Source organism: Flavobacterium sp. (assembly GCF_044360715.1).
Lineage (GTDB): Bacteria > Bacteroidota > Bacteroidia > Flavobacteriales > Flavobacteriaceae > Flavobacterium.
Map to the genome: position 1 here is coordinate 1 of NZ_JBIKJY010000009.1, position 57,671 is coordinate 57,671.

Consider the following 57,671-nt stretch of genomic DNA (forward strand, 5'->3'; position numbering starts at 1 on the left):
TAGACTTGAGTGGAAATGATTTTGAAATTATACCAAAAGAATATAAAAACTTATTAAATTTAGAAGAACTCTATTTAAATGACGAACTTTATTTTAATTTAGAAAAAAATATGGGTGTGCTATCCTCACTACCTAATTTAAAATCACTTCATTTATCAAACGATAAGCTTGATCATTTACCAAACAATTTTAATAAATTAAAAAATTTAGAAAAACTTTATATTGATAACAATAATTTTAATTTTTTACCAAATCAAATTAAAGGTTTAGATCATTTACAGTATTTAGATATAGAAAAAAATCCGTTGCAAATTAACCAGTCAGATATATTAAATTTAAATTTTGGATTTAAAATTAAATTATAAATATGAGATATAACTTACTTTTATTTATCTTTTATCACACATTTTGTTATTCACAAAACGAGTTAGGGACTTGGAGTACAACCAATATTAACTTAAAAATTAACGATAAATGGCAAGTGTTTGCTGAAAGTCAGTTGCGAAGTTTAAAATTCTATGATAATTTTCATTATTATGAAGTAAAAACTGGAATTACCTACAAAATAAAACCAAATTTTTATGTAAATTCTGGATTTGGAAATTATAATACATATAGTGAAAATGGCGATTTTGCCACACCAATAAAACAAAAAGAAATAAGAACTTGGATTCAGCTAGTATTTAAAAATCCATTTAATTTTATGAGTGTTGAGCATAGATATAGAGCTGAACAACGATATACTAATTTGGGGTATAGAAACAGATTTAGATATAGGTTAAGCGCAAAGGTGCCAATATTAAAAAGTAAAGAAAAAGAATATTTTCTACTTGGATGGAATGAACTATTTTTTACAAATAACGAACCTTTTTTTGAAAGAAATAGATTATTTTTAGGTGGTGGTTTTGACATAAATAAAAATTTAGCCATTCAAACAGGTTATATTTATCAATTTGATTATAAAATTAATGATGAAACAGGTAGAGACTTTTTAAACATCGTACTGCTTTATTCGTTTGATTTCAAGGGGGAAAAAGAAACAAATTTAGACTAAATTATGCAAGATTTATTAGCAAATATAAAAATACAAGTCAATCCGAAAACATACGTAAAAGATCCTGAAACGTCTGATTTAGGGAAAAAAATTATTAAAAATAGTATTTTACTTATCGATGAAATTGGATTTGAAGAATTTACATTTAAAAAGTTGGGCGAAAAAATTGGTTCGAACGAAAGTTCTATTTACCGATATTTTGAAAACAAACATAAATTATTGGTGTATTTATCTTCTTGGTATTGGGCTTGGATAGAATATCGCTTGGTTTTTTCAACAAATAATATCAATAATAAATTTGAAAAACTTAAAAAAGCCATACTAATTGTTACAGAGTCTATAGAAGATGATAGCAAAACAGAGCATATTAACGAAGCTGTTTTAAACAAAATTATAATTGAAGAATTTACAAAAACGTTATATAGTAAGAACGTTGACGAAGAAAACAAAGAAGGCATTTTCTTAATTTACAAACAAGTAAATTACAGAATAGAAAAAATGATATTGGATATTAATCCTGACTACCCTTTTGCAAAAAGCTTGGTTTCCTCGATAATTGAAGGGTCTTTACATCAGCATTTTCTAAAAAATCATTTAAAAACAATTACAAATTGTAATGAAAACGTAAACCCTTCTGAATTTTATATACATTTAATTGAAACCCTTTTAAGATGAAAAATTTAACACCATTAAAAAGATACTTTAATCTTTTAAGATTAGACAAAAAAGATATTGTACAAATATTTTCATACGCCATTTTTTCAGGGTTGATAAGTTTATCCTTACCACTTGGTATTCAGGCTATAATTAATTTCATTCAAGCAGGAAGAATTAGTGTGTCTTGGATTGTTTTAGTTGTTTTGGTGGTAATTGGGGTAATTTTTGCAGGAATTTTATCCTTAATGCAACTACGTATTTCAGAAAATTTACAACAAAAAATCTTCATACGCTCTTCGTTTGAATTTGCATATAGAATTCCGAAGTTAAAATTTAATGAAATTCATAATTCTCAAACGTCCGAATTGGCAAATCGATTTTTTGATACTATTTCTATACAAAAAGGAACTTCAAAACTTTTAATTGATTTTTCTTCCGCATTTTTACAAATATTTTTTGGAATCATTTTACTTTCATTATACCACCCATTTTTTATTTTATTTGGAATTTTTCTGGCTATATTATTGTACTTAATTTTCAAATTTTCATATCAAGCGGGTTTACAAAGTAGTTTAAAAGAATCCAAATCGAAATACAAAGTAGCCAATTGGTTATTAGAATTAGCAAAAAATAATTTTAGTTTTAAAAACCCAAATCATCTTGATTTTGCTTTAGAAAAAAACAATAGTTTGGTAACTAAATATTTAAGTTACAGAGAAAAACATTTTAGTGTTATAAAAAGACAGTTTTCGCAATTATTAATATTTAAAGCATTAATTACTTCGAGTTTACTTCTTATTGGTGGCTTTTTAGTAATCAATCAGCAAATGAATATTGGTCAGTTTGTAGCTGCTGAAATTATTATTTTATTAGTGATTAATTCGGTTGAAAAAATAATTTTAGGACTAGAAACGTTTTACGATGTGCTTACTTCTGTAGAAAAAATTGGACAAATTACCGATTTAGAATTAGAACAAGATGGTGAATCTTCAATTGAAAATAATTCTTGTTTTTCTAATTTATCTATTACTTTAGAAAATGTTGATTTTAAATTTGAGTTTGAAAATGAAAATGTTTTACACGATATTAACCTGGAAATTAATCAAGGTGAAAGAATTATAATTGAAGGAGAAAACGGTTCAGGTAAAACAACTTTAATCCGATTATTGAGTGGCTTATTACAACCAACAAAAGGTCATTTTATTATCAATGACGATACTTACAATAAAGTAAATATTAACGATTATCGCAAACATTTTGGTAGCATTTTATATGGCGAATCGCTATTTGAAGGTACAATTTTAGACAACATTACATTTAACCAAAAAATAGAAAACAGTAAATTAAAATGGGCTTTAGATGGTGTAGATTTAACCTCATTTATCAAAACATTGCCTTTAGGTTTAGAAACACCAATAACTTCAGATGGCAAACAACTTTCGTCGTCGAATATGCAAAAAATATTAATTGCAAGAAGTATTATTAATGAACCAAGAATTTTATTTTTTGAAAATGCATTAGACAAAACCGATTCGGATACTGCTAAAAAAATTATTGAATTCTTATTACATAAAGATCAAAAATGGACTATAATAGCCGTTTCTAAAAATGCTCATTTTAAAGAAAAATGTAGCCGAGTTATCACGTTAAGTGAAGGTAAAATTAGTAACGATATCAAAAAAATATAATTATGCTAAATATTTCAAATAAAAACAGCATTCCAGTTTCTAATCTAGAAAAGCATAGTGCCGTACAACAGCTTAATAATCCAAAGCATTATAAAATACTGAACAAAATACTAATTATTTTTTCAGTAGTAAGTGTTATTTTTATTTTCTTACCCTGGACACAAAACATATCTGGTTCTGGTGCGGTGACAACCTTAAAACCAAATCAGCGTCCACAAACCATTCAATCTTTAATTTCAGGAAGAATAGAAAAATGGTATGTTAACGAAGGTGATTATGTAGAAAAAGGTGATACTATTTTATTTATATCGGAAATCAAAGAGGATTATTTAGATCCAAATTTGGTAGAAAACACAAAAAATCAAAGAGACGCTAAAGTTGATGCTGTTGATGCTTATGAAGGAAAAGTGGGCGCTTTAGACTCTCAAATGGGCGCAATAAATAATGAAAGAAACTTAAAATCAAAGCAAGCCAAAAACAAAATAAAACAAGCTATTCTTAAAATAAAAAGCGATAGTATGGATTTAGAGGCTATAAAAACACAGATAAAAATTGCCAATACACAATTTAAACGTGCCGTTCAATTAAATAGAGAAGGGTTAAAACCATTAACCGATGTTGAAGAAAAACGATTAAAACTTCAAGAGATTGAGGCAAAAATCATCACACAAGAAAACAAACTATTAAGTAGCGAAAACGAATTGATAAATGCACGAGTGGAAATTAGTCGAATTAATGCCGAGTATTCTGAGAAATTCTCAAAAGCACAAAGTGATCAATATACAGCACAAAGCAATAAATACGATACAAAAGCGCAAGTAAACAAATTAGAAAACCAATATCAAAATTACAAGATAAGAAACGGAATGTATTACATAACTGCACCTCAAAATGGTTATGTAAACCGAGCATTAAAATCTGGATTAGGCGAAAATATCAAAGAAGGAACGCCGATTGTGAGTATAATGCCAGCAAAATATGATATTGCAGTAGAAACGTATGTTTCACCAAATGATTTTCCTTTAATTCAAAAAGGTGAAAAAGTACGAGTTTGGTTTGATGGATGGCCAACAATTGTATTTTCAGGATGGCCAAATTTATCTTACGGAACTTTTGGAGGAAAAATTGTTGCTATTGAAAATTTTATTTCTGAAAATGGAAAATATCGAATTTTAATTGCGCCAGATGAAGAAGACAAACACAAATGGCCAAAACAATTAAGCATAGGTTCTGGAGCACAAACTATGGCATTATTAAATGAAGTGCCAATTTGGTTCGAAGTATGGCGAACTCTTAATGGATTTCCACCAAACTATTACAAAACAATTAAAGAAAAAAGTAAAGATGTTTCTGAAAAATAACACAAAAATGAAGACCTTTTATTTATTATTCTTTTTCGCTATTAATTTTGTTAGTGCTCAAGTAACAAGTGAAATGTCCTTTAACGAATACTTAGGAATGGTGAAAAAATTTCACCCACTTGTTAAAATTGCCGATTTAGAAATTTCGCAAGCGCAAGCCAATTTATTAATGGCTCGTGGTGCATTTGACCCAAAATTAGAAGCTGATTTTAACAATAAAGAATTCGGTGATAAAAAATATTTTTCCGTTTTTAATGGTGGATTTAAAATTCCAACTTGGTACGGAATAGAATTTAAAGGCGGTTTTGAAAGCAACGAAGGTTCTTTTTTAAATCCGCAAAACAATACACCAACAGATGGCTTAAATTATGCTGGAATTTCAATTCCACTACTACAAGGTTTTTTAATAAATCAACGAATGGCCGATTTACGAAAAGCAAAAATTAATATTAATTTAAGTGTCGCTGAAAGAAAATTACAAGCCATTCAGGTTTTGCACCAAGCAGCTATTTCCTATTTTAATTGGAAAAAAAACTATGAAGAATTTACATTATACGATACCTATTTAAAAAATGCTGAAATACGATTAACCGGTATTAAAACACTAATTGAACAAGGAGATAAAGCTGCAATTGACAGTGTAGAAGCAAATATTATCGTAAAAAATAGACGATTAAACAAAGAAGATGCACTACTAAAACTAACGAAAGCGCGTTTAGAATTATCTAATTTTTTGTGGACAAACAATGCTGTGCCAATTGAATTAGAAGAAACTATGTATCCAGAAATAAATTTATTTAAAAATATTCAGGAGTATTTGAATACAAACGAATTGAACTTAATAAATTTTCAAACAGAAAATCATCCTAAAATAAATGCGATTAACTATAAAATTAATATGCTTGAAGTGGACAGAAAATTAAAAGCCAATCAATTACTACCAACAGTAGATGTGGGCTATAATTATTTGTCAAACCCAAACCAATTTCAAGAATTTCGATTTCAGGATTATAAATTTGGAGTAAATTTTGCTATACCTCTATTTCTAAGAAAAGAACGCGGAAGCTTAAAATTAACCAAGCAAAAAATTGAATCAGAAAAATTTGGATTACGTTTTGAAAAAGAACAATTAATGAACAAAATTGAATCGCAAAAAGCCGAAATTCAATCGCTAAAAAAACAAGAAGATCTAATTACGGACTTAGTAAAAGACAATTCAACTTTATTAAATTCCGAAGAACGATTATTTAATATGGGTGAAAGTTCGTTATTTTTAATTAATACACGCGAGAACAATTTAGTTCTGGCACAATTATCAAAAATTTCAATCGAAAATAGATTTTATGTTTCCAATGCCGATTTGTTTAAAACAATAGCAAATCCGGATTAATTTTTTACTTTTGCAGTCTCAATATCAAGAAGATGATTATAATAAAAACTGCAGAAGAAATAGAATTAATGCGTGAAAGTGCCCTGATTGTTTCCAAAACATTAGGAATGATTGCGAAAGAAATTAAACCCGGAGTTACAACCTTATATTTAGATAAATTAGCAGAAGAATTTATTCGCGACCACGGTGCGGAACCAGCATTTTTAGGTATGTACGGTTTTCCGAATTCGCTATGTATGAGTCCAAATACGCAAGTAGTGCACGGTATTCCCAACAATATTCCATTACAAGATGGTGATATTATTTCTGTAGATTGTGGAAGTTTTAAAAATGGTTTTTACGGAGATCACGCCTATACTTTTGAGGTAGGTGAAGTGGCTGAAGAAACCAAAAAACTATTACAAGTAACTAAAGAATCTTTATACATTGGAATTAGAGAAACGAAAGTGGGTAATCGTGTAGAAGATATTGGATATGCTATTCAAACCTATTGTGAAAGTCACGGTTATGGAGTTGTTCGAGAATTATGCGGACACGGTTTAGGAAGAAAAATGCACGAAGATCCAGAAGTAGCAAATTATGGAAAACGTGGAAATGGAAAAAAATTAGTCAACGGAATGGTAATAGCTATTGAACCAATGATAAATTTAGGCACAAAAAACATTGTGCAACACAAAGACGGCTGGACAATAACAACAGCAGATAACAAACCTTCAGCTCATTTTGAGCACGACGTAGCTATAGTAAACGGAAAACCAGAATTACTATCAACATTCGCATACATATATGAAGCACTTGGGATAGTAAGTAATGAAGAAGATGGATTGAGAGAGAAACCTTTGGTTTTATAATTTTAAAAAAAACACAGATTTCACAGATTAGCACAGAAAATTTTGAGTTAATTTATTTTATCTTGGTTAAGAATAATTGTATGAATGAATTTTATTTAAAAGACGAAACTTATAAAATAATTGGTTTATGTATGGAAGTACATAAATATTTAGGAAAAGGTCATAATGAAAAAGTATATGGTGATGCTTTAGAAATTGAATTCAAATTAAATAACATTCCATATATTAGAGAACATCAATACAATATTGAATATAAAGGCATTCAATTGTCAAGTTATTATTATTCCGATTTTACCGTTTATGATGAAATCATATTAGAATTAAAAGCCATACAAGAATTAACAAGTAGCGAAACAAAACAAGTATTAAACTATCTTGCAGCTTCTAAAAACAAGATTGGAATTTTAGCCAATTTTGGTGAAGATAGTTTAAAATATAAACGTTTAATTTTATAAAATCTTTGAAATTTGTGAAAATCTGTGTTCAAAATTTCTTTGTGTAACAACATTATGAAGAAAATATTTAAATTTATACTGAATACCATTCCGCGTCCTATCTTAATTAGATTAAGTATTGTGGCACGACCAATTATTGCTTTTCTTTTAAAAGGAAATAAATTTACGGATCCAATTGATGGAAAAAGTTTTCGTATGTTTTTGCCTTACGGTTATGGAACACAACGTAATAATGTATTATCGCCGAGCACCTTATCTTTAGAAAGACACCGTTTGTTATGGTTATATCTTCAAAATGAAACTAACTTTTTTACTTCAACAGAAAAAATAAAAGTGTTGCATTTTGCACCAGAACAAGAGTTTTACAAACGTTTTAAAAAACAAACCAATTTAGAATATACTACAACCGATTTACTTTCGCCATTGGCTGATGTAAAAGCGGATATTTGTAATTTACCATTTCAGGATAACGCTTACGACATTATTTTGTGTAATCACGTTTTAGAACACATTCCTGATGATACCAAAGCAATGCAAGAATTATACAGAGTAATGAAACCTGGCGGAATGGGGATTTTTCAAATTCCTCAAGATTTAAAAAGAAATGTTACTTTTTCAGATGATTCGATTACAGATCAAAAAGAGCGTGCAAAAATATTTGGACAATACGACCACGTTCGAGTATATGGAAGAGATTATTTTGATAAATTAAGAACCATTGGTTTCCGTGTAGAAGAAGTAGATTATACCAATACAATTCCTTCTAATTTAGTAGAAAAATATTGCTTAGCAAAAGGTGAAATTATTCCTGTGGTATATAAATAATTATTTTTAGATTAGTTTTTATATCTTTATGAATTGAAAATAAAATCTATGAAGCAATTATTAAAAATCTTAATCATATTGACTACAACTTTCGTGTTTTCACAAGAAAAAGAAGTAGTCCCACCTTACAATATTAAAACGGTTACTTTTTCGCAAAATGTAAACAATACGATTCCATTTTTTAGATTGGGTGAAAATTTCGATTTACAATTTGATGATTTATATGGTAACGAAGCAGATTATTTTTATACTATTGAACAGTACAATTACGATTGGACGCCAAGTCAATTACTTAAAAATGAATACTTAAACGGTTTAGATAATCAACGAATTCAAAACTATCAAAATTCGTTAAATTGTTTGCAAATTTACTCGCATTACACGTTGAGTTTTCCAAATAAATTCAATCAAATTATTAAAAGCGGGAATTATATTGTAAAAATTTTCGATGAAGATCAAGAAATTGTGTTTTCAAAAAAATTCATCATATACGAAGACAATACGGCTGTAGGTATTACAATCAGACGTTCTCGCGATATGGAAACCGTAAACAAAAAACAAAATATCGAATTTTTTATCGATTATAAAGATAAACCGTTACAAAACCCAAAAGAAAACGTAAAAGTTTCTATTTTTCAAAACGGAAAACTGAGTTCGGCTATTCATAATATCAAACCACAATATACAATTGGTACACAACTCATTTACAGATATAATAAAGAAACCCAATTTTGGGCTGGAAATGAATTTTTAAATTTCGAAAACAAAAATATACGAGGGGCTTCTAACTCAGTTTTTAAAGTAACTACTGGGGATATTTACAATACCATTTTATACACAAACGAAGAACGAAAAAATAAAATTTACACCTATTTCCCAGACATAAATGGAAACTTTTTTGTGAATAATTTAAATGCCACTCAAAATACAATTGAAGCAGATTATACTTGGGTGTATTTTGGTTTGGCTTCAGATGTAAATCCGTTAGAAAAATCAATTTATGTAACGGGAATGTTTAACAATTATCAGATTTCAGATGAATACAAAATGGAATACAATTCCGATACGAAAACATATGAAAAACCCATCTTACTAAAACAAGGATTTACCAATTATCAATACACCTTAGTAAATAATAAAGGCCAAATTGACGAACAAAACGCGATTGATGGCAATTTTTATCAAACCGAAAATGAGTACATCGTTTTAGTATATTACCGTGGTGGCGCCGAACGTTACGATAGAATAATTGGAATTGGAAGAGCAAATAGTATTGATATAGTGAACTAATTTAGATTTAACTAAAATTAAAAATGGTTACTCAAATTACAAGTAATATTAAAATTTCGGTCATTACAAATTACGAAGGCATTTACTATAAAGAGTATCAAATGTTGTATGCCTTTTCTTATCAAATCACAATTGAAAATTTAAGTTCAGATGTGGTGCAATTACAAGCTCGGCATTGGGAAATTTTCGACACACTAAACCACACAGAAACCGTTGATGGTGAAGGTGTCGTGGGACAAACACCAATAATTGCTCCCGGTAAAAAATATGTATATTCCTCAGGCTGTATGCTAAAAGGAACTATAGGGGCTATGAATGGTTTTTATACGATGGCAAATTTTTCAAATAATACTTTTTTTAAGGTTCAAATTCCAACTTTTAAATTAGTTGTTCCCTTTGCCATAAATTAAACGAAACCAAATCTTCTGAAGGAATAATTTATTTTAGAATTCAATTTATCCTTTGTACTTTTGTCTAAGGTTTTTACTAAAAATCTAATTTGTCTAATAATCTAATAATCAAATACATGTTAAAAGGATTTTTTAATATACCAAAAGCAGTAAACGAGCCAGTTAAAGGCTACGCACCTAATTCTCCAGAAAAAACAAACGTTTTAGAAGCCTATAAAAAAATGTGGAATTCGAAAATTGATGTACCTTTATACATTGGTTCTGAAGAAATTTTCACAGGAAATACCAGAAATATGTCGGCTCCACACGATCACCAACACATTGTTGGGACCTATCATTTAGCTGAAAAATCACACGTAGAAAAAGCCATTTCAAATGCATTAGAAAGCAGAACAAAATGGGCAAATATGGCTTGGGAACAACGTGCCGCAATCTTTTTAAAAGCTGCTGAATTAATTGCTGGACCTTACCGAGCAAAAATAAATGCTGCAACGATGATTGCACAGTCTAAAACCATACACCAAGCAGAAATTGATGCTTCTTGTGAATTAATAGACTTTTTACGTTTCAACGTAGAATTTATGACGCAAATTTATGCAGACCAACCTGCCTCTAATTCCGATATGTGGAATAGAGTCGAATATAGACCTTTAGAAGGTTTTGTATATGCTGTAACGCCTTTTAATTTTACTGCAATTGCTGCAAATTTACCAGCCAGTGCGGCATTAATGGGGAATGTAGTGGTCTGGAAACCAAGTGATAGCCAAGTATTTTCTGCAAAAATTATTATAGATGTATTTAAAGAAGCAGGCGTTCCAGACGGCGTAATTAATGTTGTTTTTGGAGATCCGGTTATGATTACCGATACGGTTTTAGCTTCTCCAGATTTTGCTGGAATTCATTATACAGGTTCCACGTTTATCTTCAAAGAAATTTGGAAAAAAATTGGAACTAACATACACAATTACAAAACCTACCCAAGAATTGTTGGAGAAACAGGCGGAAAAGATTTCATTATCGCACATCCATCGGCAAATATAAAACAAGTAACAACTGCGATAACTCGTGGTGCTTTTGAATTTCAAGGGCAAAAATGTTCAGCAGCATCAAGAGCTTACATTCCACAATCTATGTGGCCTGCAGTAAAAGAACAATTAATTATCGATGTGAATTCAATGAAAATGGGTTCACCAGAAGACTTTTCAAACTTTGTAACTGCAGTAATTCACGAAGGTTCATTTGATAAATTAGCAAGTTATATAGACCAAGCTAAAAAAGATTCCGATGCAGAAGTTATTATTGGTGGAAATTACGATAAATCTAAAGGTTATTTTGTTGAACCAACAGTTATTTTAACTTCAAATCCGAAATACGCTACAATGGAAACAGAACTTTTCGGACCGGTAATTACAATTTATGTATATGAAGATGCAAAATGGGCGGAAACATTAACTTTAGTTGATCAAACTTCTGAATATGCATTAACAGGAGCTGTTTTAAGCACAGACCGCTATGCAATTGAAGAAGCAACCGTAGCCTTGCAAAATGCTGCTGGAAACTTTTACATAAACGACAAGCCAACTGGTGCTGTTGTAGGAATGCAACCATTTGGAGGAGCAAGAGCTTCAGGAACAAATGACAAAGCAGGATCTGCACAAAACTTATTACGTTGGGTTTCTCCAAGAACAATAAAAGAGACTTTAGTTACGCCAGAACATTATAGTTATCCGTTTTTAGGATAAACAAATAAACCTGACAGGTTTCAAAAACCTGTCAGGTTTATAATCCATAAAAAAAGCTGTCCAAATGGACAGCTTTTTTTTGTTTGAATTTGATGGTAGTATTATTTTCTTAAATCAAAACGATCTAAGTTCATTACTTTAGTCCAAGCAGCCACAAAATCTTTGACAAATTTTTCTTTGTTATCCGTTTGTGCATATACTTCAGCCAATGCTCTTAATTCTGAGTTAGACCCGAAAATTAAATCGGCACGAGTTGCAGTATATTTTGTTGCTCCAGAAGTTCTGTCTTTTCCTTCAAAAACTTCTTTCTTATCATCCATTGCACTCCAAGCTGTACTCATATCTAATAAATTAACGAAGAAATCATTTGTTAATTTGTCTTTTTGAGTAGTAAAAACACCGTGTTTAGAAGCATCGTAATTCGCACCCAATGCACGCATTCCTCCTACTAAAACCGTCATTTCTGGAGCAGTTAATGTTAATAATTGCGCTTTGTCAACAAATAACGTTTCTGTTGGAACAGTATATTGCGTTTTGATGTAATTACGGAATCCGTCAGCCATTGGTTCTAAAACTGCCATACCATTAACATCTGTTTGTTCTTGAGACGCATCCATTCTTCCTGGTGAAAAAGGAACTTCTACCATTACACCTGCGTTTTTAGTTGCAGTTTCGATACCTACATTTCCAGCTAATACAATTAAATCCGCTAAAGAAACTTTTTTATCTTTAGATTTCGCATTGAAATTAGATTGAATTTTTTCTAAAATTGGTAATACTTTATTCAATTGAGCAGGATTATTTACTTCCCAATTACGTTGTGGTTCTAATCTAATTCGTGCACCATTTGCGCCTCCTCTTCTATCTGAACCTCTATATGTTGATGCCGAAGCCCAAGCAGTTGTAACCATTTCTTGAATAGTTAATCCAGACGCAGCAATTTCAGCTTTTAAAGCCGTAATTTCTTTTGCTGAAACTACTTTATGATTTAAAACTGGAATTGGATCTTGCCAAATTAAATCTTCTTTAGGCGCTTCAGGCCCTAAATAAGACGATCTTGGACCCATATCTCTATGTGTTAATTTAAACCACGCTTTTGCGAAAGCCAATTCAAATTCTTTTGGATTATCATAGAAACGTTTTGAAACTTTTGCATATTCTGGATCAAATCTAAATGATAAATCTGTAGTTAACATTGTTGGAATATGTCTAATTGATTTATCAAACGCATCAGGAATTATCGCTTGTCCGTTTTTCGCAATCCATTGATGTGCGCCTGCAGGACTTTTTGTCAATTCCCATTCGTTATCATATAATATTTTGAAAAAGCCATAATTCCATTCTGTAGGTTTAGCCGTCCAAGTTACTTCTAAACCAGATGAAATTGCATCTGTTCCTTTACCTGATTTGTAAGCACTTTTCCATCCAAATCCTTGTTGTTCAATTCCTGATGCTTCAGGATCTGAACCTACATTTGAAGCTGGACCTTTACCGTGTGTTTTTCCAAAAGTATGGCCACCTGCATTTAATGCTGTAGTTTCCTCATCATTCATTCCCATTCTTCCGAATGTTTCTCTGATGTCTTTTGCTGCTAATAGCGGATCTGGATTTCCTGCAGGTCCTTCTGGATTTACATAAATTAATCCCATTTGAGTAGCAGCTAAAGGATTTTCTAATTTTCCTTCAACACTCCTTGCGCTTTCTAAAAACTTACTCTCAGAACCCCAATATACATTGCTTTCTGGTTCCCAAACATCTTCACGACCACCAGCAAATCCGTACGTTTTGAATCCCATAGATTCTAAAGCTACGTTACCAGTCAAAATCATTAAATCAGCCCAAGAAATTTTGTTTCCATATTTTTGTTTAATTGGCCATAATAAACGACGTGCTTTATCTAAATTTACGTTGTCAGGCCAACTATTTAATGGAGCAAAACGTTGTTGACCTGCTCTTGAACCACCACGTCCATCTCCTGAACGATAGGTCCCGGCACTATGCCAAGCCATACGAATGAATAACGGTCCGTAATTTCCAAAATCAGCTGGCCACCAATCTTCTGATTTAGTCATTAAAGCTCTTAAATCTGTTTTCAAAGCTTCATAATCTAATGTTTGAAACTCTTTAGCATAATCAAAAGTACTTCCTAATGGGTTCGACTTTTCTGAATTTTGACGTAAAACTTCTAAATTCAATTGATTAGGCCACCATTCCTTGTTTTTGTTTACTTGACTACTTCCACTTTGCGAAGGTGTAGCAGTCATAGCTTGATACTCGGCACTTGCGTGTGCGGCATCTTTTGAAGCAGCTGTTTTTCCCGTAACTGGACAAGTAGCAGCTGGCTGGGCAAATGCAAAACTAGCTAGCAATAAACTTGTAGTTAATAGTATTTTTTTCATAATTAATAAGTTTTAATTTTATCAAAGTTGATGAAAAAAATAATGAGTTTATCCTTTTATTAAATGTTATTTCTTATTTTAATATAGATTTTATCAATACTATTCATTTATAATCATCGAAATTAGCTATTATTTATTTCGATGATTATAAATATGTTACGAATAGTTAGTTTTTCTTTTTACCGAATAAACCTTTTAAACCATCTTTTACAGCATTACCAACTTGCTCTTTTGTAGTTGTTTTTGTAGAATCTTTAGGTTTATTACCATTTAAAATAGTAGACAAAACCCCTGTTCCTTTTTGTACAAGTTTTTCTTTTTGAAGTTGAATTAACTGCGAAGCCACATTTTTTGATGCTTGTTGCACATCAGTAGTTACTTTAGGTGATTTGAAATTTCCTGACATCATAGCATTTACAGGAACACTTTCTATTTTTTTAGCATCAGACGGAGTTACTTTTGCAAGTAATTTATTTACGTCATTTCCTAAATATTTCACTGGAACATCGAATTTCAAATTGTAATCCATATTCTGATCAAAACCGTGAGAACCTGCAATTTGAACTGAAATATCTTTGTGTTTTAAGGTAAATGGTTTTACAGCTACTTTTCCGTTTTTAAATGACAATACTGCTTTTACGTCTTTCAAATTGATATCTTTCAAATCTAAAAATGTAGCTTTATTATCTAATTCAGTGAGCAATGCCGATTTATTTTTGTTTAATGAACCTTGTAAAATATTTCCCATCAAATCTCCAGAAATACTTTTAGCATCCGGAATCATATCTTGAGTTAAAAACCCATTTAATGAAATGGTTGAATTCATTTTTCCATTAATAACATCAGCAATAGGAGCAATAGTTTTTAACGTATTTAGCATCGAAAAAGTTTGACTAATATCAACCGCAGATAAACCCAAATCCAAATCAAAAGTAGGTACTTTGTTTTTTGTTGAAACCATTCCATTCACTCCAATTTTTCCTCCAAAAACAGCCATAGTTAGCCCTTTTAAGTTTACAGCTTGGTCTCGAATAATTAAAGTCCCGGCTACATTTTTAAGATTTAAATTATCATAAATAACAGTTGTTGCTTTCGCAGATAAAGTACAATCTAAAAAGCTTGGAATTTTTACTTGTTCCGTAGTTTTCTTTCCTTCATCATTTGTAGTTGTAGTAGGTGACATAAAATCTGCCACTTCAAATAAGGAAGAATTTAAATTAAAATTACCTTTTAAAATTTGGTTTTTAAACAAAAATCCATAAAAATTATCTAAACTTCCAGACACATTAATATCCGATTTTCCTGTTTTAGCTTGCAGTTTATTCAAGTTAATTTTAGATGGATTAAACGATAAATCCGCAACAGAAACACTTACAGGTTTTGCCATTTCTGGACCTGAATAATTGAAACCTGTTACATTGATATTTCCAGAATTTTTTATGTTTTGATATTGACTGTTTTCAACTGATTTCATATCAAAAGCCATCTTCACATTGGCTTTTAAAATCCCATTCAATGGTTTTTCTAACTTTACAGGATATGCTTTTGAAACATTTGCTAAATTGATTACTCCATTTAAAGCAGCATCAATATTTGGATTTTCAGTAAGGTTTTTGATGTGAGCACTTGCATTAAAAACGTCTTGATCAATTGCGAATGACAGTTTATCTAAATCCACGAAAGTGTCGTTCATTAACCCCGTTTCGTTGACAATATGTGTATCAATTGAAATATTTTTTACTGATTTTGGTAACTCTTTATATTTAAATGAAGCGTTATTTGACAACATTTCAATATTAAAAGCAGGTACTGTTGTATCCGTTAAGTTCCCATTTACTTTTCCTTTAACTTCAAATTTTCCAGACGTTTCAATATCTGCTAAATTCCCTGCATATGTTGATGGAATTAATCCTAAAAAATTCTTAAAATCTGATGAAGGTGTATTAAACGTTAAGTCATATACCTGACCTTTTTCAACCATTTGAATAAACCCATTAAAATTCAATGGCAACTGATTAATTTGTGCTTTGTTTTCTTTGAAAGTATATTTGCTATTCTTTAAATCTACACCTAAAATAGCTTCTAATGAAATCGGTACATTTCGCATAAAATTACTTTTATCCATATCAAAAGTAACTTTCGCAGTAGTTTTTGTATCTAAATCTAAAACCTCTTGTTCAAAATTTCCAGTGCCTTCATGATTGATACTATCTAAAACTAATTTCATTTTAGACGCTGCATCTTTGTAGGTGAATTTTAAATTTTCTACTTCATATTTCTGAATGCTTAACGCGAATGGTTTTTCTTTTTCATTGGTTTCACTCGCCTCTTTTTTTATTGCGATATCGAAATTTCCAATTCCGTCTTTATTAAAAAGAATATTTATTTTAGTGTTTTCTGTACCAATTGATTGAATAGTCATAGGCTCTTTTTCGCCATTAAACAATTCCATCATACTCATTTTTAAATCTATTTTTTCTGAATATACCAACGTATCGCCTTGAAAAGGAGCTTTGTTAATCACACTCATTTTATCAAGAGTTACAGTTGCTTTTGGAAAACTTTTAAATAAATTTAAACTCACGTCTTCTAATGCAACTGTAGCGTTTACATTTTTATTAATAGATTCAATAATTTTTGATTTGATTTTGTCTTTAAACAAAAAAGGCAAAAGGGCTAAGGCAATTAGAACAGTCAATAAAGATATACCTGACCATTTTAAAACTTTTTTCAACATAAGGCTATTTTTTTGGGGTTTATTAAAGACTACAAATTTAGTACCAAAGTGAAGAATATAAAACTTTATTCGTGTTAAAAAAAACGCCAAACTAAAAAGAATGACGTTTTTTACTATTTAATATTAAAATTCAACGACTACAAATTCAAATCAAAAGGCAGTAACATTTGTACTCCTTTTCTGTTTTGCATTACTTTTGATTTTTTTAGTAATTTATAATTTTCTTCACCCAATTCTTCTATCATCATAGTTTCTTTAGATTTATAAATACTTGCTCCTGCAAATGCTTCAAAAATCTCATCAAAATCTTTTTTATATTCGGGATAATTCTCTGTTCTATAGCTTTTTGTTTTTCCTAAAGTAGCGGCGTGAGCAATGGCAGCATCTAAATTTCCTAATTTATCTACTAAACCATTATTAATAGCATCTGAACCTGTCCAAACTCTACCTTGTGCAATGGCATCTACTTGATTAAATGTCATTTTTCTTCCAGCTGCCACACGATTTACAAATGTTTTATAGATACGATCTACACCTTCTAATGCTATCGTTTTGTATTCTTCTGAAATTGGTTCGAAAATACTATACCCAACTGCATTTTTATGCGTTTGTACTTGTTCTGCATTTACGCCATATTTTGTAGCGAAACCGTGTACATTTGGCAACATTCCAAACACACCAATTGAACCCGTAATTGTTGTGGGTTCAGCAAAAATAGTATTGGCATTACAAGCTATATAATAGCCGCCAGAAGCTGCTAAATTACCCATAGAAACCACAACAGGTTTTACTTTTTTAGTCAATTCAATTTCTCTCCAAATTAAATCGGAAACCAAAGCGCTTCCGCCCGGACTATCCACTCGAAGTACCACTGCTTTTACATCATCATCTTCTCTTGCTTCTTTTAACGAACGGTTGATAGACAATTCACCAATATAATCTACATCGCCTTCTCCGCCATTAATTTCGCCTTGAGCATAAATTACAGCAATAATATCATCTTTTGTATAATCTTCTGATTTTAAAGACGTAGTTGCCACATAATCCGTAATTGAAACTGACTCAATTTCTTCGTCTTTCGCTACTTTCAATTTAGATTTTAAAGCATCGTTAAACTCATCTTCATAAGCTACTTTATCAATTAATTTTTGTTCCAATGCCATTTCTGGAGTTCTTGCTAATAAATCTGTAGCAATCGCATTTAATTGAGTTACTGAAACGTTTCTGCTTTTTGCAATGTCTGAAACTATATTATCCCATACAGATTGAAGTAAAACCGTTACTTGTTCTCTATTTTCTTTACTAATTTCTTGCGCTAAAAACGGTTCTACAGCACTTTTAAATTTTCCGTGACGAATAATTTCCATTTTCAAACCCGTTTGATCTTGGAAATTTTTATAAAATAACATTTCAGTTCCTAATCCTTTAAAGTCCATTTCTCCTGAAGGATTTAAATAAATAGCATCTGCAACAGAACTAATGTAATATTCTTTTTGAGAAAAAACAGTTGCGTAAGCCATTACAAACTTCTTCGATTTTTTAAAATCTTCCAGTTTATCTCTTAACTCTTTACTTTGAGCCAAACCTAAATTCGATTCATTATTTACGAGTGTGATACCTTTAATTTTATCATCGCTTTTTGCAGCATCAATTGCATTTAAGACTTCAATGAAACCTACTTTATCTTTATCTAAAAATAGACTGCTAAACGGACTATCCGAATCATATTTACCCGAATAATCAAAATTAATTTTCGATAAATCTAACTGAATTACCGAATTGTCTTTTACTTTCACTTCATCTTCTCCACTACCAACTAAAGCGCCAAGCCCTATTAGGAAGAAAAAACTTAATAAAACAAACAAAAATAATCCTACAATTGTTGCAAATACATTCTTAAAAAAACTCATAATTAATCATATTATTTACACATTTGTAGTAATTTATATCAAAATGTTACAGGAATATTAAAAAAAATCATATTTAAAAATATTCGGCTTTTGTAGAATAAAAATGTAAAATTGTTTGTTAATTTGTTGAAATAAAAAAACACTGGTAAAAGTCAGATTTGTTTTTACAAAATATGAAGTCACAAAACACAATACTACTTTCTTTAGGGACAAATATGGGGCACAAATTAGAAAATTTGGAGACCTGTATTATGGCTATACACAACACAATTGCTACAGTTGTTGAAGTTTCAAAAGTATACGAAACACCTGCTTGGGGATTTGAAGGTGATGTGTTTTATAATTGTGCGATTACAATTCATTCTCATAAATCAGCGCAAAAAATACTAAGTAAGATTATTCAATTAGAAAAAAAATTAGGTCGAATTAGAACTAATACAGAACAATATGAGTCAAGAAATATAGATATTGATATTATTTCCTTTAACGATGAAATTATTGAAACTGAAAATTTGATGATTCCACATATTCAGTTACAAAACAGAAAATTTGTTTTGTTTCCCATGAATGATATTGCCCCAAAATGGAAACATCCAAAGCTAAACAAAACCATTTCTGAATTGCTTATTTCTTGTGAAGACACTTCTGAAATTAAAGAAGTTGGAACATTACAAAACCCAACACTTAATTTAGGATTAAAACAGCTAAACTATATTGCTATTGAAGGCAATATTGGTGCAGGAAAAACTACATTAGCCACTAAAATAGCTGAAGATTGTAATGGTAAACCTATTTTAGAACGATTTGCTGACAATCCGTTTTTACCAAAATTTTACAAAGATCAAAACCGTTATGCCTTTCCTTTAGAAATGTCTTTCTTGGCAGATAGATACCAACAATTATCCGATGATTTGGCACAATTTGATTTGTTTAAAGATTTTATAGTTGCCGATTATCATATTTTTAAATCGCAGATATTTGCAAAAGTTACTTTGCAGGAAGATGAATTTCGTTTATACAAAACGATGTTTGATATTATGTATAAAGAAATGCCTAAACCAGATTTATATATTTATTTATATCAAAATACCGACCGGTTATTAGCCAATATAAAAAAACGTGGTAGAAGCTATGAACAAGATATTTCTTCTAATTACTTAGAAAAAATAAACCAAGGATATTTAGAATATATAAAATCGCAAAACGATATTAATGCTTTAATTATAGATATTTCTGAATTGGATTTTGTAAAAAACCAAGAAGATTACATTTATATTTTAAATGAAATTCAGAATAAAATACACTAATAATTATCTTTTTAGTGTGAAATGACCCTTTACTTCTGAAGTATTATTCCCCAAATTAGCCACAAACCAATAATCTGAAGAAGGAACGCTTTCTCCATTTAATCTTCCATCCCAATGCGGATTTTTAGTAGTTAAAACTGTAATTAGTTGTCCATACCTATCGAAAATTGCAATTCTTGCATCTGGAAATAAGTGCATCCCATTTATTTTCCAATAATCGTTAAATCCATCCGCATTTGGTGTAAAAAACTTCGGATAATCAATCACCACAAAATCTTCATAATCGTAACCACAATTTGTTCCTATTTCTTTAACATAACAAGTATAAACTCCACCTACAATAAAATTGAAAATTGGAGAACTTTGAAAATGGATATTATCTAAAGAATATTCATAAATTCCTGTTCCTGTTATACTTATTTCGGCAGTTAATCCTTCCACTTTTATAAAAGTAATTTCTGGTGCCGTATTTTCAATGACGGTAAAATTCTTTGTTAAATTGCAATTTAGAGGTGTCGTTATTACAACAGAATACGTTCCCGCTGATCCAACAGCACAATTTTCAGTAGTTGCTCCTGTAGACCATAAATAAGAGCTCCCTGAAATTCCAGATTGAAGTGTAACAGAGGTGTTCTCACAAAAAATAACTGTTTCATCAACCAAGGTTGGGGCTGGCACAACCTGAACTGGAATTGCCACTCTGTTTGATACACAACCATTATTTATAGCTTCAATATAATAACTAGTTGAAGCACTTAAGATAGGTGTAGTAAAAGAAGTTCCTATAAAAATTGAGATCGAACTTGTATTGGAATCGTACCAATTAATAACCCCTAATGAAGTATTCGCTTGCAGGATGGTATTTGTATTTTGACAAACAGGATTTGGAGTTGTAAAACCAATTACTGGCACGGGCTTAATTGTAGCAGTAACTTGCACTCTATTTCCTAAAGTACACCCTACCGGAAAAGCATCTACATAATAATCAGTAGTAGCATTCAATAAAGGAATAGTATAAGAGTTCCCAGTATAAATTGGTGTGCCTCCAGTTGGTGCTGTGTACCAATTAATATTTCCAATATTTGATGTAGCTTGTAAAGTTATGGCGCCACTTCCACATCTTGAAGCACTTGTTACATTTGTAATAACTGGAATAGTGATGATTGAAGTTGTAGAAATTTGTAAAACAGGATCTCCAGGCATACCACCATATTCTACAATATATCCTTTAGGTTGATAATTACCGCTTGAGTCACCAACATTACTTATATCATTCCACGAACCAGGTTGCCCTACGCCCGGTGCTGTTACGTGAGCGTAATCTTCTTCACCTTGGTTGTTGGGTTCGTTTGCATTCCAAAAGGCAAAAGTTGGCGAACTACCATTTACAGCGCCATTCCAAAATGTAGTGCCTAATTCTGGACCTGTAACCCATTTCCAAACCCCTTCATTCGCTTCATCTGAACCACCAATCCATCCTGCTCCAGATGCTTGAACACCAGATATTTGGACTTCATCTGTTGAAGTAATAGTCGCCAAATAACCTTGTAAACCATAATAAGTTGAAGCAGCAGCTGCATTTTTCGCATTTGTCCAACTTATACCAGTATTTGAAATATATTGATAATAATGTCCTGTAGATTCTAAATAATTAGCTTGTCCGACTGTAATTGAAAAAATACGTTGTCCGCTTGGATTAACCGCTGAATTTGTAAAAACCACCGATTCAATAGCGGCTTTAAATTGCAAATAAGTAGGATCACCACTTACGCCACTTAAAGTTAGTTTCCCTTCTGTAGCATTCCAAGAAGAAATTATCGTGGGATGAATTCCGGTTAGAGTTAAAACGTCTTGTCCTAAAACATAACCAGAAGAAATTTGAATGTACATAGCCGCAATTCCAACATCATCAGGATCTGTAATTGAAATATTTGTAACAATTGGCAAAGAAGTTTGAGGACAATATATTTGATTTCCAGTTGCTTGTAATACAGGTGCTGCATTTTGTGCAACTGCAGTAGAAAATAAAAAAATCGTAATAAATGATGAAATAATTTTAATCATCTTTCAAAGGTACAATAAGAAAATAAAAATTATTTATTTTTTAACAATTTTTGAAATAAATCCCAAATTACAATTCCAGCACTAACTGAAATATTTAATGAATGTTTACTTCCCAATTGTGGAATTTCTATAACACCATCAGAAATATTAATAGCTTCTTGTGAAACACCTTTGACTTCATTACCAAAAATTAATGCATATTTTGTTTCAGATTTTGGTTGAAAATCATCTAACATAATTGCATTTTCGGTTTGTTCTATAGCATAAATTTTGATGTTTTCCGATTTTAATTTAGCTATAACTTCTAATACATCTTTCGAGTATTCCCAAGTTACTGTATCTGTTGCGCCCAAAGCCGTTTTATGAATCTCCTTATTTGGTGGAACAGCCGTAATACCACATAAATATATTTTTTCAATCAAAAATGCATCTGAAGTTCTAAAAACTGAACCAATATTATGCAGACTTCTAATATCGTCTAACACAATAATTAATGGTGTTTTTTTTGCTTCAGCAAATGCTTCTTTACTGATTCGATTTAATTCGGCGTTGGCTAATTTTCTCATCTTACAAAAGTAATAATAATGTTCAGTTTTTCAATATGTCAATTTGCCAATTTTGAAAAAGCTATACAGATTTAAAAGGTGAAACGGATTTTTGACATACTTGTTTTTCAACGCAGATTGGAGAAATTTCTAAAATTTATCTAATTTTTTAAATCTGTGTTCCAAACTTTTCAAATTGGTACACAGATTTGACGGATGAAACGGATTTTTGATATACTTTTTTAAAACACCGATTGGAGAAATTTCTAAAATTTATATAATTTTTTAAATCTGTGTTACAAACTTTTCAACTTAAAATTGAATTTTGAGATTCTAATTGCTATTGAATTTTGAATTTACTAACTTCGCCTTCACTAAATTTTTACGTTGTGGCTAAGAAATCAGCATCCGAAATAAAAGATTCTACTCCAAAAGTATCTCCTTTAATGCAGCAATACAATACCATTAAGGCAAAATATCCTGATGCCTGTTTGTTGTTTCGTGTTGGCGATTTTTATGAAACATTTGGAGAAGATGCCATTCGAGCTTCGAGAATTTTAGGCATTACCTTAACCAAACGTGGAAATGGAAGTGAAAGTGAAACCGCTTTAGCAGGATTTCCGCATCATTCTATTAATACGTATTTACCAAAATTAGTCAAAGCGGGACTACGAGTTGCCATTTGTGATCAATTGGAAGATCCAAAAATGACAAAAACTATAGTAAAACGTGGCGTTACCGAATTAGTAACTCCAGGAGTTTCTTTTAACGATGATATTTTACAATCGAAATCTAATAATTTTTTAGCAGCTGTATTTTTAGGTAAAAAAACCAATGGTATTACCTTTTTGGACGTTTCAACTGGCGAATTTTTAACGGCTGAAGGAAACGAAGAATACATTGACAAATTATTACAAAATTTCAGACCAAGTGAAGTCTTAGTTTCAAAACAACAAAAAGCAGATTTTAAACAGCATTTTGGAGAAGATTTTCACGTATTTTACTTAGAAGATTGGATTTATAAAGAAGATTTTGCTTTTGAAAGCTTAACCAAACATTTTCAAACGAATTCATTAAAAGGTTTTGGTATAGATGATTTCAATGAGGCTGTGATTTCTTCAGGTGCGATTTTATATTATCTATCAGAAACGCAACACAATAAAATTCAACATATTACAAACATTCAACGAATTGCAGAAGACGCTTATGTTTGGATGGACAAATTCACAATTCGTAATTTAGAATTATATCATAGTTACAATCCTAATGCGGTAACTTTAATTGATGTAATTGACAAAACACTTTCGCCAATGGGTTCAAGATTATTAAAACGTTGGTTGGCATTGCCTCTAAAAGACATCAATAAAATTAAAGGCCGACACGAAGTAGTGGCGTATTTAAAAGAAAATTCAGAAGAATTACACCAAATTCAATATCAGATAAAACAAATTTCCGATTTAGAGCGCTTAATTTCAAAAGTAGCTACTGGAAAAGTTTCCCCAAGAGAAGTCATTCATTTAAAAGATTCGTTAGATGCTATTATTCCGATTAAAACGTTGGCGTTGCAATCTAAAAACGAAGCCTTAAAAACCATTGGCGATAGTTTGCATTCTTGCGAATTGTTAAGAGAAAAAATTGGAACAACTTTAAATCCTGATGCGCCAGTAGCCATTAACAAAGGAAATGCAATTGCAGTTGGAGTAAACACAGAATTAGATGAATTACGAACCATTTCATCAACAGGAAAAGGCTATTTAGAAGCGTTGGAAAAACGCGAAAGTGAGAGTACAGGAATTCCTTCCTTAAAAATATCGTTTAATAATGTTTTCGGATATTATATTGAAGTACGAAATACGCATAAAGACAAAGTGCCTTCGGAATGGATTAGAAAGCAAACATTAGTAAATGCAGAACGATATATTACAGAAGAATTAAAAGAATACGAATCGAAAATTTTAGGTGCAGAAGATAAAATTTCGCAACTTGAAAGTATGCTGTACGAACAATTGGTCAATTGGATGGCTACATATATCAAACCCGTTCAGTTAAATGCCGCATTAATCGCTCAAATAGATTGTTTACAAAGTTTTGCACAAATGGCAGTTGAAAATAAATATGTGCAACCTGAAATAGATGAATCATTTGATTTAGAAATTAAAGATGGAAGACATCCTGTTATTGAAAAACAACTTCCGGTAGGAACGCCTTACATTTCAAATGATGTTTTTTTAGATAGAGAAACCCAGCAATTAATTATGATTACTGGACCAAATATGTCCGGAAAATCAGCAATTTTACGACAAACGGCTTTAATTGTTTTACTTGCACAAATGGGAAGTTTTGTTCCTGCAGTACAAGTAAGAATGGGAGTTGTGGATAAAATTTTTACGCGTGTAGGCGCAAGTGATAACATTTCGATGGGAGAATCTACTTTTATGGTAGAAATGAATGAAACGGCTTCTATTTTGAATAATATTTCCGATAGAAGTTTGGTGTTGTTAGACGAGATTGGAAGAGGAACCTCAACCTATGACGGTATTTCAATTGCTTGGGCTATTGCCGAATATTTACACGAACACCCAAGTAAAGCTAAAACACTTTTCGCTACGCATTATCACGAGTTAAATGAAATGGAAGCGATTTTTGCGCGTGTCCAAAATTTCAACGTTTCTGTAAAGGAATTAAAAGATACCGTCTTATTTATTAGAAAATTAGTCAAAGGAGGAAGTGAACATAGTTTTGGTATACACGTAGCAAAAATGGCTGGAATGCCACAAACTGTGATTCAAAAAGCACAAAAAATATTAATAAAATTAGAGAAAGACCATTCTGGAGAAGCCCTAAACGGAATTAAAGCCGAAAAAGAGGAATTGCAATTGAGTTTTTTCAATTTAGATGATCCATTATTAGAAGATCTTAAAGAAGAAATTATGAATATTGATATCAATACGTTAACACCAGTTGAAGCATTAATGAAACTCAATGAGATAAAAAGAATGTTAACAAAAAAATAAAATTAATATAACTTTTTAACTTTCAAATCATTAAAAAAAAGATTACATATTTTTAGTGAAAGTTCTTGCAAGAATAAAAATATGTACTATATTTGCACTCGCATTACGAAAGAAATGCGCACGTTCCTTAAAAATTGCGAAAATAGCTCAGCTGGTAGAGCGCGACCTTGCCAAGGTCGAGGTCGCGGGTTCGAGCCCCGTTTTTCGCTCAAAAATAAAAATACCAATTATTGTGTTTACACAATATAATGCTTGAGAATAACTTTAATTAATTTTTTCTAAAAATTAGCTAAAAAATTCAAAAAGCAGATATGCTTGAGTGGTGGAATTGGTAGACACGCTGGACTTAAAATCCAGTGGGTAGTAATGCCCGTGCGGGTTCAAGTCCCGCCTTGAGTACTAAAAGCTTCAAACTATGTTTGGAGCTTTTTTTGTTTAAAATAATATTAAACTATTATTATATCTTATATAAAATGGCAACTTTTGTAATAAGCAAAAAACCCAGCGGACATTACAAATACGAATTAACTTCTCGTAGAGGAAAAACCATTTTTATTAGCAATGCTTTTGAATTAAGATTTGAATGTGAAGAAGAAATTGAAATACTAAAAAAATCAATAGAACAGTTATTTTTTATGCGATTTCGTTCGCCTGCAGGTAAGTTTTACTTTAAAATCATTTTAAAAAATAAAGAAGTTGCTGTTAGCAGAAAGTATTCTACCCAGCTAATGTTAGAAAAAGGCATCAATGAAATTTTAAAATACGGTGCAAAAGCAGAATATTTAGATTTTTCAAAATCACTTGATCTTTTTCCGCCAGCTGAAGATGTTTTTGGATAACTTATAGTTATTTCGCAGAGATTCACAAAGAAACACAGAGATTCGCAAAGTATTTCAACCAATCAACTTTTTACAACGTTTGATAGCCTGAAAGGGTCTCGCGTAACGTTATCCACTAAAAAGAGATGCTTTCAGCAAGACAAAAACGGGCGTAAATAATTCGGAAAATATAACATCCCACAACGTTTGTCACCCTGAAAGGGTCTCACACAATCTAATTCACGTATCAGTAGTAAAAGAGATGCTTTCAGCTGGACAAGTATGCGTTTATAAATTTTTTTTATCAAACAAGCACTCGCTCCATTTCGTTCACTTTTGAGCAAAAAAAATCCCGACTAAGTCGGGATTGATTTCTTTTCGAAAAGAAGATCAAATATTATTATTTAACTTCTTCAGTTTTTGTAGCAGCGCTATCTGTTTTCACAGCAGCAGTATCAGCTACAACAGCAGTAGTATCAGCTACAACAGCAGTAGTATCTACAGCAGTAGAGTCAGCAGCTGGAGTTTCTTCAGCTTTTTTGTTACAAGAAACTAATACAGCAGCAACGAATGCTAAACTTAAAACAACTTTTTTCATCTTAATTTTGTTATAAAGGTTAATTATTTATGAAGCAAAGATATAAAAAAAATTAAATGTCAAATACTTTTTTTAATTTTTTTTAAAATATTTTTCAATTCTTGCGCAATTCATACAGTATATCTCATAAAACAAAACTTATTTTCCTTTATTTTTCGGTGTATTCGGCTGATTATAAATGATTTTCATTTCTTCAATCAAATTTTTAGCACCAGCATATTTATCTATAATAAATAGAATGTATCGTGTATCTACCATAATATTTCTACAAATTTCTGGAGAATAATACACATCGCTCATTGTTCCTTCCCAAACACGGTCAAAATTTAGTCCAATTAGGTTTCCATTGGCATCTAAAGCTGGACTTCCAGAATTTCCTCCTGTAGTATGATTTGTAGCAATAAAAGCCACTGGCATTTTACCATTATCAGCATATTTACCATAATCTTTAGTATTATACAAATCGATTAATTTTTGCGGCACGTCAAATTCATAATCTCCAGGAACATATTTTTCCATCACACCATCTAAATACGTAACCGGTGAATACACAACTGCATCGCTTGGTTTGTAACCTTTTACTTTTCCGTAGGTTACACGCAAAGTAGAATTTGCATCCGGGAAAATTCTCGCCGAATTTGGACTTAACTCTAAAATGGCTTTCATATAAGTGCGTTGTGTAGCCATATTTTTCAAGTTAATCTCATCATATTTTGATGCCACATTTTTGTTATATGCTTCTGCAAGCGTTTTCACAAAAGCAAATCCTTTATCTTGATTTAATCGTTCTAAAACCGATTTGGCATCTCCAGATAATACTTCTTTTAAACCAGCATAAGAAGTTAACTTAGATGAATTAAAAATTTCAGATGCTAATTGAGTCGCATCAATTCCTTTTACACTTTCTGGCAAAAATTGTTGTGGCGATTTTTTACTATAAATAGCAATTAATTTTTCGAATACTTTTTCATCAACTTGAGCATTAAAATCTTTATATAAAGGTTCAAATGCTTCAATTAAATTCTTTTTTCTATCATTAAATGCTTGTTCACCTTTTGAATTATACACTTGCTCTAATTGAAACAAACGGTAGCCAAAAGATAAAATTTCGGTATTTCTTAAAACTACTTCGGTATAATAATCTCTTGCAATAGCATACTCTTTAATAGCAGCGTAATTTGTTGCGAAATCAGATAATAAATTTCCATATTCTGCTTGTTTTCCAGCTTTGATAATTTTATCTGTTAAGTCTTTTTCAAAAACTTGCTTTGCACCTACTGCATTGGCTTTAATTAATCCTTTGCGCTCTCCTATCCATTTTTTCCAATAATTGGCTACTCCGGCATATTTAGAAGCATATTGAATTTTAATCGCTTGGTCTTTTCTCATAAAACCATCTTGAACTTTTAAAGCCGCATCACGAACTTCAATTCGAGCTGGGTTTAAATCGTTTACCATTTGCTCCACAGCAAAAGACGGTAAATATTCTGTAGTTCTTCCAGGATAACCCATTACCATTGTAAAATCATTTTCAGCGATTCCTTTTGCAGAAACCGGGAAAAAATGTTTAGGTGTATATGGCACATTGTCTTTTGAATACGCTGCTGGACGATTGTTTTTATCTGCATAAACTCTGAATAAAGAAAAATCTCCCGTATGACGCGGCCAAACCCAATTGTCAGTATCCGAACCGAATTTTCCAATAGAACTTGGCGGCGCACCTACTAATCTAATGTCTTTGAAGTTTTCTGTAACGAATAATAAATATTGATTTCCATCATAAAAAGATCGTACTAAAACATCTTGCCAAGCTTCTCTTACATACGATTTGTTCAATGCCGCAATATTTTCTTGAATTTTCTTTTGCTTTTCTGCTTCAGAAGTTAAAGTCGCAACACCTTCAAATACTTTTGGGGTTACATCATCAATTTTCACAATAAATGTAACTACCACTCCAGGATTTGGAAGTTCTTCTTCCATTTTATACGCCCAAAATCCGTTAGCTAAATAATCGTGTTCCACTGTAGAATGATTTTGTATGTTGTCATATCCACAATGATGATTGGTTAACAACAAGCCTTTTGAAGAAATCATTTCTGCTGTACAACCGCCATCAAATTGAGGAACAGCATCTTTTAAAGATGATTTATTTATAGAATAAATTTGTTCTGCTGTAAGTTTAGAACCTAAAGCTTTCATTTCGTTCTCGTTCATACCTTGCAACAAAGATGGAATCCACATACCACCTTGTTGGGCTTGAGATTGAACAATAAATAATACTAAAAATAATTTTAAAAATTTCATAGGATAATAGTTTAATGCTTGCAAGTTAATATAATTAGTAAAATTGTGTCAATTTTTAATATTTTATTAAGAGATGTTATTCAATATTTGTTCCGTAGCACCCTTATTCATTTGAACAAATGTACTACAAATGTGCCCTTTTTCTAATCGTTCTTCCTCGTTTTGTAATAACAAGTTAAACGCATCATTTAATTCTGATTGATTTTTTATTGAAACACAACCTTTTAAACCAACTAAAGCTATCGCTTCTGAAAAGTGGGAATAATTAGGACCAATAACAATTGGAATTCCAAAAGTAGCTGGTTCTAAAAGATTATGCACACCTGGATTTCCAAAACCACCTCCAACATAGGCAATATCTGCATAAGAATAAATCTTAGTTAAAATTCCGATTGTATCGATGACAAAAACATTGAAACTGGATAAATCAAAATTACTTTTTTCTGAAAATAAAAGGGAAGATTTTGTTATTTGTGATTTGATATTTGTTATTTGCTCCGCTTTGATATTATGCGGTGCAATTATAAATTTTACATTATCCGCCGCTTGATTAATGAAATTCACCAATAACTCTTCATCTTTTGGCCAACTACTGCCAATTACAATTGTAGTTTGATTGTTTTTAAATTGTTCGATAAAATCTAACGTATTGTCTTTTTCTAAAATCGCCACTACCCTATCAAAACGGGTGTCGCCAGAAATTTTAACGTTTTCAAAACCTATAGATTGTAATAATAGTTTAGAAGATTCATTTTGTACAAAAAAATAGGTAAATGTTTTCAGCGCTTTTCTATAAAATCCACCATACCACTTAAAAAATGCTTGATTTTCTCTAAAAATTCCGGAGATTAAATAGGTGTTAATATTTTGATTTTTTAGTTGCTTAAGATAATTCGGCCAAAATTCGTACTTGATAAAAAATACCATTTCTGGATGCACTACTTTTAAAAATTGTTTAGCGTTAGAAATCATATCCAAAGGCAAATATACCGTAACATCTCCAACGGTATTATTTTTTCGAACTTCATATCCCGAAGGCGAAAAAAATGTAATTATTATTTTATGATTTGGATACTTTTGTTTTACTTTTTCAATAACTGGCAAGCCTTGTTCGTATTCTCCCAAAGATGCTGCGTGAAACCAAATTGTTTTATCAAATTCTTGAATATTATTTTTCAAAGTTTCAAAAACAGATTTTCTTCCTTCTACAAACAAGTTTAATTTTGGACTAAAAAGCGCCAAAATCTTTAAAAGCTGCGAAGCAAAAAGAAGTATAAAGTTATAAATAAATGACATAGTACTAATTTATGTCGCTAAATTACGTTTCTTTTATGTAACACAAAAAATGTAAGCAGAATTTCTTACTTTTGCTTGACTTAATTAGATTAGGAAGATGAAAAAATTACAAATGGTTGACTTAAAAAGTCAATACGAAAAAATAAAAGACGAAGTAAACGCGTCTATTCAAGAGGTTTTAGACAACAACACCTATATAAATGGTCCTTTAGTTCATCAATTTCAGGCTGATTTAGAAAAATATTTAGGCGCAAAACACGTAATTCCTTGTGCGAACGGAACAGATGCGCTTCAAATTGCGATGATGGGATTGGGTTTACAACCCGGCGATGAAGTCATAACTGCTGATTTTACCTTCGCAGCAACCGTTGAAGTTATTGCTTTATTGCAATTAACTCCAGTTTTGGTGGATGTAGATATGAATAATATGAATATTTCTTTAGAAGGTATTCGTAAAGCGATTACTCCAAAAACCAAAGCCATTGTTCCTGTACATTTATTTGGTCGTGCTGCGAATATGGATGCTATTATGGAAATTGCCAACGCACATAATTTATATGTAATTGAAGATAATGCTCAAGCAATTGGAGCGGATTACACCTCAAAAGATGGTTCTAAAAAGAAAGTAGGAACCATTGGGCACGTAGCTGCTACTTCTTTTTTTCCATCTAAAAACTTAGGTTGTTACGGCGATGGTGGTGCGATTTATACAAACGATGACAATTTAGCACACATTATTAGAGGAATTGTAAATCACGGAATGTATGAAAGATATCATCACGATGTTGTTGGAGTAAATTCTCGTTTAGATAGTATTCAAGCAGGCGTTTTAAAAGCAAAATTACCACATTTAGATACGTATAACAAAGCGCGTCAAGATGCCGCGAGAAAATATTCACTTGCATTAGGTGTAAATAAAAATATCGTAGCGCCAACTATTTGCGAAAGTTGCGATTGTCACGTATTTCATCAATATGTAATTCGTATTACCAATGGAAAACGCGATGGATTATTAGCGCATTTACAAGAAAAAGGTATTCCTTGTGCTATTTATTATCCAATTCCATTACATAGTCAGAAAGCGTATGCTGATGTTCGCTATAAAGAAGAAGATTTTCCAGTAACCAATCAGTTGTGTAAAGAAGTCATCGCTTTACCAATGCATACGGAATTAGACGATGAACAAATTAAATTTATTACCGATACGGTTTTAGAATACGTTTAAATTAGCTTTCAGTTTATGCAGCTGTGAGCTGTGAGCTGTTAGCCATAAGCTAAAAAAATATGAAAATAGTAGTAACAGGTGGTTTAGGTTTTATTGGATCACATACCGTTGTAGAATTACAAAATGAAGGTTTTGATGTAATTATAATTGATAATTTATCAAATTCTTCTATTGAAGTTTTAGATGGAATTGAACGCATTACGGGGAAAAAACCAATTTTTGAAAATATCGATTTACGAGAAAAAGCGGCTGTTCAAAATTTCTTTGCAACACATACTGATATTTCTGGAGTAATTCATTTTGCAGCAAGTAAAGCCGTAGGTGAAAGTGTTGAAAATCCGTTATTATATTACGAAAATAATATAAGTGCTTTAATTTATGTGCTGCAAGAACTTACTAAATTAACGTCTGCAAATTTTATTTTTAGTTCATCATGTACGGTTTACGGTCAAGCCGAAAAAATGCCGATTACAGAAGATGCACCAATTCAAACTGCTATGTCGCCTTACGGAAATACAAAGCAAATAGGTGAAGAAATCATTACTGATACTTCAAAAGTAAGTGCATTAAATGCTATTTTACTACGTTATTTTAATCCAATTGGTGCCCATCAATCGACCGAAATTGGCGAATTACCTTTAGGTGTGCCTCAAAATTTAGTGCCATTTATTACACAAACCGCTATGGGATTACGAAAAGAACTTTCCGTTTACGGAAATGATTATCCCACAACTGACGGAACAGCAGTTAGAGATTATATTCATGTAGTAGATTTAGCAAAAGCACACGTTATCGCTATGCAGCGTTTATTGAATAAAAAAAATATAGATTCAGTAGAAACTTTTAATTTAGGAACTGGAAAAGGAAGTTCGGTTTTAGAAGTCATTCAATCTTTTGAAAAAGTTTCTGGTCAAAAACTAAATTATAAAATTGTTGGGCGTCGTGAAGGCGATATTACAGAAGCGTATGCCAATACAGATAAAGCAAATCGTATTTTGGGATGGAAAGCCGCATCAAGTTTAGATGATAGTTTGGCAAGTGCTTGGAAATGGGAACAGAAAATTAGAAGTTAGATAGCCAATTTTATAAAATTTCGAACCAAAAACCCGATTTAAAATTAATATTTTCCTAAGTAATTGTAAGAAGAAATGAAAACTTTTAAACCATTAAGAAATTAAGTTTCATTTAGACTTAATTCCCTTAATTTCTTAATGGTTTATTATCTAAATTACAATTAAGCCGAAATAGTTTCTACTTCTCTATCAATTTTATTTACCAATCCAACCAATACTTTTCCCGGTCCAACTTCTGTAAAACTTGAACCGCCATCAGCAATCATTTGTTGAACAGATTGCGTCCATTTTACTGGTGCTGTTAATTGAATAATTAAATTTTTCTTAATTTCATTAGGGTCAGAAACCGCATTTGCTGTTACATTTTGATATACTGGACAAATAGGTTGAGAAAATTCTGTAGCTTCAATCGCTGCAGCTAATTCTTCTCTTGCAGGTTCCATCATTGGTGAGTGGAAAGCTCCTCCAACAGGTAAAATTAATGCGCGTTTGGCTCCAGCTTCTTTCATTTTTTCGCAAGCTACTTCTACTGCTTTATATTCGCCTGAAATTACCAATTGCCCTGGACAATTATAATTTGCCGCTACTACAACGCCATCAATAGAAGCACAAATGTCTTCAACAATTTTATCTTCTAAATTTAATACAGCCGCCATAGTCGATGGTGTAATTTCACAAGCTTTTTGCATCGCCAAAGCTCTTTTAGAAACTAATAAAAGTGCGTCTTCAAAAGATAAAGCACCATTGGCAACTAACGCAGAAAATTCACCTAATGAATGACCCGCAACCATTTCTGGTTTAAAATTATCTAAGGTTTTTGCTAAAATTACCGAATGTAAAAAAACCGCTGGTTGTGTCACCTTGGTTTCTTTTAACTCTTCTGCGGTTCCTTCAAACATAATATCTGTAATTCGGAAACCTAAAATATCGTTCGCTTTTTCAAATAATTCTTTTGCTACTGCTGATGATTCATATAAATCTTTACCCATACCGGTAAATTGCGCGCCTTGACCTGGAAAAATGTATGCTTTCATATTTATTTGTTTCAAGTTTATTATGCTACGTAAAACACATAGACACATAGTTTATAGTTTAATTTTAAATAGTATACAAGAACACATAGCTAAGATTTATTTATTGATTTAGAAACTAATCGATTTAAAATCTATGTGCCTATGTGTTTAAAAAAAACAAAAATACTTATTTTGTAACAATCTTATCAAATTAATGACTAATATTTACAACATCTAAATTAAAATGAAATGAAAAAAATTCTTCCAATAGTATTAGTGCTACTAGTAACGCTTTTCTTTTTTTATGTAACACTTCCTGTGATAAGTTATGGCTTTTCAGGAATAACTGTTTTATTTATAATAATCGCAGCTTTGTTATTTTTTACTTTTTCTAAATTCACAATTAGTTCAGATGGAAAAAGTTATAAACCAGTTCAGGTTTTTTGGAAGATTCCAGCTTTATTAATTGGTATTGCAATTATATATTCATTTGTATTGCCTTTTTTTACATCGCACCCTGTTTTTAGAAGTGAAGAGTATAGAAACTTGATAGGAAAAGTAACAAATGGCGATAAATTGACCAATCATATAGCTCCAATTTCTATGAATGAAATTCGAGTTGTAGATGAATCTTTAGCGTATTTATTAGGCGAAAAAATATTAGGAAGTCAACCCGCATTGGGAAGTCAAGCACATTTAGGTGAATTTTTCATTCAAAAAGTAAACGGAAAATTATATTGGATTGCCCCATTAGAACATTCTGGTTTTTTTAAATGGCTGAATAACAAAAAAGGAACAACAGGATATGTTATGGTTTCTGCTACGAATGAAAGAGATGTGAAATTAGTTCAAGAAGTAAATGGAAAACCCATTTTTCTAAAATACCAACAAGAAGCCTATTTTCAAAGTAATTTACATCGCTATTTATATTTCAATGGCTACAATACTGTTGGTTTGACTGATTTTTCTTTTGAAATTGATGATGCAGGAATGCCTTTTTGGGTAGTTACTAAATACAAAAAACAAGTGGGCTTTTCTGGAAATGATGCCACAGGCGTTGTTGTGGTAAATGCACAAAACGGAGATATTAAAGAATACGGCATTAAAAATACTCCAGCTTGGGTAGATAGAATTCAACCTATATCTTTTATTAAAGACCAATTAAATGATTGGGGTGAATACGTAAAAGGATATTGGAATTTTTCTAATGAAAACAAGCTTCAAATTACGGAAGATTTAACGTTAGTATACGGAAAAGACAATAAATCATATTGGTATACGGGAATTACTTCGGTAGGAAAAGACGAATCTGCTGTGGGATTTGTTTTAGTTGACACTCGAACTAAACAAACCACATTTTACAAACAAAGTGGCGCTACTGAAATTGCAGCTCAAAGTTCAGCACAAGGAAAAGTACAAGAAAAAGGATTTGTGGCTTCGTTGCCTATTCCGTATAATATCAACAACATTCCGACTTATGTAATGACGTTAAAAGACAATGGTGGATTAGTAAAAATGTATGCTATGGTTTCTATTTCAGATTATACAATTGTTGGAACTGGAAACACCATGCGTGAAGCTTTAACAGCATACAAAACAGCATTTAATTCATCTGGAAATAAAATAAATTTAGATAGTAAATCGGCTAAAAAAGTTGTAGAATCAACTATTATTAGAATTCAAAACGATGTTAAAAACGGAAATAGTTTTTATTATTTTACCGTAAAAGATTATCCAAATATTTTTGTTGGTTCTTCACAAATATCTAATCAATTACCATTAACTGTTGTTGGTGATAAGGTAAAAATTTCGTTTGATTTAGATACTGAAGAAATTATTGATGTTTCACAATTTGAGAATTTAAATTTGAAAAAATAAAATCAAAAAGGGAAGTTTCTAAATTGAAATTTCCCTTTTTTAATCTTTTATCTATGAAGCCACTCTCCTAAAAGCTTTCTTAATAAAGGAAGCAAAATAAAAACCATTAACGGAACTAAAATTCCTGTCATCAATAATGTTTTAAAAGGCAAAGGCCAACTTTTTATTGTATCTCCAATTATATAGCTAACTAAAGTTATTGTTGGATAAATGGCTAACCATACGATGATTGCAAATTTCCATTTAGGTGGTTGTTTCATTGTGTTTCTATTGGTAATTTATTGGATTTTTTAAAATACATAGAAACAAAGAAAATTTTATTTTTCCACATAGCTATGTAACTTTATATCATGCAAATTTTTCTATGTGCCTATATGTTTTATTTTTATTATTCCATTGGAATTTCCATTAATAAAAACTTCGCATCAGTTGTGGCTGTAAATTCCAAATTTTTAAAATTCCAAATTCCAAATCCATCTCGGGTTTCTAATTCTTGACCATTCACCGTAATTGTTCCTGAAATTACAAACACATACATTCCATTTCCTTCTTTTTTTATTTCGTACGTTTTAGAAAAATCTTTGTCGAAATCAGCTAAGTGAAACCAAGCGTCTTGATGAATCCAAACGCCTTCATCATCAGCATTTGGTGATAAAATTTGAGCGAAATTATTTTTTTGCTCCGTTACATCTAAAGTAATTTGTTGGTAACGAGGTGTTACGTTTCTCGTTTTTGGGAACAACCAAATTTGAAATAATTTTGTTTGTAAATCAGCATTCGGATTGAACTCACTGTGTTGAATTCCGGTTCCGGCACTCATAACTTGGACATCGCCCGTTTTAATAACCGATTCATTTCCCATACTGTCTTTATGTGCCAAATCACCTTCTAAAGGAATGGTAATAATTTCCATATTGTCGTGTGGATGCGTGCCAAAACCCATTCCGGCAGCTATTGTATCATCATTTAAAACGCGTAGCATTCCAAATTGAACTCTTTCTGGATTATACCAGCTTGCAAAACTGAAACTATGATAAGCGTTTAGCCAACCGTGATTGGCGTGACCTCTTGTATTTGCTTTATGTAAAACTGTATTTTCCATAGATTTTTCTATAATTTAGGTTGCTGAATGGGCATTAATTTAAAATACGTTGCAATAAATCTATTATCTTTTATTTCTCCAACAACTTCTGCCTTTCTAATGCAGGTACAAAATCCATCTTTGGCATGGGCATCGCCATGAGAATCAATTGAAGTCCCTTTTACAAAATAAGATTTACCTTCAATTCTTACAGCTAAATCACAACCTTTTTCTTCCATTCCAAATTGACATTGGCCACAGGATGCTTCTACAATTTGAATTTTCGAAGTTTCATTTTTTTCTTGTGCGAAAATAATTGCGCTGTTACATATCAATAAAAATAATAGTATTTTTTTCATAGTTAGAGTATTAAATTAATCTTCGTCTTCAATTTCAAATTCGGCATCTTTTTCCCAAATTTCCATTTCGCAAGGTTTGCAATTGAATTTTAGTTTGTATTCTAATTCGCCTTGTTTTAAAACCAATGGTTCTTTTACTTTTTTATCTCGATGTTCTGGGTGGTATTTCGGGCAGCGTTCCAATTCGTATTTAATACAATATTTGGTAGTCATTACGCGCGATTTTCCTGGATCCCATTGTAATTCGAATGCTTTTTCAATTTCAGTTACTCCGTGACGTTCGTAGAATTTTCGAGCCGTTTTATTGGAAACATTGTACATAAAATCCAATTTAGTTTCTGGATAAGGATGTGATGTTTTTACCATTTGATGCTCCTTTCGAACATAATTATTTAAACGAATTTCCGATAACTGTTCGAAAACCATTCTTCGCATTTCGTTAATTTTTGATATCGGCAGAAACCAATTTTGAGAAAATTCAATCGTAATTTCATCCGCATTATACGGGGTAAAACCTGTTTTTGCTAAATTAACTTTGAAATTTTCTGCTATAGATTCGTTATTCTTAGTAAGCTCTTTTGGATGTGCTAAAGTAGCAATACTTGCATTTCCATCTTCATCAGTAGCAATTAATTCGAAACCTGATTCGTTTTCTTTTAGTACTAAAATTGTGCTTATTTTTCTAATCGCACTGTCTTCTCTTTCTACAATTTTGATGAAAGCGGCGTCGTTATTTCTGTAAATAAACGTTCCGTCTGCAATTTCTTTTAAAACGTTTGGATAAACGATTCCGTTTTCCACTTTATTTACATAGATACCTTCCGCTTCATTATCAGAATTAATAAAACACAATCCGTCACCATTATTTAGGAAATGTCCGTTTTCAATTTCGTACGAATTGCCAATTGTTTTTATTAGTTTCCCTATATATTGTCCTTTCGATTTTGGACTTTCCCAAGAACCTATGGATTGATGTCTTTCATTTACAAAATAGTCGGTATACCCACGGTTAAAGGTTCTATCAAGTGAAGAATCGAATGAATACGTGCATTTTCCTGAAGATGCTTTTGTGTATTTATCGTTGTTTTCTGCTAAAAAAGCATCTAATTTTTGTCGTAAATAGGAAACATTGTTTTTCACATATACGATATCTTTCAAACGACCTTCAATTTTAAACGAACTAATTCCGGCTTCAACTAAATTTGGAATTTGATTGGAAACATCAAAATCTTTAATCGAAAGTAAATGACTGTTTTTGATTAAAGTGTCGCCATTTCCGTCAATTAAATTATAAGGTAAACGGCAATTTTGCGCACAAGAGCCTCTATTTGCTGAACGTTCACCGTTTGCCACACTCATATAACAATTTCCGCTAAACGAAACACATAAGGCACCCGTTACGAAAAACTCTAATTCTACATCAGAAGCTTCACTGATTTCTTTGATTTGACTTAAATTTAATTCTCTTGCTAAAACGACACGTTTTATTCCGGCATCGGCTAAGAATTTAATTTTATCTGCATCCCGATTATTGGCTTGTGTGCTTGCGTGAAGTACAATCGGAGGCAATTCCATTTCCATAATCGCCATATCTTGAATAATCAAGGCATCGACATTTATTTGATACAATTTCCAAATCATTTGACGACAAGATTCTAATTCATTATCGTACAAAATGGTATTAATAACCACAAAAACCTGAGCGTTAAATAAGTGTGCGTATTTTACTAATTCGGCAACATCTTCAATGGAATTGGTAGCATTTGAACGAGCGCCGTATAGTGGAGCTCCAATATAAACGGCATCTGCGCCTGCATTGATAGCAGCTATTCCTTGAATTAAATTTTTTGCGGGCGCTAAAATTTCAATCTTCTTCTTCATTTATGAAAGTTGTATTTTTTGTATATCTGAAGTAATAATTGTTGGTGTTTTTACTTCACATCTTCTGGGACCACAACCTAATCTTCTTGGACCACAAGAAGTCAAACCCAAACAACCTATCACAATTAGAATTATTTTTTTCATTTTTTAACTATTTACTTGTACTAAAGTAGCTATTTTTTTTGCTCTTTCAACAATTTCTTCAATGGGTGTATTTAAATTATCATACGTTAAGGTTACACCCATTCTTCTGTACGGTCGAGACGTTGGTTTTCCAAAAAGTCTGAAATCTGTTTTAGGTTGAAACGCTACGTCTTCAATTCCTGTAAAAGTTGGATGATTTGAATTTTCTGAAGCTAAAATAACGGCACTTGCGCCAGCTCTTTCTTGTGTAATTTCGAAAATTGGTAAACTTAAAATAGCACGTAAATGCAATTCAAATTCGTTAAAATTTTGCGTATTGGCTAAAGTTACCATACCTGTATCGTGAGGTCTTGGTGATAATTCTGAAAAATATACACCTTCGTTTGTTAAGAAGAATTCTACCCCAAAAAGTCCTGCACCACCTAAAGCTTCGGTAACTTTTTTTGCCATTTCTTGTGCTTCTAAAATATCTGCTTGTGAAACTTTGGCTGGTTGCCAACTTTCTTGATAATCGCCTCGTTCTTGACGGTGACCAATTGGCGCGCAAAAAAGAGTGGGCAAATTATTATTTTGAGTTACCGTTAAAAGCGTAATTTCAGAATGAAAATTTACAAATGCTTCTACAATTACTTCTACAATATCGCCACGTGAACCTTCAACTGCATAGTTCCAAGCTTTTTCAATGTCTTCATTTGATTTTATTGTAGATTGACCTTTTCCAGATGAACTCATTAATGGTTTAACTACACAAGGCATTCCTACTTCGGCAACTGATTTTTGTAATTCTTCGAAAGAAGTAGCATAACGATACTTAGCTGTTTTTAAACCTAAATCTTTGGCAGCTAAATCACGAATCGCTTTTCTGTTCATGGTGAAATTGGCGGCTTTCGCAGAAGGCACAACTGTGATTCCTTGTTTTTCGTACTCATAAAAACGTTCTGTACGAATAGCTTCGATTTCTGGAACAATAAAATCAGGTTGGTGTTTGGCTACAATTCTGTCTAATTCAGCGCCATCAAGCATATTGATTACTTCAAAACCGTGAGCAACTTGCATTGCTGGTGCGTTTTCGTAGCTATCTACAGCAATTACGGTTTGTCCGATTCGTTGTGCAGCAATTACAAATTCTTTTCCAAGTTCACCAGAACCTAATAGAAGTATTTTTTTATTCATTTTTGTTATTTTTAAATTTCAAAATTCGTTGTTTAAACTTGGAATGTTGAAGAACGAATGTTGAATGTTGAATTGGGGTTGCGTTAGGGAATGCAGTGAAAATCCTTTTTTTAATTGCCTGAGGTTCTCGAAGGTAATTAAAAAAGATTGTAACGTAATGCCCGACCTGAAAGGGAACGCCCATAATTAAAAAACCATTAAGACATTAAGTTATATTAAGTTATTCTCTTAACTATCTTAATTCCTTAATGGTTCATTTTATTTTTATTTTTATTTTTATATTATGTTAAACTAAAGCGTCTTTTATTCTTTTGATAGCTTCAATTAACTGTTCTTCGCTTGTTGCGTAGGATAGTCGTAAACAATTTGGACTTCCGAATGCTTCGCCAGTTACGGTTGCTACGTTGGCTTCGGCTAATAAATACATAGCAAAATCTGTAGCGTCTTTAATTTCGGTTCCTCTTAACGTTTTTCCAAAATAAGCTGAGACATCAGGAAACACGTAAAAAGCACCTTCTGGATTAGTTAATTTGAAACCTGGAATATCTTTCATTAATCCGAAAACTAAATCGCGGCGTTTATGAAAAGCATCAACCATATATTTTATTTGAGAAGGATTTGCTTGTAATGCTGCAATAGTAGCTCGTTGGGCAATTGAATTGGCACCACTTGTTACTTGACCTTGCATTTTTGTACACGCTTTTGCGATGAATTCTGGCGCACCTATATAACCAATTCTCCAACCTGTCATAGCAAATGCTTTTGCCACACCATTTACGGTAATGGTATTGTTTTCCATTCCTTCGATTGAACCTATAGAACAATAATCATCAGTGTAATTTATATGTTCGTATATTTCATCTGATACCACATAAATGTTTGGATATTTTTTTAAAACGGCAACTAAAGCGGTTAATTCTTCTTTGCTATATACTGAACCTGAAGGATTACAAGGCGAACTGAACCACATCATTTTTGTTTTTGGTGTGATGGCCGCTTCTAATTGTTCTGCTGTGATTTTGAAATTTGTTTCCACTGAAGTTGGTACTTCTACTGGAATTCCTCCAGAAAGCTTAATAATTTCAAAGTAAGAAACCCAAAATGGTGCTGGAAGAATTACTTCATCACCATCGTTAAGCATTACTTGTGCAATATTGTATAGTGATTGCTTTGCACCTGTTGAAACAACAACTTGATTAGGCGTATAGTTTAGATTATTATCTCTTTTAAATTTTAAGCAAATAGCTTCTTTCAATTCTAAATAACCATCCACAGGTGAATAGGTTGAATAATTATCATCAATTGCTTGCTTGGCTGCTGCTTTTATGAAATCTGGCGTGTTGAAATCTGGTTCGCCTAAGCTTAAACTAATAATGTCTTTTCCTTGTTGTTTTAATTCTCTTGCCAATGCAGCCATTGCTAAAGTTTGTGAAACTGCAAGATTGTTAATTCTTTCAGATAAAATGTGATTCATTTTGTGTAGTTAAATATGATATAAATGAAGAAACGCGATAAATCGCGTCTCTGTTTTCTTATGCTAATTGAGGTCGTTTACCTAACTCTTTCAAATGTTTGAAATGGGCAATTACTGCACTTCGCATACTTTGATATTCGAAATAAGGTAACTCGCATTCGGCTGCAGTTTGTTTTACAAATTCTGCAATTTTACCATAATGAATATGGCTTATATTTGGAAAGATATGATGTTCTATTTGATGATTTAGTCCGCCGGTATACCAATTTACAATCCAATTTTTTGGAGCAAAGTTAACTGTTGTTAACAGTTGGTGTATGGCCCAAGTATTTTCGATTTCACCCTCTTCATTCGGGTGTGGATTGATGGTATCTTCTGTAATATGCGCTAATTGAAAAACAACACTTAATATCATTCCAGCTGTATAATGCATTACGAAAAACCCTATTAATATTACCCACCAACTTGCCACTCCAAAAACTAAAGGTAATACAATCCAAAAGCTGAAATACACAATCTTAGAGATTACTAAACCTGTCCAAAGTGTTTTAGGATTTGGCGTATTACCATAAGATAATTTTCTTTTTAAATAACCGCCCATTTGTTTAAAATCGGTAGTTAAACACCAATTGATAGTAAGTAATCCATATAAAAATATTGAATAATAGTGTTGAAATGCATGAAATTTATACCAAGTAGCTTCTTTGGTGAAACGGATTACTCTACCAGCATCTAAATCTTCGTCATGGCCAGGAATATTAGTGTAAGTGTGGTGCAATACATTGTGTTGTACTTGCCAATTATACACATTACCCGCTAAAATATAGATACTTCCGCCCATTATTTTATTTAACCAAGTTTTAGAAGAATACGAACCGTGATTTCCATCATGCATTACATTCATTCCAACACCAGCCATACCAACACCTATGATTATTGATGCAAAAAGATAAGCTAAAACAGGAATATCAATGAAAAAAATCACAAAAAACGGGATGAAAAATAAGCTGAACATAATGCCCGCTTTTAAATGCAATTTCCAGTTCCCTGTTTTATCAATATTATGCTCTTTGAAATAGTCGTTAACTCTTTTATTTAGTGTTCTAAAAAATTGATTTTTATCTGTTCTTGAAAAAGTTGGTGTTTGCATTTTCATCTAAATATTTATATATTAATTCACAAATATACTACTATTTTTCGAAAATTTATTATGACAAATATCATATGACATAAAAATTGTATTTTTGCAAAAAATAAACAATAATTTGGAACTGATATTAAAGTATTTCCCCGATTTAACCCCATTACAGGTTGAACAATTCACAAAATTATACGATTTGTATACAGATTGGAATTCAAAAATAAATGTAATTTCAAGAAAAGATATAGAGGAGCTATATTCAAGACATGTTTTGCATTCTTTAGGCATTGCAAAAGTGATACAATTTCAACCAGGAGCAACAATTTTGGATGTAGGAACTGGTGGTGGTTTTCCAGGAATTCCGTTGGCAATTTTATTTCCTGAAACACAATTTTATTTGATTGACATTATTGCAAAAAAAATAAAAGTAGTTCAAGAAGTAGCAAAAGGATTGGGTTTAAAAAACGTAAAAGCGGAACAAAAAAGAGCCGAATTAGTAAAAGAAGAATTCGACTTTATTGTAAGCCGAGCCGTAACCAATATGCCAGATTTTGTAAAATGGACAAAAGACAAAACGAAGAAAAATTCTGTTCACGAATTAAAAAACGGAATTTTATATTTAAAAGGCGGCGATTTAACAGAAGAATTAGCCGCGTATAAAACGGTTCAATTATATAATTTACCTGATTTTTTTGAAGAAGAATTTTTTGAAACTAAAAAAGTGGTGTATTTACCGTTAAAGTATAAATCATAATAACTAAAAAAGCCTGTTTAATAAACAGGCTTTTTTTATGTTAGTTTATAAATTTTATTATTCTATAATAATTTTTTCAGTGTAATTTAATCCTTCACCACTTAATTTTAAAACATATATTCCTGAAGAAAATGAAGATAGATCTAACGTATTAGATGTGTTAAAATTATTAATATTCTTGTTAAATACTTCTCTTCCGTTAATGTCAATAATTTTTACCGAAACCTCATCAGAGAAATCTTTAATATTAATATTCAAATTATCTTTAACTGGATTTGGATATATAGAAACATTTTTATTGTTAGTAAACGTGTCGTTATTAAGAACTGTATTAGTAAATGTACCAGAGAAAACTCCTCTACCGTATGTTGCTGCAAAAACAACGTTATCGTTTCTCAAATCCAAATCTGTAACTTTTACATTACGCATTCCGTTATAAGATTGGTACCACGTTGGTGTAGTTGAATTAAAATTATTTGTATACCAAACTCCTAAATCCGAACCTACAATCACTTCTGTAGTGGGTAATAATGGATTTTGAAGAATACATCTTACAGGAATATCCGGGAAATTTCCTTCTTTATTCACCCAAGTTGGTGTTGCAGAAGTACCATTTGTTGTATGCCAAATACTAGTTACATTATAGTTACTCATGGTAACAAAAATTTCATCATTTGAAGTGCCGTATTCAATATCTGATATTGTTCCTACAAAAGCTGATGAAGATATATCTGTCCAAGTTGCTGTAGTATTTGCATTTGAAAGTCTTAAAACTCTTCCATTTCTGGTTCCTACTAATAAAGTTGTAGAAGTTACATTATATTTAGACACCGCAAAAGCAGTGGGCTGACTTGTTAACAAAGCATTCGTTAGTGTTGTTTTTCCAACAGTTCCTGTTAAACCAACGTTTGTATATCTTCTTATTTGAAAAGTAGTACCATTTGTATAATCAGAATATAAAATATTTAAATTTGAGTCTAAAGTCATTGGACATATAAATGCACCGTTAACTGTTGATTCATTATTAATTACTTTAACCGCGCCACCTGTAGTTCTTCTATTAATACTTTGATTATACACATAGTTAGAAATATAATATTTATCTGCGCCTTGATCAAACATTGTAAATGCTCCGTCGCCACCTTGTGACTGAACACTCTGCTGAGCGCCAGAACTTACTGATGGAAAATATTGTGTGCCATTGTCTTGAGCACCCGCAGCAAAATAGTCGTTAACTAAATTTCCACCGGTTGCTCCAGTAGGAGCTACGCCTAAACTGTAAAACTGAGTAACATTAAATCCGGTATTTCTAGAACTAGTATTTGTTCCTCCGTCTAAAGAATAATATACACCTCCATCATTACCAAAAATTATTTTAGTATTAGCAGATGCTCCATTCCCAAAAGCTAAACCATGTTGATCTGCATGAACATTCTGATAACCAAAACCGCCATACCAATGAGATAATTGGGTATAAGATGCACCACCCGTTGTAGATTTAAATAAATCAATTCCACCTAGATAGATAATTTCATCATTTACAGGATCAGCGGCAATCAATAAATCGTAAAAAGCTTGACCTCTAGTAAAATCTGTTGCAGGTATTCCGGCATCTGCATCGATTGGTAAGGGCAAATTTGTAGTAGTTGCGAAACTATTTACTGTTTTGGCAATTACTACTGAATTCGGAATTTCAGCTAAAACGTATACTTTATTTGGATTGGTTTTTGAAACAGCAATTTGTGTTCGTTCTCCTGAAGCCACACTATATTTTTGTTCAAAAGTAACACCATCAACAGATGAAAAAACTCTACCTCCACCGATTCCAAAAAGTGAATTATTGGTTGAGGCTACCCACATTTTTCCACCTGAAGTAATCTCAATATCATTTGGTGCGGTTTTACTTCCATTGCTTGTAAGTGGTAAAGCAATTTCTGTCCAAGTAACACCGCTATTCGAAGACTTATATAAACCATATTCGTTACCTCCTAAAAGTGCACCAGCAGTTGGTGTTGAAGCCGCAGCTACATATATTTCTGAATTTCCAGCATTATTTCTAATTGCTACATCATTTATGTGCTGAATTCCTGGAACAAAATTTGCAGTTAGAATTGAAGAATTTAATGGATTTAAAGTAACATTAACTGGGCCATTCTCTAATGCTGTAACTAAAGCATTACCATCTTGTTGTGAAATTGCAACTGACGGAATTGTAACCGTTCCAAAAGTATCTACACCACCCATAGCTGCAGGAATTCCAGATACATTATTATACACAATTACAGCTATAGCACCGGCATTTACTGCACTTGTGCATTTTTGAATAAATGGACAAGTTCCTCTTTTTATCAATGCAATTTTACCATTTATGGATGCAGCATTTATAAAGGGTCCACATCCTTCATTTGGAAGTAAAGTGCCATCATCTACCAAAACAATATTAGAAGTTATGGCTGTTGTAATTGGTACCCCGAAATCAGTTGTTTCAATAGCAGAAAAGGAACTTACTGCAGGTGAATTTACAGTAACAGTAGAACCTGATTGATAATAAGTAGGACCCGAAACACCACCTAGTACTTTTACCCAATTATTTCCACCATTTGTTGACTTCCATAATCCATCTCCAGTAACATCTCCGCCCACAAATGATTCTCCTGTTCCCGCATAAAAAATATTTGAATTATTTGGATCAACAGCTAAACAAGTTACATTTAAATTATCTGGAATATTCACACGAGTCCATTCAGAATTTTCATTAGAAATATTTGTATTCTTCCAAATTCCTCCACTTACACCTCCGGCAAAAACAGTTTCATTTGTTGAGTCATTTGGATCAAAAATTACAGCTCTTGTTCTACCGCCAACATTAGTAGGGCCTCGTTCAATCCAGCTATTGTCAATTCCATCACCGGGAGCTCTAAAAGCCGTTAAATCTTCATTTCGTTGCTTTTCAAGTTTTTGTCTTAATAGTTCAAGTTTCTCAGGAGTAGGTCGTCCAATTGATGGATCCATTGTAGCTTCCCAATCGCTTTCGTAATATTTATTTGGAGGAAGACCTAAAGCTTGTCTCTCAATTTTTGTTTTTTTAAGGGTTTCTTTATATGGGCTTTCAGATAAATAACATGCATGTAATGCTCGTAATTCATCAAATTTAGAAATTGGTTTTACTGGAACTAGCTGTAAATTCTCAACTGAATTTGTATTAGTTTTCGGTAAAGTTGAATAATCATTAGATTTTTTAAATGCAGTATTTCTTACAGATACTTCTTTTTTAACTTTTGAGTTAAGTATTTTTGATTCAGTACAACTGATAAAATTAAATAAAGAAATTCCAATAACTACTAGTAAGTGCTTTTTCATAAACAGTTTGGGTTATATAATAAAACTCAAAATTAATCTATAAATGAGTAAAACACAAAAAAATTAATATTCTTTTTTATTTTGTTCAATTATATTTTAGTTGCATTGATAATTTTATAAATTTCAATAGCTTTTCCATCTGTTAACAAGGAAACAAACTGACAAATATTTAATAATTTATCATACATTGTTTCTTTATTTCCTTTGTATTTTTCTGGAAGGATATTCATTATTAATTTATCAAAATTTGTACCAGAATTAGTTGAAGTTTGAATATATGCTTGAATAAAAACATCTAAAAGCGTATGAATAACTTTATATCCAATGATTTCTTTTTCAATTACTTCTTTTGATTGATAAATATTTTTGACGCTAATATTAATAATGTCTGAAATTTGGGCTTTATACTGGCTTTTATCCATTAAAGAAACTGAAAATTCTCCTTTTAATATGGCAGTTTCATTATCCATAAATACAGAAACCGCATCATTTATTAAGCTTCCAATAGCTAATGCGCGTAGGTAACTAATGCGGTCTTCTTTGGTTTGAAGTTCGTTGTATTTTTTAGAATCGATAGATTTTTGAACCAATTTTATTAAATATTCTAAAGCGAAGTCTTCATTAATTAATCCTAATTTTATGCCATCTTCAAAATCAATAATTGTGTAGCAAATATCATCAGCCGCTTCAACTATAAAGGCTAAAGGATGACGAAAATAGCCTACATCAGGATTCGATTTGTTCGAAATCATACCTAATTCTGAGGCTACTTCTTGAAAGAATTGTTTGTCTTGTTGAAAAAAACCGTATTTTTTATCGCAAATGTTTGAAGTTGGCTTTTTGGGCAAACTTTCTTTCGGATATTTCATAAACGTTCCTAAAGTAGCATAAGATAATCGCAAAGCGCCCTCTACTCCTTCTCTGTTTGATGTTAAAATAGAGAAACCATTTGCATTTCCTTCAAAATCAATAATATCTTGCCATTCTTTTTCAGTTACATCCGACTTGTATTTCTGTCCACTTCCTGAAGAAAAATATTCTCCAATTGCTTTTTCTCCAGAATGTCCAAAGGGCGGATTTCCAATATCGTGCGACAAACAAGCCGCAGCAACAATAGCTCCAAAATCATTTAATTGATAGCCGTGAATTTCTTGTAAATGTGGGTATTTTTCTAAAATTTTTTTCCCAACCAATCTTCCTATAGAACGACCAACAACAGAAACTTCCAAACTATGTGTCAAACGCGTATGCACAAAATCTGTTTTAGAAAGCGGAATTACTTGTGTTTTGTCTTGAAGCAAACGAAATTCTGAAGAAAAAATAATTCTATCGTAATCTACTTCAAAACCTAAACGGGTATCGTCTTGTTCTTTTCGTAATCTTTTACTCGTGTCGCCTTGTCGTTTTAAAGACAAAAGTTGTTCCCATTTCATCATTGCAATCGGTTTTAAAAATACGAAGATAGGAATTTAGAAATAAAAAAATCCTTCGTATTGAAGGATTTTAAATTTACTCTTTTAAATTAGATAAGAAAAACAAACTTGATTTTTTTGGATACTTATCATAACTTTTATCGCTTGGATTTTCTATAACGGTTTTCAAATTAACCTCATCGCCAATTTTAAACTTTGAAACCACTAATTTATAATCTAACATATACGGCCCACAGAAAAAATTTCCGTCAGCGTCTTGTTCAATTAATCCTGTATAAACTCCTTTTTCTTTTGCCATGATTTTATTTTTTTCAAAGGTATAAAAAAACAGGCATTAAAAATAATGCCTGTTTTATATAATATAATTTATGTTTTTCTACTTATGAACCACACATTTCGCAATCGTCTGGACCAGCATTTTTGGCCAATTCAATCATAGCTCGGTATTCTTCAGCAGACATAGTTTCATTTACTGGCTCTACCGCTTGCACTACTTCCAATTGTTCTTTTGGTTGAATGTTTTGTATCGGTTCTGCTTTTTTATCGTTGTTTAAAGTAAATTTAATCGCATCAACAGCTGCTTTTGTTCTTAAATAATACATTCCTGTTTTTAAACCTGATTGCCAAGCATAAAAGTGCATTGACGTTAATTTTGCATAATTCGCATTTTGCATAAATAAGTTTAACGACTGCGATTGATCTACGAAATACCCACGGTGACGCGACATATCAATAATGTCTTTCATAGACATTTCCCAAACCGTTTTGTATAATTCTTTTAAATCTTGAGGGATATTTAAATTTTGAACGGATCCGTTTTCACGCATTAATTCTTGTTTTAAATCTTCTGTCCACAAGCCTAATTTTACTAAATCTTCCAGTAAATGTTTGTTTACTACTATAAACTCTCCAGACAACACTCTACGTGTATAAATGTTTGAAGTATACGGTTCAAATGCTTCGTTATTTCCTAAAATTTGAGAAGTAGAAGCCGTAGGCATTGGTGCTACTAACAATGAGTTACGTACTCCAAATTCCATTACTTCTTTTCTTAAACTCGCCCAATCCCAACGTCCAGATAAATCTGAATCTTGAATTCCCCATAAGTTATGTTGAAATTCTCCTTGAGAAATTGGAGAACCCTCAAAGCTGGAATACGGTCCTTCTTCTTTTGCCATTTCCATAGAAGCAGTAACTGCTGCAAAATACATAGTTTCAAAGATTTCTTGATTTAATGTTTTTGCTTCATCACTTGTAAAAGGTAATCGTAACATAATAAACGCATCGGCTAAACCTTGTACACCCAATCCGATTGGACGATGACGCTTATTTGAATTTTCTCCTTCAACAACTGGATAATAATTCCTATCAATTACTTTATTTAAGTTTCGAGTAACACGTTTGGTAACGGTATAAAATAATTCGTGATTAAATGCTCCATTTTCAACAAACATAGGTAATGAAAGTGAGGCTAAATTACAAACAGCAATTTCATCTTTGGAAGTAAATTCCATAATTTCGGTACATAAATTCGAAGAACGAATGGTACCTAAATTTTTCTGATTTGATTTTCTATTTGCTGCATCCTTGTACAACATATATGGTGTTCCAGTTTCAATTTGCGATTCTAGAATTTTTTCCCATAACTCATGTGCTTTGATGGTTTTTCTACCTTTTCCTGCCGCTTCATACGACGTGTAAAGTGCTTCAAATTCTTCACCATGCACATCATATAAACCAGGACATTCATTTGGACACATTAACGTCCAAAGTCCATCTTCTTGAACACGTTTCATAAATAAATCTGACGTCCACATAGCGAAAAACAAATCACGAGCACGCATTTCTTCTTTACCTGTATTCTTCTTCAAGTCTAAGAAATCAAAAATATCAGCGTGCCAAGTTTCGATGTAAATGGCGAAACTTCCTTTACGTTTTCCACCACCTTGATCTACGTAACGCGCAGTATCATTAAACACACGTAACATAGGAACAATTCCGTTAGAGGTTCCGTTAGTCCCTCGAATATATGAACCTGTGGCACGTACGTTATGAATTGATAATCCAATTCCACCAGCAGATTGAGATATTTTTGCGGTTTGTTTTAGCGTGTCGTAAATACCATCAATACTGTCGTCTTGCATTGCTAAAAGGAAACAAGATGACATTTGTGGTTTTGGCGTACCTGCATTAAATAATGTTGGTGTAGCGTGTGTGAAGAATTTTTTCGACATTAAGTCGTAGGTTTCCAACACTGCTGGTAAATCATTTAAGTGAATTCCTACTGAAACACGCATCAACATATGCTGCGGACGCTCAACAATTTTTCCGTTAATTTTTAATAAATACGAACGTTCCAAAGTTTTAAATCCGAAATAATCGTAGTTAAAATCTCTGTTATATATGATATGAGAATTTAAAAATTCTGCGTTTTCTTGAATTACTTTATGTACTTCTTCTGATAAAAGAGGCGCTGCTTGATTGGTTCTTGGATTTACATAATGATACATTTCGCTCATCGTTTCCGAGAAGGATTTGTTGGTATTTTTATGTAAATTAGAAATGGCGATACGAGCTGCCAATTGTGCGTAATCAGGGTGAGCAATTGTCATTGAAGCGGCCGTTTCAGCTGCTAAGTTATCTAATTCTGAAGTAGTTACCCCGTCGTACAATCCTTCAATAACTCGCATAGCTACTTTTACAGCGTCTACTAAATCGTTTAAACCATAACACAGTTTTTTAATTCTGTCTGTGATTTTGTCGAAACTTACTGGCTCTTTGTGGCCATCTCTTTTAATTACGTACATAGTTTTTGTTTTTTTGAAACAGCAAATCCCTTTACTGATTCGGGTTATTTGTAATACTTATTTTTTAGCCAGTAAGTAGGGCTTGTCGCTTTTTAAGAACAAAAGCAACTTACGTTTTAGGAAAAGTGAATAGCAGGATTTGGGGAAATCTGTATTGTAAGTTTTTCTTTTAAAAATCAGCGTCAAAAGTAATTTTTTGAGCTTCAGTATCTGTATTCATAACACCTGCTTTTTGGTATTCAGCTACTTTTTTCTCAAAGAAATTTGTTTTTCCTTGTAACGAAATCATATCCATAAAATCAAATGGATTTGAGGTATTGTACTCTCTATCGCATCCTAATTCTACTAATAATCTATCTGCTACAAATTCTAAATATTGCGTCATTAATCCAGCATTCATTCCAATTAATGAAACAGGTAACGATTCTGTAATAAATTCTCTTTCGATATTTAACGCATCAACAATAATGGTTCGGATACGATCTTTTGAAACTTTGTTTACTAAATGATGGTTGTGTAAGTGTACGGCAAAATCGCAATGTACGCCTTCGTCACGAGAAATTAATTCGTTAGAAAAGGTTAAACCTGGCATCAATCCACGTTTTTTCAACCAGTAAATAGAACAAAATGCTCCCGAGAAGAAAATTCCTTCTACAGCTGCAAACGCTATCAAACGTTCTGCAAAAGAATCCGATTCGATCCATTTTAAAGCCCAATCTGCTTTTTTCTTGATTGCAGGAAACACATCTAAAGCGTTAAATAATTCATTTTTCTCAGCTTCATCTTTTACGTAAGTATCAATTAAAAGCGAATAGGTTTCAGAATGGATGTTTTCCATCATAATTTGAAAACCATAGAAAAATTTAGCTTCTGCATATTGCACTTCATTTACGAAATTTTCAGCTAAATTTTCATTTACAATTCCGTCAGAAGCAGCAAAAAATGCTAAAATGTGTTTGATGAAGTATTTTTCATCAGCAGACAACTTATTATTCCAATCATTTAAATCTTGAGACAAATCAATTTCTTCAGCTGTCCAAAAACTGGCTTCCATTTTTTTATACCATTCCCAAATATCGTGGTGTTTGATAGGAAAAATTACAAATCTGTTTTTGTTTTCTTGTAAAATTGGCTCAACGATTGACATAAGTAATTGATTTTATAATTTTAAGCGAGATACATTCTCTATATTTTTAACTCTACAAATTTCAATAAATCAATTGAATAATAAAAGTCAAACTTATTCACAATTTGACTAAGTTTTTAACAATCATACATTATTACAAAAATTAAAAATATTTTTATAATTATTTGATTATCAATATATTAAATAACGTTAAACAAAATAAAAAAATCGGGTTAATCAGCTGAAAACACAACTACTAACACGATTTTTTGAGGTGTTTTTTTGAGGTCTATTTTTTTAAATCTTCGGCTACTTTTTCTAATTCTTCGTACCAATCGATTCCAAATTTTCGAACCAAGGCTTCTTTTACAAATTTATAAACAGGAACTTGTAATTCTGCTCCTAAAGCGCAAGCATCTGAGCAAATATGCCATTTATGATAATTTACCGCTGAAAAATCGGAATATTCTTTTACTCGAACTGGGTATAAATGACAAGATACTGGTTTTTTCCAACTTACTTCTCCTTGATTATAAGCTTGTTCGATCCCACAAAGTGCGGTTTTATTGTCGAAAATTACATACGCGCAATCTTTCCCATCAATTAATGTAGTTTCTAATTCGCCATCCGATCCGATAACGTGCGTTCCTTGTGCTTCAATAGCGGCAATACCTTCTTTTCGTAAAAATGGTTTCACTTTCGGATAAATAGCTGCTAAAATTTGAGTCTCTTCTTGGGTTAAAGGAGCACCCGCATCGCCATCTACACAACACGCGCCTTTGCAAGCAGATAAATTACAAACAAAATCTTTTTCTAAAATTTCTTCAGAAACAATGGTTTTTTGAAGTTGAAACATACTTATTTTATTTAAAGCGCAAAGATAGGAATTAAATACGGCAAATTTCAATTTGAAAACACGCCAATAGAACTTAATCCGTATCTTTGCAAAAAACATTTTATGATTGACTGGAAAGAAGTTTTTACCATATCGATGATATTATTTGCTGTAATTGATATTTTAGGGAGTATTCCTATTATTGTAGATTTACGAAGTAAAATTGGACATATACAATCAGAAAAGGCAACTATAGTTTCAGCTATTATTATGATTGCTTTTTTATTTGTGGGAGAAGAAATTTTAAAATTAATTGGTATTGACGCCAACTCGTTTGCTGTTGCAGGATCGTTTGTGCTTTTTTTCTTAGCATTAGAAATGATTTTAGGTGTACGATTATATAAAGAAGATAACCCAACTACTGCTTCCATAGTTCCTATTGCCTTTCCATTAATTGCAGGTGCTGGAACTATGACGACTTTATTATCTTTACGAGCCGTTTATGATAAAATTAATATCATTATTGCTATTTTAATTAACGTTATTTTAGTGTATGGTGTTTTAAAATCTTCCGGTAAAATTGAAAAATTATTAGGTGTAAATGGTTTAGGAATAATACGAAAAGTTTTTGGTGTTATTTTGTTAGCCATTTCAATTAAGTTATTTGCCGCTAACGTTAAAGGATTGTTTGTATAATTTAAATAAATCGTTGCCGTAGAGATCCTCAAGCAACTAAAAAAATGAAAAATGAAAATATTTAGTTACATTATTATCGCATTATCAATAATCACAATTATTTTTAATGCTACAAAAATTGATTTTGAAAAACCATTTGAAGGTGAAAGCACCATCGCATTAATTGGAATTATCGCCTCGTTTTGCGCTGTTCTTATCGTAACACTATTTATGGTGGCTAGAAAAGTAGTAGAACAAACAAAATAATATGTTTGATGTTTTAATAATAGGTGGCGGTGTTGCTGGAGTTTCAGCTGCATTAATTTTTGGTTCAGCTAAAGAGAAATCATTTATGGTGGATAAAAAAATTGGCATTATTGCACATCAGAAAAATTCTTCGTTACAAAAAGCTATTTTTAATAATGCTTACGGAATTTCTTCAGGAAAATTAGGTAGCGAATTGTTAGAGGAAAGCATAACCCATTTATCTGAAAATTATCCGCATATTACACAAATTGAAAACGAGAAAGTTTTGAAAATTTCTGGTGAGTCAGGTAATTTCAAAGTCACTACAAATAAAAATAATTACCAATCGAAATTAGTTATGATTGGAATTGGCGCTGTAAATCCGTTTACAATTGAAGGTTTGGAAAACTACATTATTCCACACAAAAAAGCGTCTCCAGAGAAAAACAGAATTCAGTTAGAAAATAATGATCATTTGGTAACAGAAGGTATTTATGCTATCGGAACTTTAGCTGGCCATAGAAGTCAACTTGTAATTGCTGCTGGAAGTGGCGCAAGTGCTGCTACAGATGTTTTGACTTTATGGAATGATGGGAAACCAGTTCAGATTCACGATGCTGTGAAGGAATAAATTGTTATTTCTGCTTTTCTAAAACTTTAGTAATCATTTTGTCTTTTGGAAGTACAATTTGGTAATACGAAGTGTCGTTAAATAATTGTTTTGAAAATTCAGCATATAAATACGTTAGCACTTGTTCCTTTTGATTGGATATATTAAAAAGCAAGCCATTTGAAGTAATATACTCTTTAAATTGATTAAAATATTTGTCCTTTTTAAACAATTCGTTTTTTAACTGTGCTGCATTCATTTTACTGAAAAATGCTCGATTTTCATCTAATTTTTCAAAGGCATAATAGCTCATTATTTCCGATTGCAAAAGTAATTCTAAACCTTCTTTATTATGATTTTTTTCAATCGGTACAAATACATCAGGGATAATTCCGCCGCCGCCATATACAATTCTGCCTTTTTTGGTTTTAAATTTTAAACTATCGGCTACTTTAATGCTATCTGCTTCGTATAATTCGCCACTTAAAAAACGCTTTTCAAATTCGTTAAAATACTTTTCGCCTTTGTCTTCATAAGGTTTTTGAATACTTCTGCCTGAAGGTGTATAATATCTTGCAATGGTTAATCGTACCGCAGAACCATCATTCATTTTCATTTCGCGTTGCACCAATCCTTTTCCGAAAGAACGACGTCCAATTATAGTTCCTCTGTCGTTATCCTGAATGGCACCTGCGAAAATTTCACTTGCCGAGGCACTATTTTCATCTATTAAAACGTACACACGGCCTGTTTCAAAAATACCTTTTGAAGTAGCGTAAGACACATCTACATTTCCTTTTTTATTTTTTGTTTTAACGATTACTTGCTTGTCTTTTAAGAATTCATCGGCCATTGCAACAGCCATTTCTAAGTAACCGCCACCATTTTCTCTTAAATCTATAATTACCTCTGTAATTTCTTGCTTTTTTAAAGAAACTAAAGCGTTATGAAATTCACTATATGTAGTTTCGGCAAATCGATTTACTTTAATATAACCTGTTTTATCGTTAATTTTTGTGGCAACATCTATACTTTTTACTGGAATTAAATTTCTAACAACAGTTACTTTAAATTTTTTATTTTCAGATTTTCTATACACTACCAAATTAACAGGCGTATCAATTTCGCCTTTTAAAATAGGAAATAAATTTTCTGATTGGTATTTTTTATTGAAAAGTTGCTTGTTATTGGCAAATAAAATTCTATCCCCTGATTGTATTCCCGCTTTTGCAGAAGGGCCGTTTGGAATGGGTTTAATAACCGTTAACGTGTCTTTATACATATAAAAATTTACGCCAATGCCTACAAAATTCCCTTCCATACTTTCATTTACAGCTGCCAATTGTTCTTTTGGAATGTAAATTGAATGTGGGTCGAGATTTTCTAGAATTCCGGAAACTGTTAAATCTACAATAGAATCGGTATTTACTTCATCTACATATTCTTTATCAATAAAATCAAGTAATTTATTAAGCTTTAATTTTCCTGCAGATTTTGAACCTAAGTTGGTTTGTTGTAAAACATCTAATTTACTTCCCAATAACATTCCACCCGCAAATGATAAGGCGATGATTATAGGTATATAAATATAAAATTTATTTTGATGTTTACTCATTAACTACTTGTAAATGTTCCGCGTCTACACCGGCTTTTCTTAAAAAATCTACACCTGAAGTGTCTTTGTATTCATTTAAATACACCACGCGTTTTATACCGGATTGATGAATTAATTTGCTACATTCTTTACATGGTGAAAGGGTGATATAAAGTGTAGCTCCTTCACAAGATTGTGTAGAACGCGCCACTTTTAATATAGCATTTGCCTCAGCGTGAAGTACGTACCACTTTGTTAGGTTTTCTTCATCTTCACAACAATTTTCAAAGCCACTTGGTGTACCATTATAGCCGTCAGAAATAATCATTTTATCTCTAACAATAATAGCCCCTACTTGTTTGCGTTTGCAATAAGATAACTTTCCCCATTCGGTTGCAATGCGCAAATAGGCTAAATCGTATTTTAATTTTTTCTTTTCTTTCATTGTTAAATTTACCGCAAAGAAACGCAAAGTTTCTCGCTAAGGTTCGCAAAGTATTTATTTGTTAATACTTTTAGAACATATTATATGGAATTAATACTAATTTTGTGTTACTCTGCAAACTCTTTGTGTAGCTCTGTGAAAATAACTTCTATTTAAAAATTTCGCTTTGTAATATCATTGGCAAAACTACACCAATTATACATCCTGACAATACCAAAGCCCAATCTCTTTTTGAAAAACGGAAAAAAGTTTGAAGAATATAGGCAATAAGCAATACGGCAAGAACCACTATTAGTTGAGCGGCCTCAATTCCTAAAGCAAATTCTAATAAAGGAACTAACTTAGTCATTCCAGAACCTACCATTATGGTATTAAAATAATTTGAAAATCCAAGTCCGTGAATTAATCCGAAACACACTGTTACCATAGCTGCAAAAGAAATAGTGTCTTTTTTTGCCGATTTGCTAGCTGTAAACAAATGATATAAAGCAGTGATTAAAATAGTAATTGGAATAAGGAATTCTACAACAGTTACCGAAATAGAAACCACCCCAAAAACAGATAAAATTAATGCAAAAGTATGCCCTAAAGTAAACAAACTTACTAATAAAAACACGCGTTTCCAATCT

General features: G+C 31.8%; 47 protein-coding genes, 2 tRNA genes and 1 pseudogene (1 of these 50 running past the window's edge). 24 read left to right on the forward strand and 26 right to left on the reverse strand.

What is annotated here, in order from left to right; translation table 11 throughout:
• From ACIQ16_RS04475 to pruA, 12 genes and pseudogenes are all read left to right on the forward strand, one after another.
• Positions 1–365: pseudogene (locus tag ACIQ16_RS04475) on the forward strand (leucine-rich repeat domain-containing protein); the annotation flags it as partial.
• Between the two features lie 2 nt (positions 366–367).
• Entirely contained in the window at positions 368–1,054 is a 687-nt protein-coding gene (locus tag ACIQ16_RS04480) for a DUF2490 domain-containing protein (RefSeq protein WP_396149045.1), read from the forward strand.
• Between the two features lie 3 nt (positions 1,055–1,057).
• Positions 1,058–1,729, forward strand: coding sequence for a TetR/AcrR family transcriptional regulator (locus ACIQ16_RS04485; protein WP_396149048.1), 672 nt, complete (start codon positions 1,058–1,060; stop codon positions 1,727–1,729).
• Positions 1,726–3,399 (forward strand): peptidase domain-containing ABC transporter, encoded by a 1,674-nt coding sequence (locus ACIQ16_RS04490; RefSeq protein ID WP_396149050.1) that lies wholly within the window; start codon positions 1,726–1,728, stop codon positions 3,397–3,399. The genes ACIQ16_RS04485 and ACIQ16_RS04490 overlap by 4 nt, the downstream gene beginning before the upstream one ends.
• Positions 3,400–3,401: 2 nt before the next feature.
• Positions 3,402–4,760: an HlyD family secretion protein gene (locus ACIQ16_RS04495; RefSeq protein WP_396149052.1), complete on the forward strand. Its 1,359-nt coding sequence runs from the start codon at positions 3,402–3,404 to the stop codon at positions 4,758–4,760.
• A 7-nt stretch (positions 4,761–4,767) separates the two neighbouring features.
• Positions 4,768–6,150, forward strand: coding sequence for a TolC family protein (locus tag ACIQ16_RS04500; RefSeq protein WP_396149054.1), 1,383 nt, complete (start codon positions 4,768–4,770; stop codon positions 6,148–6,150).
• Between the two features lie 32 nt (positions 6,151–6,182).
• Positions 6,183–7,001, forward strand: coding sequence for a type I methionyl aminopeptidase (gene map / locus ACIQ16_RS04505; protein WP_396149055.1), 819 nt, complete (start codon positions 6,183–6,185; stop codon positions 6,999–7,001).
• Between the two features lie 80 nt (positions 7,002–7,081).
• Entirely contained in the window at positions 7,082–7,456 is a 375-nt protein-coding gene (locus ACIQ16_RS04510; RefSeq protein WP_291241225.1) for a GxxExxY protein, read from the forward strand.
• Positions 7,457–7,510: 54 nt separating this feature from the next.
• Positions 7,511–8,281, forward strand: coding sequence for a class I SAM-dependent methyltransferase (locus tag ACIQ16_RS04515; protein ID WP_396149057.1), 771 nt, complete (start codon positions 7,511–7,513; stop codon positions 8,279–8,281).
• Between the two features lie 48 nt (positions 8,282–8,329).
• Positions 8,330–9,571 carry a DUF5103 domain-containing protein gene (locus ACIQ16_RS04520; protein WP_396149059.1) on the forward strand — a complete coding sequence of 414 codons (1,242 nt, stop codon included), beginning with the start codon at positions 8,330–8,332 and terminating at the stop codon, positions 9,569–9,571.
• A 23-nt stretch (positions 9,572–9,594) separates the two neighbouring features.
• Positions 9,595–9,981: a Co2+/Mg2+ efflux protein ApaG gene (apaG, locus tag ACIQ16_RS04525; RefSeq protein WP_353077082.1), complete on the forward strand. Its 387-nt coding sequence runs from the start codon at positions 9,595–9,597 to the stop codon at positions 9,979–9,981.
• Positions 9,982–10,097: 116 nt separating this feature from the next.
• Complete coding sequence (pruA, locus tag ACIQ16_RS04530; RefSeq protein WP_396149062.1) at positions 10,098–11,723, forward strand: L-glutamate gamma-semialdehyde dehydrogenase; 1,626 nt, start codon at positions 10,098–10,100, stop codon at positions 11,721–11,723.
• A 101-nt stretch (positions 11,724–11,824) separates the two neighbouring features.
• Here the strand turns inward: pruA and katG are convergent, their stop codons facing one another.
• From katG to sppA, 3 genes are all read right to left on the reverse strand, one after another.
• A complete protein-coding gene (katG, locus tag ACIQ16_RS04535; RefSeq protein ID WP_396149064.1) occupies positions 11,825–14,122 on the reverse strand; it encodes a catalase/peroxidase HPI in 2,298 nt (765 codons plus the stop codon).
• A 166-nt stretch (positions 14,123–14,288) separates the two neighbouring features.
• Positions 14,289–16,859 carry an AsmA-like C-terminal region-containing protein gene (locus ACIQ16_RS04540; RefSeq protein ID WP_396149066.1) on the reverse strand — a complete coding sequence of 857 codons (2,571 nt, stop codon included), beginning with the start codon at positions 16,857–16,859 and terminating at the stop codon, positions 14,289–14,291.
• Between the two features lie 137 nt (positions 16,860–16,996).
• Positions 16,997–18,769 carry a signal peptide peptidase SppA gene (gene sppA, locus ACIQ16_RS04545; protein WP_396149068.1) on the reverse strand — a complete coding sequence of 591 codons (1,773 nt, stop codon included), beginning with the start codon at positions 18,767–18,769 and terminating at the stop codon, positions 16,997–16,999.
• A 173-nt stretch (positions 18,770–18,942) separates the two neighbouring features.
• On the opposite strand from sppA, the gene folK reads away from it, so the two are divergent.
• The gene (gene folK / locus ACIQ16_RS04550; protein ID WP_396149070.1) at positions 18,943–20,076 is read left to right on the forward strand and encodes a 2-amino-4-hydroxy-6-hydroxymethyldihydropteridine diphosphokinase; all 1,134 of its coding nucleotides are present in this window, start codon (positions 18,943–18,945) and stop codon (positions 20,074–20,076) included.
• 3 nt (positions 20,077–20,079) lie between these two features.
• Here the strand turns inward: folK and ACIQ16_RS04555 are convergent, their stop codons facing one another.
• On the reverse strand, positions 20,080–22,140 hold the full coding sequence (locus tag ACIQ16_RS04555) for a T9SS type B sorting domain-containing protein (protein ID WP_396149072.1): 2,061 nt from the start codon (positions 22,138–22,140) through the stop codon (positions 20,080–20,082).
• A gap of 29 nt (positions 22,141–22,169) precedes the next feature.
• Positions 22,170–22,706 (reverse strand): RNA methyltransferase, encoded by a 537-nt coding sequence (locus ACIQ16_RS04560; protein ID WP_396149074.1) that lies wholly within the window; start codon positions 22,704–22,706, stop codon positions 22,170–22,172.
• 425 nt (positions 22,707–23,131) lie between these two features.
• Here ACIQ16_RS04560 and mutS point away from each other — a divergent pair, with 425 nt between their 5' ends.
• The 4 genes from mutS to ACIQ16_RS04580 all read left to right on the forward strand — a co-directional run bounded on the left by mutS (position 23,132) and on the right by ACIQ16_RS04580 (position 26,538).
• Positions 23,132–25,699 carry a DNA mismatch repair protein MutS gene (gene mutS / locus ACIQ16_RS04565; RefSeq protein WP_396149151.1) on the forward strand — a complete coding sequence of 856 codons (2,568 nt, stop codon included), beginning with the start codon at positions 23,132–23,134 and terminating at the stop codon, positions 25,697–25,699.
• 136 nt (positions 25,700–25,835) lie between these two features.
• A tRNA-Gly gene (locus tag ACIQ16_RS04570) sits at positions 25,836–25,908 on the forward strand.
• 104 nt (positions 25,909–26,012) lie between these two features.
• Positions 26,013–26,098 (forward strand) — tRNA-Leu (locus tag ACIQ16_RS04575).
• Positions 26,099–26,172: 74 nt separating this feature from the next.
• Positions 26,173–26,538: a DUF1508 domain-containing protein gene (locus ACIQ16_RS04580; protein WP_396149076.1), complete on the forward strand. Its 366-nt coding sequence runs from the start codon at positions 26,173–26,175 to the stop codon at positions 26,536–26,538.
• A 379-nt stretch (positions 26,539–26,917) separates the two neighbouring features.
• Here the strand turns inward: ACIQ16_RS04580 and ACIQ16_RS04585 are convergent, their stop codons facing one another.
• From ACIQ16_RS04585 to ACIQ16_RS04595, 3 genes are all read right to left on the reverse strand, one after another.
• Positions 26,918–27,115 (reverse strand): hypothetical protein, encoded by a 198-nt coding sequence (locus ACIQ16_RS04585; protein WP_396149078.1) that lies wholly within the window; start codon positions 27,113–27,115, stop codon positions 26,918–26,920.
• Between the two features lie 138 nt (positions 27,116–27,253).
• Positions 27,254–29,419 (reverse strand): S46 family peptidase, encoded by a 2,166-nt coding sequence (locus ACIQ16_RS04590; protein ID WP_396149080.1) that lies wholly within the window; start codon positions 29,417–29,419, stop codon positions 27,254–27,256.
• Positions 29,420–29,485: 66 nt separating this feature from the next.
• Positions 29,486–30,715 (reverse strand): 3-deoxy-D-manno-octulosonic acid transferase, encoded by a 1,230-nt coding sequence (locus ACIQ16_RS04595; RefSeq protein WP_396149082.1) that lies wholly within the window; start codon positions 30,713–30,715, stop codon positions 29,486–29,488.
• Between the two features lie 97 nt (positions 30,716–30,812).
• Between ACIQ16_RS04595 and ACIQ16_RS04600 the strand changes: the two genes are divergently transcribed.
• Together ACIQ16_RS04600 and galE are read left to right on the forward strand one after the other, a co-directional pair.
• Positions 30,813–31,940, forward strand: coding sequence for a DegT/DnrJ/EryC1/StrS family aminotransferase (locus tag ACIQ16_RS04600; protein WP_396149083.1), 1,128 nt, complete (start codon positions 30,813–30,815; stop codon positions 31,938–31,940).
• A gap of 59 nt (positions 31,941–31,999) precedes the next feature.
• Positions 32,000–33,013, forward strand: a complete 1,014-nt coding sequence (galE, locus tag ACIQ16_RS04605; RefSeq protein ID WP_396149085.1) for a UDP-glucose 4-epimerase GalE — start codon at positions 32,000–32,002, stop codon at positions 33,011–33,013.
• A 161-nt stretch (positions 33,014–33,174) separates the two neighbouring features.
• On the opposite strand, the gene fabD is transcribed toward galE, so the two are convergent.
• The gene (gene fabD / locus ACIQ16_RS04610) at positions 33,175–34,047 is read right to left on the reverse strand and encodes an ACP S-malonyltransferase (RefSeq protein WP_396149087.1); all 873 of its coding nucleotides are present in this window, start codon (positions 34,045–34,047) and stop codon (positions 33,175–33,177) included.
• A 228-nt stretch (positions 34,048–34,275) separates the two neighbouring features.
• On the opposite strand from fabD, the gene ACIQ16_RS04615 reads away from it, so the two are divergent.
• Positions 34,276–35,904: a hypothetical protein gene (locus ACIQ16_RS04615; RefSeq protein WP_396149088.1), complete on the forward strand. Its 1,629-nt coding sequence runs from the start codon at positions 34,276–34,278 to the stop codon at positions 35,902–35,904.
• Positions 35,905–35,951: 47 nt separating this feature from the next.
• Here ACIQ16_RS04615 and ACIQ16_RS04620 read toward each other — a convergent pair whose 3' ends face one another.
• The 8 genes from ACIQ16_RS04620 to ACIQ16_RS04655 all read right to left on the reverse strand — a co-directional run bounded on the left by ACIQ16_RS04620 (position 35,952) and on the right by ACIQ16_RS04655 (position 43,172).
• Positions 35,952–36,164: a hypothetical protein gene (locus ACIQ16_RS04620; protein ID WP_396149090.1), complete on the reverse strand. Its 213-nt coding sequence runs from the start codon at positions 36,162–36,164 to the stop codon at positions 35,952–35,954.
• A gap of 128 nt (positions 36,165–36,292) precedes the next feature.
• Positions 36,293–37,006 carry a pirin family protein gene (locus ACIQ16_RS04625; protein ID WP_396149092.1) on the reverse strand — a complete coding sequence of 238 codons (714 nt, stop codon included), beginning with the start codon at positions 37,004–37,006 and terminating at the stop codon, positions 36,293–36,295.
• Positions 37,007–37,014: 8 nt separating this feature from the next.
• Positions 37,015–37,344 carry a DUF6370 family protein gene (locus ACIQ16_RS04630; protein ID WP_396149094.1) on the reverse strand — a complete coding sequence of 110 codons (330 nt, stop codon included), beginning with the start codon at positions 37,342–37,344 and terminating at the stop codon, positions 37,015–37,017.
• Positions 37,345–37,359: 15 nt separating this feature from the next.
• A complete protein-coding gene (locus tag ACIQ16_RS04635) occupies positions 37,360–39,225 on the reverse strand; it encodes a U32 family peptidase (protein ID WP_396149096.1) in 1,866 nt (621 codons plus the stop codon).
• A complete protein-coding gene (locus tag ACIQ16_RS04640) occupies positions 39,226–39,369 on the reverse strand; it encodes a hypothetical protein (RefSeq protein WP_396149098.1) in 144 nt (47 codons plus the stop codon).
• 3 nt (positions 39,370–39,372) lie between these two features.
• Positions 39,373–40,542 carry a formate-dependent phosphoribosylglycinamide formyltransferase gene (gene purT / locus ACIQ16_RS04645; RefSeq protein ID WP_396149100.1) on the reverse strand — a complete coding sequence of 390 codons (1,170 nt, stop codon included), beginning with the start codon at positions 40,540–40,542 and terminating at the stop codon, positions 39,373–39,375.
• Positions 40,543–40,828: 286 nt separating this feature from the next.
• Positions 40,829–42,016 (reverse strand): pyridoxal phosphate-dependent aminotransferase, encoded by a 1,188-nt coding sequence (locus ACIQ16_RS04650; RefSeq protein WP_396149102.1) that lies wholly within the window; start codon positions 42,014–42,016, stop codon positions 40,829–40,831.
• Between the two features lie 58 nt (positions 42,017–42,074).
• On the reverse strand, positions 42,075–43,172 hold the full coding sequence (locus tag ACIQ16_RS04655) for an acyl-CoA desaturase (RefSeq protein ID WP_291241752.1): 1,098 nt from the start codon (positions 43,170–43,172) through the stop codon (positions 42,075–42,077).
• Positions 43,173–43,281: 109 nt separating this feature from the next.
• Between ACIQ16_RS04655 and rsmG the strand changes: the two genes are divergently transcribed.
• Positions 43,282–43,911 carry a 16S rRNA (guanine(527)-N(7))-methyltransferase RsmG gene (gene rsmG, locus ACIQ16_RS04660; protein ID WP_396149153.1) on the forward strand — a complete coding sequence of 210 codons (630 nt, stop codon included), beginning with the start codon at positions 43,282–43,284 and terminating at the stop codon, positions 43,909–43,911.
• A 57-nt stretch (positions 43,912–43,968) separates the two neighbouring features.
• Here rsmG and ACIQ16_RS04665 read toward each other — a convergent pair whose 3' ends face one another.
• From ACIQ16_RS04665 to ACIQ16_RS04690, 6 genes are all read right to left on the reverse strand, one after another.
• Positions 43,969–47,271 (reverse strand): PA domain-containing protein, encoded by a 3,303-nt coding sequence (locus ACIQ16_RS04665; RefSeq protein ID WP_396149104.1) that lies wholly within the window; start codon positions 47,269–47,271, stop codon positions 43,969–43,971.
• An 89-nt stretch (positions 47,272–47,360) separates the two neighbouring features.
• Positions 47,361–48,704 (reverse strand): deoxyguanosinetriphosphate triphosphohydrolase, encoded by a 1,344-nt coding sequence (locus ACIQ16_RS04670; RefSeq protein ID WP_396149155.1) that lies wholly within the window; start codon positions 48,702–48,704, stop codon positions 47,361–47,363.
• Between the two features lie 76 nt (positions 48,705–48,780).
• Positions 48,781–49,002, reverse strand: coding sequence for a hypothetical protein (locus tag ACIQ16_RS04675; protein WP_291241755.1), 222 nt, complete (start codon positions 49,000–49,002; stop codon positions 48,781–48,783).
• 82 nt (positions 49,003–49,084) lie between these two features.
• Positions 49,085–51,511 (reverse strand): ribonucleoside-diphosphate reductase subunit alpha, encoded by a 2,427-nt coding sequence (locus ACIQ16_RS04680; RefSeq protein WP_396149106.1) that lies wholly within the window; start codon positions 51,509–51,511, stop codon positions 49,085–49,087.
• A 169-nt stretch (positions 51,512–51,680) separates the two neighbouring features.
• On the reverse strand, positions 51,681–52,658 hold the full coding sequence (locus ACIQ16_RS04685) for a ribonucleotide-diphosphate reductase subunit beta (protein ID WP_353078270.1): 978 nt from the start codon (positions 52,656–52,658) through the stop codon (positions 51,681–51,683).
• Positions 52,659–52,926: 268 nt separating this feature from the next.
• Positions 52,927–53,493, reverse strand: coding sequence for a DUF3109 family protein (locus ACIQ16_RS04690; RefSeq protein ID WP_396149109.1), 567 nt, complete (start codon positions 53,491–53,493; stop codon positions 52,927–52,929).
• A gap of 102 nt (positions 53,494–53,595) precedes the next feature.
• Here ACIQ16_RS04690 and ACIQ16_RS04695 point away from each other — a divergent pair, with 102 nt between their 5' ends.
• The 3 genes from ACIQ16_RS04695 to ACIQ16_RS04705 are packed head-to-tail and all read left to right on the forward strand — an operon-like array spanning position 53,596 to position 55,024.
• On the forward strand, positions 53,596–54,168 hold the full coding sequence (locus tag ACIQ16_RS04695) for a MarC family protein (protein ID WP_396149111.1): 573 nt from the start codon (positions 53,596–53,598) through the stop codon (positions 54,166–54,168).
• A 51-nt stretch (positions 54,169–54,219) separates the two neighbouring features.
• Entirely contained in the window at positions 54,220–54,414 is a 195-nt protein-coding gene (locus tag ACIQ16_RS04700; protein ID WP_396149113.1) for a hypothetical protein, read from the forward strand.
• A gap of 1 nt (position 54,415) precedes the next feature.
• Positions 54,416–55,024 carry an FAD-dependent oxidoreductase gene (locus ACIQ16_RS04705; protein ID WP_396149115.1) on the forward strand — a complete coding sequence of 203 codons (609 nt, stop codon included), beginning with the start codon at positions 54,416–54,418 and terminating at the stop codon, positions 55,022–55,024.
• Positions 55,025–55,028: 4 nt separating this feature from the next.
• Here ACIQ16_RS04705 and ACIQ16_RS04710 read toward each other — a convergent pair whose 3' ends face one another.
• The 3 genes from ACIQ16_RS04710 to ACIQ16_RS04720 form a co-directional block, all read right to left on the reverse strand.
• Positions 55,029–56,618, reverse strand: a complete 1,590-nt coding sequence (locus ACIQ16_RS04710; RefSeq protein WP_396149117.1) for a S41 family peptidase — start codon at positions 56,616–56,618, stop codon at positions 55,029–55,031.
• Entirely contained in the window at positions 56,611–57,042 is a 432-nt protein-coding gene (locus ACIQ16_RS04715; RefSeq protein ID WP_396149119.1) for a deoxycytidylate deaminase, read from the reverse strand. Before ACIQ16_RS04715 ends, ACIQ16_RS04710 begins: the two co-directional genes overlap by 8 nt.
• A gap of 148 nt (positions 57,043–57,190) precedes the next feature.
• On the reverse strand, positions 57,191–57,671 hold the 3' portion of the coding sequence (locus ACIQ16_RS04720; protein ID WP_396149121.1) for a HupE/UreJ family protein. It continues 110 nt past the right edge of the window; the window shows 481 of its 591 coding nt (coding positions 111–591); its start codon lies off the right edge, out of view; its stop codon occupies positions 57,191–57,193.

Excerpts from the sequence above, each read along its gene's own strand:
- map (WP_396149055.1), top strand. The coding sequence starts at position 6,183 with ATGATTATAATAAAAACTGCAGAAGAAATAGAATTAATGCGTGAAAGT.
- ACIQ16_RS04665 (WP_396149104.1), bottom strand. The coding sequence starts at position 47,271 with ATGAAAAAGCACTTACTAGTAGTTATTGGAATTTCTTTATTTAATTTT.
- apaG (WP_353077082.1), top strand. The coding sequence starts at position 9,595 with ATGGTTACTCAAATTACAAGTAATATTAAAATTTCGGTCATTACAAAT.
- ACIQ16_RS04625 (WP_396149092.1), bottom strand. The coding sequence starts at position 37,006 with ATGGAAAATACAGTTTTACATAAAGCAAATACAAGAGGTCACGCCAAT.
- ACIQ16_RS04635 (WP_396149096.1), bottom strand. The coding sequence starts at position 39,225 with ATGAAGAAGAAGATTGAAATTTTAGCGCCCGCAAAAAATTTAATTCAA.
- ACIQ16_RS04715 (WP_396149119.1), bottom strand. The coding sequence starts at position 57,042 with ATGAAAGAAAAGAAAAAATTAAAATACGATTTAGCCTATTTGCGCATT.
- galE (WP_396149085.1), top strand. The coding sequence starts at position 32,000 with ATGAAAATAGTAGTAACAGGTGGTTTAGGTTTTATTGGATCACATACC.
- ACIQ16_RS04600 (WP_396149083.1), top strand. The coding sequence starts at position 30,813 with ATGAAAAAATTACAAATGGTTGACTTAAAAAGTCAATACGAAAAAATA.
- ACIQ16_RS04690 (WP_396149109.1), bottom strand. The coding sequence starts at position 53,493 with ATGTTTCAACTTCAAAAAACCATTGTTTCTGAAGAAATTTTAGAAAAA.
- ACIQ16_RS04655 (WP_291241752.1), bottom strand. The coding sequence starts at position 43,172 with ATGAAAATGCAAACACCAACTTTTTCAAGAACAGATAAAAATCAATTT.
- ACIQ16_RS04485 (WP_396149048.1), top strand. The coding sequence starts at position 1,058 with ATGCAAGATTTATTAGCAAATATAAAAATACAAGTCAATCCGAAAACA.
- ACIQ16_RS04585 (WP_396149078.1), bottom strand. The coding sequence starts at position 27,115 with ATGAAAAAAGTTGTTTTAAGTTTAGCATTCGTTGCTGCTGTATTAGTT.
- ACIQ16_RS04630 (WP_396149094.1), bottom strand. The coding sequence starts at position 37,344 with ATGAAAAAAATACTATTATTTTTATTGATATGTAACAGCGCAATTATT.
- ACIQ16_RS04620 (WP_396149090.1), bottom strand. The coding sequence starts at position 36,164 with ATGAAACAACCACCTAAATGGAAATTTGCAATCATCGTATGGTTAGCC.
- katG (WP_396149064.1), bottom strand. The coding sequence starts at position 14,122 with ATGAAAAAAATACTATTAACTACAAGTTTATTGCTAGCTAGTTTTGCA.
- ACIQ16_RS04590 (WP_396149080.1), bottom strand. The coding sequence starts at position 29,419 with ATGAAATTTTTAAAATTATTTTTAGTATTATTTATTGTTCAATCTCAA.
- ACIQ16_RS04680 (WP_396149106.1), bottom strand. The coding sequence starts at position 51,511 with ATGTACGTAATTAAAAGAGATGGCCACAAAGAGCCAGTAAGTTTCGAC.
- pruA (WP_396149062.1), top strand. The coding sequence starts at position 10,098 with ATGTTAAAAGGATTTTTTAATATACCAAAAGCAGTAAACGAGCCAGTT.
- ACIQ16_RS04490 (WP_396149050.1), top strand. The coding sequence starts at position 1,726 with ATGAAAAATTTAACACCATTAAAAAGATACTTTAATCTTTTAAGATTA.
- ACIQ16_RS04520 (WP_396149059.1), top strand. The coding sequence starts at position 8,330 with ATGAAGCAATTATTAAAAATCTTAATCATATTGACTACAACTTTCGTG.
- ACIQ16_RS04580 (WP_396149076.1), top strand. The coding sequence starts at position 26,173 with ATGGCAACTTTTGTAATAAGCAAAAAACCCAGCGGACATTACAAATAC.
- ACIQ16_RS04560 (WP_396149074.1), bottom strand. The coding sequence starts at position 22,706 with ATGAGAAAATTAGCCAACGCCGAATTAAATCGAATCAGTAAAGAAGCA.
- purT (WP_396149100.1), bottom strand. The coding sequence starts at position 40,542 with ATGAATAAAAAAATACTTCTATTAGGTTCTGGTGAACTTGGAAAAGAA.
- folK (WP_396149070.1), top strand. The coding sequence starts at position 18,943 with ATGAAGTCACAAAACACAATACTACTTTCTTTAGGGACAAATATGGGG.
- ACIQ16_RS04540 (WP_396149066.1), bottom strand. The coding sequence starts at position 16,859 with ATGTTGAAAAAAGTTTTAAAATGGTCAGGTATATCTTTATTGACTGTT.
- ACIQ16_RS04480 (WP_396149045.1), top strand. The coding sequence starts at position 368 with ATGAGATATAACTTACTTTTATTTATCTTTTATCACACATTTTGTTAT.
- fabD (WP_396149087.1), bottom strand. The coding sequence starts at position 34,047 with ATGAAAGCATACATTTTTCCAGGTCAAGGCGCGCAATTTACCGGTATG.
- ACIQ16_RS04615 (WP_396149088.1), top strand. The coding sequence starts at position 34,276 with ATGAAAAAAATTCTTCCAATAGTATTAGTGCTACTAGTAACGCTTTTC.
- ACIQ16_RS04640 (WP_396149098.1), bottom strand. The coding sequence starts at position 39,369 with ATGAAAAAAATAATTCTAATTGTGATAGGTTGTTTGGGTTTGACTTCT.
- ACIQ16_RS04710 (WP_396149117.1), bottom strand. The coding sequence starts at position 56,618 with ATGAGTAAACATCAAAATAAATTTTATATTTATATACCTATAATCATC.
- ACIQ16_RS04595 (WP_396149082.1), bottom strand. The coding sequence starts at position 30,715 with ATGTCATTTATTTATAACTTTATACTTCTTTTTGCTTCGCAGCTTTTA.
- sppA (WP_396149068.1), bottom strand. The coding sequence starts at position 18,769 with ATGAGTTTTTTTAAGAATGTATTTGCAACAATTGTAGGATTATTTTTG.
- ACIQ16_RS04500 (WP_396149054.1), top strand. The coding sequence starts at position 4,768 with ATGAAGACCTTTTATTTATTATTCTTTTTCGCTATTAATTTTGTTAGT.
- ACIQ16_RS04705 (WP_396149115.1), top strand. The coding sequence starts at position 54,416 with ATGTTTGATGTTTTAATAATAGGTGGCGGTGTTGCTGGAGTTTCAGCT.
- ACIQ16_RS04650 (WP_396149102.1), bottom strand. The coding sequence starts at position 42,016 with ATGAATCACATTTTATCTGAAAGAATTAACAATCTTGCAGTTTCACAA.
- ACIQ16_RS04700 (WP_396149113.1), top strand. The coding sequence starts at position 54,220 with ATGAAAATATTTAGTTACATTATTATCGCATTATCAATAATCACAATT.
- ACIQ16_RS04510 (WP_291241225.1), top strand. The coding sequence starts at position 7,082 with ATGAATGAATTTTATTTAAAAGACGAAACTTATAAAATAATTGGTTTA.
- ACIQ16_RS04695 (WP_396149111.1), top strand. The coding sequence starts at position 53,596 with ATGATTGACTGGAAAGAAGTTTTTACCATATCGATGATATTATTTGCT.
- mutS (WP_396149151.1), top strand. The coding sequence starts at position 23,132 with ATGCAGCAATACAATACCATTAAGGCAAAATATCCTGATGCCTGTTTG.
- ACIQ16_RS04515 (WP_396149057.1), top strand. The coding sequence starts at position 7,511 with ATGAAGAAAATATTTAAATTTATACTGAATACCATTCCGCGTCCTATC.
- ACIQ16_RS04675 (WP_291241755.1), bottom strand. The coding sequence starts at position 49,002 with ATGGCAAAAGAAAAAGGAGTTTATACAGGATTAATTGAACAAGACGCT.
- ACIQ16_RS04495 (WP_396149052.1), top strand. The coding sequence starts at position 3,402 with ATGCTAAATATTTCAAATAAAAACAGCATTCCAGTTTCTAATCTAGAA.
- ACIQ16_RS04555 (WP_396149072.1), bottom strand. The coding sequence starts at position 22,140 with ATGATTAAAATTATTTCATCATTTATTACGATTTTTTTATTTTCTACT.
- ACIQ16_RS04670 (WP_396149155.1), bottom strand. The coding sequence starts at position 48,704 with ATGAAATGGGAACAACTTTTGTCTTTAAAACGACAAGGCGACACGAGT.
- ACIQ16_RS04685 (WP_353078270.1), bottom strand. The coding sequence starts at position 52,658 with ATGTCAATCGTTGAGCCAATTTTACAAGAAAACAAAAACAGATTTGTA.